52 protein-coding genes are annotated in these 45,463 nt (G+C 47.2%); 44 read left to right on the forward strand and 8 right to left on the reverse strand.

Annotated elements, in window-relative coordinates:
• The first annotated feature begins 576 nt into the window (after positions 1-576).
• Positions 577-1,137 (forward strand): flagellar basal body-associated FliL family protein, encoded by a 561-nt coding sequence (locus H525_RS0118810; protein ID WP_155837442.1) that lies wholly within the window; start codon positions 577-579, stop codon positions 1,135-1,137.
• A gap of 67 nt (positions 1,138-1,204) precedes the next feature.
• Here the strand turns inward: H525_RS0118810 and H525_RS29095 are convergent, their stop codons facing one another.
• The 4 genes from H525_RS29095 to H525_RS0118830 all read right to left on the reverse strand — a co-directional run bounded on the left by H525_RS29095 (position 1,205) and on the right by H525_RS0118830 (position 2,340).
• Positions 1,205-1,330 (reverse strand): sporulation protein YjcZ, encoded by a 126-nt coding sequence (locus H525_RS29095; protein ID WP_155837444.1) that lies wholly within the window; start codon positions 1,328-1,330, stop codon positions 1,205-1,207.
• A 159-nt stretch (positions 1,331-1,489) separates the two neighbouring features.
• Positions 1,490-1,627, reverse strand: coding sequence for a sporulation protein YjcZ (locus tag H525_RS27620; protein WP_211237042.1), 138 nt, complete (start codon positions 1,625-1,627; stop codon positions 1,490-1,492).
• Positions 1,628-1,834: 207 nt separating this feature from the next.
• Positions 1,835-2,032, reverse strand: a complete 198-nt coding sequence (locus H525_RS27625; protein WP_155837446.1) for a hypothetical protein — start codon at positions 2,030-2,032, stop codon at positions 1,835-1,837.
• A 98-nt stretch (positions 2,033-2,130) separates the two neighbouring features.
• Entirely contained in the window at positions 2,131-2,340 is a 210-nt protein-coding gene (locus H525_RS0118830; RefSeq protein WP_027417451.1) for a ferredoxin, read from the reverse strand.
• A gap of 190 nt (positions 2,341-2,530) precedes the next feature.
• Between H525_RS0118830 and H525_RS0118835 the strand changes: the two genes are divergently transcribed.
• The 15 genes from H525_RS0118835 to H525_RS0118910 all read left to right on the forward strand — a co-directional run bounded on the left by H525_RS0118835 (position 2,531) and on the right by H525_RS0118910 (position 21,354).
• Entirely contained in the window at positions 2,531-3,670 is a 1,140-nt protein-coding gene (locus tag H525_RS0118835) for a YpbB family protein (RefSeq protein WP_027417452.1), read from the forward strand.
• Positions 3,667-5,214 carry a RecQ family ATP-dependent DNA helicase gene (locus H525_RS24820; protein WP_035102020.1) on the forward strand — a complete coding sequence of 516 codons (1,548 nt, stop codon included), beginning with the start codon at positions 3,667-3,669 and terminating at the stop codon, positions 5,212-5,214. The genes H525_RS0118835 and H525_RS24820 overlap by 4 nt, the downstream gene beginning before the upstream one ends.
• 63 nt (positions 5,215-5,277) lie before the next feature.
• On the forward strand, positions 5,278-5,865 hold the full coding sequence (locus tag H525_RS24825; protein WP_051331168.1) for a CPBP family intramembrane glutamic endopeptidase: 588 nt from the start codon (positions 5,278-5,280) through the stop codon (positions 5,863-5,865).
• A gap of 91 nt (positions 5,866-5,956) precedes the next feature.
• On the forward strand, positions 5,957-6,700 hold the full coding sequence (locus tag H525_RS0118855) for a LysM peptidoglycan-binding domain-containing protein (protein ID WP_027417453.1): 744 nt from the start codon (positions 5,957-5,959) through the stop codon (positions 6,698-6,700).
• Between the two features lie 84 nt (positions 6,701-6,784).
• Positions 6,785-8,461, forward strand: a complete 1,677-nt coding sequence (locus H525_RS0118860) for a DNA repair helicase XPB (RefSeq protein ID WP_425387752.1) — start codon at positions 6,785-6,787, stop codon at positions 8,459-8,461.
• A gap of 83 nt (positions 8,462-8,544) precedes the next feature.
• A complete protein-coding gene (locus tag H525_RS24830) occupies positions 8,545-9,579 on the forward strand; it encodes a C39 family peptidase (protein WP_051331169.1) in 1,035 nt (344 codons plus the stop codon).
• 129 nt (positions 9,580-9,708) lie between these two features.
• Positions 9,709-11,700 carry an asparagine synthase (glutamine-hydrolyzing) gene (asnB, locus tag H525_RS24835; protein WP_081413506.1) on the forward strand — a complete coding sequence of 664 codons (1,992 nt, stop codon included), beginning with the start codon at positions 9,709-9,711 and terminating at the stop codon, positions 11,698-11,700.
• A gap of 117 nt (positions 11,701-11,817) precedes the next feature.
• Positions 11,818-12,720 carry an NAD(P)/FAD-dependent oxidoreductase gene (locus H525_RS0118875; protein ID WP_027417455.1) on the forward strand — a complete coding sequence of 301 codons (903 nt, stop codon included), beginning with the start codon at positions 11,818-11,820 and terminating at the stop codon, positions 12,718-12,720.
• A gap of 458 nt (positions 12,721-13,178) precedes the next feature.
• Complete coding sequence (locus H525_RS0118880; protein ID WP_027417456.1) at positions 13,179-14,183, forward strand: 2-oxoacid:acceptor oxidoreductase family protein; 1,005 nt, start codon at positions 13,179-13,181, stop codon at positions 14,181-14,183.
• Between the two features lie 22 nt (positions 14,184-14,205).
• Entirely contained in the window at positions 14,206-16,518 is a 2,313-nt protein-coding gene (locus tag H525_RS0118885; protein ID WP_027417457.1) for a transketolase C-terminal domain-containing protein, read from the forward strand.
• A 210-nt stretch (positions 16,519-16,728) separates the two neighbouring features.
• Positions 16,729-17,526 (forward strand): GTP diphosphokinase, encoded by a 798-nt coding sequence (gene yjbM / locus H525_RS0118890; protein WP_027417458.1) that lies wholly within the window; start codon positions 16,729-16,731, stop codon positions 17,524-17,526.
• A 162-nt stretch (positions 17,527-17,688) separates the two neighbouring features.
• On the forward strand, positions 17,689-18,285 hold the full coding sequence (locus H525_RS0118895; RefSeq protein ID WP_027417459.1) for a genetic competence negative regulator: 597 nt from the start codon (positions 17,689-17,691) through the stop codon (positions 18,283-18,285).
• A 71-nt stretch (positions 18,286-18,356) separates the two neighbouring features.
• The gene (locus H525_RS0118900) at positions 18,357-18,917 is read left to right on the forward strand and encodes a hypothetical protein (protein WP_027417460.1); all 561 of its coding nucleotides are present in this window, start codon (positions 18,357-18,359) and stop codon (positions 18,915-18,917) included.
• A 39-nt stretch (positions 18,918-18,956) separates the two neighbouring features.
• Positions 18,957-20,249 (forward strand): Glu/Leu/Phe/Val family dehydrogenase, encoded by a 1,293-nt coding sequence (locus H525_RS0118905; protein ID WP_027417461.1) that lies wholly within the window; start codon positions 18,957-18,959, stop codon positions 20,247-20,249.
• Between the two features lie 109 nt (positions 20,250-20,358).
• Positions 20,359-21,354: a YpdA family putative bacillithiol disulfide reductase gene (locus H525_RS0118910; RefSeq protein WP_027417462.1), complete on the forward strand. Its 996-nt coding sequence runs from the start codon at positions 20,359-20,361 to the stop codon at positions 21,352-21,354.
• Positions 21,355-21,674: 320 nt separating this feature from the next.
• Here H525_RS0118910 and H525_RS0118915 read toward each other — a convergent pair whose 3' ends face one another.
• The gene (locus H525_RS0118915) at positions 21,675-22,658 is read right to left on the reverse strand and encodes an asparaginase (RefSeq protein ID WP_027417463.1); all 984 of its coding nucleotides are present in this window, start codon (positions 22,656-22,658) and stop codon (positions 21,675-21,677) included.
• A gap of 82 nt (positions 22,659-22,740) precedes the next feature.
• Between H525_RS0118915 and prsW the strand changes: the two genes are divergently transcribed.
• The 16 genes from prsW to H525_RS0118995 all read left to right on the forward strand — a co-directional run bounded on the left by prsW (position 22,741) and on the right by H525_RS0118995 (position 35,230).
• Positions 22,741-23,418, forward strand: coding sequence for a glutamic-type intramembrane protease PrsW (prsW, locus tag H525_RS0118920; protein WP_027417464.1), 678 nt, complete (start codon positions 22,741-22,743; stop codon positions 23,416-23,418).
• Between the two features lie 18 nt (positions 23,419-23,436).
• Positions 23,437-23,604: a hypothetical protein gene (locus tag H525_RS27935; protein ID WP_169728847.1), complete on the forward strand. Its 168-nt coding sequence runs from the start codon at positions 23,437-23,439 to the stop codon at positions 23,602-23,604.
• Between the two features lie 94 nt (positions 23,605-23,698).
• Positions 23,699-25,048, forward strand: coding sequence for a germination protein YpeB (gene ypeB, locus H525_RS0118930; RefSeq protein WP_027417465.1), 1,350 nt, complete (start codon positions 23,699-23,701; stop codon positions 25,046-25,048).
• A gap of 45 nt (positions 25,049-25,093) precedes the next feature.
• Complete coding sequence (locus tag H525_RS0118935) at positions 25,094-25,762, forward strand: flagellar brake protein (RefSeq protein ID WP_027417466.1); 669 nt, start codon at positions 25,094-25,096, stop codon at positions 25,760-25,762.
• Between the two features lie 30 nt (positions 25,763-25,792).
• On the forward strand, positions 25,793-25,981 hold the full coding sequence (locus H525_RS0118940; RefSeq protein WP_027417467.1) for a hypothetical protein: 189 nt from the start codon (positions 25,793-25,795) through the stop codon (positions 25,979-25,981).
• Between the two features lie 177 nt (positions 25,982-26,158).
• Positions 26,159-26,836: a (d)CMP kinase gene (cmk, locus tag H525_RS0118945; protein WP_081413507.1), complete on the forward strand. Its 678-nt coding sequence runs from the start codon at positions 26,159-26,161 to the stop codon at positions 26,834-26,836.
• Between the two features lies 1 nt (position 26,837).
• Entirely contained in the window at positions 26,838-27,419 is a 582-nt protein-coding gene (locus tag H525_RS0118950; protein WP_027417469.1) for a lysophospholipid acyltransferase family protein, read from the forward strand.
• 289 nt (positions 27,420-27,708) lie between these two features.
• Entirely contained in the window at positions 27,709-28,881 is a 1,173-nt protein-coding gene (rpsA, locus tag H525_RS0118955) for a 30S ribosomal protein S1 (RefSeq protein WP_027417470.1), read from the forward strand.
• Positions 28,882-28,895: 14 nt separating this feature from the next.
• Positions 28,896-29,981 (forward strand): type 2 isopentenyl-diphosphate Delta-isomerase, encoded by a 1,086-nt coding sequence (gene fni, locus H525_RS0118960; protein ID WP_027417471.1) that lies wholly within the window; start codon positions 28,896-28,898, stop codon positions 29,979-29,981.
• 109 nt (positions 29,982-30,090) lie between these two features.
• Positions 30,091-30,714, forward strand: a complete 624-nt coding sequence (locus tag H525_RS0118965; protein WP_027417472.1) for a YphA family membrane protein — start codon at positions 30,091-30,093, stop codon at positions 30,712-30,714.
• 3 nt (positions 30,715-30,717) lie between these two features.
• On the forward strand, positions 30,718-31,602 hold the full coding sequence (locus tag H525_RS0118970; protein WP_027417473.1) for a YIEGIA family protein: 885 nt from the start codon (positions 30,718-30,720) through the stop codon (positions 31,600-31,602).
• 22 nt (positions 31,603-31,624) lie between these two features.
• Positions 31,625-31,816: a capping complex subunit for YIEGIA gene (locus H525_RS24840; protein ID WP_035102024.1), complete on the forward strand. Its 192-nt coding sequence runs from the start codon at positions 31,625-31,627 to the stop codon at positions 31,814-31,816.
• A 97-nt stretch (positions 31,817-31,913) separates the two neighbouring features.
• Positions 31,914-33,230, forward strand: a complete 1,317-nt coding sequence (gene der / locus H525_RS0118980; protein ID WP_027417474.1) for a ribosome biogenesis GTPase Der — start codon at positions 31,914-31,916, stop codon at positions 33,228-33,230.
• A 17-nt stretch (positions 33,231-33,247) separates the two neighbouring features.
• Entirely contained in the window at positions 33,248-33,829 is a 582-nt protein-coding gene (gene plsY / locus H525_RS0118985; RefSeq protein WP_027417475.1) for a glycerol-3-phosphate 1-O-acyltransferase PlsY, read from the forward strand.
• Positions 33,830-33,845: 16 nt separating this feature from the next.
• Positions 33,846-34,895: an NAD(P)H-dependent glycerol-3-phosphate dehydrogenase gene (locus tag H525_RS0118990; RefSeq protein WP_027417476.1), complete on the forward strand. Its 1,050-nt coding sequence runs from the start codon at positions 33,846-33,848 to the stop codon at positions 34,893-34,895.
• A gap of 74 nt (positions 34,896-34,969) precedes the next feature.
• A complete protein-coding gene (locus H525_RS0118995) occupies positions 34,970-35,230 on the forward strand; it encodes a stage VI sporulation protein F (protein WP_027417477.1) in 261 nt (86 codons plus the stop codon).
• 125 nt (positions 35,231-35,355) lie between these two features.
• Here the strand turns inward: H525_RS0118995 and H525_RS0119000 are convergent, their stop codons facing one another.
• Positions 35,356-35,907: a hypothetical protein gene (locus H525_RS0119000; RefSeq protein ID WP_027417478.1), complete on the reverse strand. Its 552-nt coding sequence runs from the start codon at positions 35,905-35,907 to the stop codon at positions 35,356-35,358.
• A 158-nt stretch (positions 35,908-36,065) separates the two neighbouring features.
• Here H525_RS0119000 and H525_RS26715 point away from each other — a divergent pair, with 158 nt between their 5' ends.
• On the forward strand, positions 36,066-36,242 hold the full coding sequence (locus H525_RS26715; RefSeq protein WP_081413508.1) for a DUF2768 family protein: 177 nt from the start codon (positions 36,066-36,068) through the stop codon (positions 36,240-36,242).
• On the opposite strand, the gene H525_RS29750 is transcribed toward H525_RS26715, so the two are convergent.
• Positions 36,239-36,397, reverse strand: a complete 159-nt coding sequence (locus H525_RS29750) for a hypothetical protein (protein WP_425387757.1) — start codon at positions 36,395-36,397, stop codon at positions 36,239-36,241. The genes H525_RS26715 and H525_RS29750 overlap by 4 nt on opposite strands.
• On the opposite strand from H525_RS29750, the gene H525_RS0119010 reads away from it, so the two are divergent.
• The 4 genes from H525_RS0119010 (at position 36,330) to H525_RS0119025 (ending at position 39,532) form a co-directional block, all read left to right on the forward strand.
• Complete coding sequence (locus H525_RS0119010; RefSeq protein ID WP_425387756.1) at positions 36,330-36,602, forward strand: 2Fe-2S iron-sulfur cluster-binding protein; 273 nt, start codon at positions 36,330-36,332, stop codon at positions 36,600-36,602. The genes H525_RS29750 and H525_RS0119010 overlap by 68 nt on opposite strands.
• 6 nt (positions 36,603-36,608) lie before the next feature.
• Positions 36,609-37,346: a hypothetical protein gene (locus H525_RS0119015; RefSeq protein ID WP_027417481.1), complete on the forward strand. Its 738-nt coding sequence runs from the start codon at positions 36,609-36,611 to the stop codon at positions 37,344-37,346.
• A gap of 171 nt (positions 37,347-37,517) precedes the next feature.
• Positions 37,518-38,996: a stage IV sporulation protein A gene (spoIVA, locus tag H525_RS0119020; protein ID WP_027417482.1), complete on the forward strand. Its 1,479-nt coding sequence runs from the start codon at positions 37,518-37,520 to the stop codon at positions 38,994-38,996.
• A gap of 263 nt (positions 38,997-39,259) precedes the next feature.
• Positions 39,260-39,532, forward strand: a complete 273-nt coding sequence (locus H525_RS0119025; RefSeq protein WP_027417483.1) for an HU family DNA-binding protein — start codon at positions 39,260-39,262, stop codon at positions 39,530-39,532.
• Between the two features lie 110 nt (positions 39,533-39,642).
• Here the strand turns inward: H525_RS0119025 and H525_RS27630 are convergent, their stop codons facing one another.
• On the reverse strand, positions 39,643-39,882 hold the full coding sequence (locus H525_RS27630) for a hypothetical protein (RefSeq protein WP_155837448.1): 240 nt from the start codon (positions 39,880-39,882) through the stop codon (positions 39,643-39,645).
• A gap of 228 nt (positions 39,883-40,110) precedes the next feature.
• On the opposite strand from H525_RS27630, the gene mtrB reads away from it, so the two are divergent.
• The 7 genes from mtrB (at position 40,111) to ndk (ending at position 45,240) form a co-directional block, all read left to right on the forward strand.
• Positions 40,111-40,359 carry a trp RNA-binding attenuation protein MtrB gene (mtrB, locus tag H525_RS0119030; protein ID WP_027417484.1) on the forward strand — a complete coding sequence of 83 codons (249 nt, stop codon included), beginning with the start codon at positions 40,111-40,113 and terminating at the stop codon, positions 40,357-40,359.
• Between the two features lie 235 nt (positions 40,360-40,594).
• Positions 40,595-41,404, forward strand: a complete 810-nt coding sequence (locus H525_RS25830; RefSeq protein ID WP_051331170.1) for a heptaprenyl diphosphate synthase component 1 — start codon at positions 40,595-40,597, stop codon at positions 41,402-41,404.
• A gap of 7 nt (positions 41,405-41,411) precedes the next feature.
• The gene (locus H525_RS0119040; protein WP_027417485.1) at positions 41,412-42,143 is read left to right on the forward strand and encodes a demethylmenaquinone methyltransferase; all 732 of its coding nucleotides are present in this window, start codon (positions 41,412-41,414) and stop codon (positions 42,141-42,143) included.
• On the forward strand, positions 42,140-43,003 hold the full coding sequence (locus tag H525_RS0119045) for a UbiA-like polyprenyltransferase (protein ID WP_035102027.1): 864 nt from the start codon (positions 42,140-42,142) through the stop codon (positions 43,001-43,003). The genes H525_RS0119040 and H525_RS0119045 overlap by 4 nt, the downstream gene beginning before the upstream one ends.
• Entirely contained in the window at positions 43,000-43,590 is a 591-nt protein-coding gene (locus H525_RS0119050; RefSeq protein WP_027417487.1) for a UbiX family flavin prenyltransferase, read from the forward strand. The genes H525_RS0119045 and H525_RS0119050 overlap by 4 nt, the downstream gene beginning before the upstream one ends.
• 134 nt (positions 43,591-43,724) lie before the next feature.
• Positions 43,725-44,696, forward strand: coding sequence for a heptaprenyl diphosphate synthase component II (gene hepT / locus H525_RS0119055; protein ID WP_027417488.1), 972 nt, complete (start codon positions 43,725-43,727; stop codon positions 44,694-44,696).
• A 94-nt stretch (positions 44,697-44,790) separates the two neighbouring features.
• Positions 44,791-45,240, forward strand: coding sequence for a nucleoside-diphosphate kinase (gene ndk / locus H525_RS0119060; RefSeq protein ID WP_035102028.1), 450 nt, complete (start codon positions 44,791-44,793; stop codon positions 45,238-45,240).
• The last annotated feature ends 223 nt before the right edge of the window (positions 45,241-45,463 follow it).

Consider the following 45,463-nt stretch of genomic DNA (forward strand, 5'->3'; position numbering starts at 1 on the left):
TAGAAAGGGTGATTAGCGATCTCACCGGTATCAAAAACCCGTCAAAAAGGGAAGAAAAAGAAGAAAAACATAAATCTAAACCAGTCCAAGAAACAGAGCGTCAGCTTTGTTTGTTTAACGTGTCATGAAAAAGAGGAAATTCCTTTAAGTGTTGTAAGGGACTTTGACTTAATGGACGATGGAGATCCAACCACTCCCCCGATGTTTTCATGCGAAAAATGTGGTGGACGAATGTATCCGGAATATTATGAGGGAGTACATGGCATAAAGTACAGACTATCGGATATTCTCTAAACAAAAAAGGACCGGGCGGTTTTTGCCCGGTTTTTCTTATGAGAAAGAGCAGGATTCCGGAATAATTATCGATGCCTTCTATACATATATAAAGGGAACAAATTTGCGGCTCAAACCAAGTTCACTATTTTAACGAGGAGTGAATATATGCCCGGGAAGATTTATATTCATCACGTTTTTGAAGCGGAGAGGTTTAAAGATTACAAAGGGATGCACAAAGAAAGTAAAAGTTCGCGCCTCTGTATGGTTAGTCATTCGTAACAGTGGAGGGTGATGGTCGAAATGAAAAAAATAAAGGTTTTAATTGCTATATTTATCTTGACCATAGTAGTAGGAACAGGCTGTGCTCACCTTTCTGAAGGTACGTTTCACCCACCTTCCAAGGCTCAAAACCAGGCCCGGCAAGAAACGCAGGGACAGGCTTCTCCCGGCGGACCTTCCGCCGATTCGTCTTTTAGCAAAACGGATCAAGCCTTCCTCTCGGTTATTAAAGATTCCGTTAAAACCTCCGGGCAAATTATCGGAACATTGGACAAGGGAATCGCGGAAGCCCAGAAAAATGATGAACTGGACGACGCGGTCGATATGATGAATGATACGAAGAAACAGCTTCTTTATATCTGGAATCAAATGCATAATCATTACCACCCGGACCATCCTGCATTAAATGAAATAAAGGTCCAGTACGAAAACATTCTTATGAAATATATAGAGGGAGTACGTACGGAATTAAACGGAATATCCAGCGGGGATGTCACAAAAATGCGGAATGGATTTCAGATAACAGAAAAGGCAAAAGAGGACTTGCATACATTTTCATCGACCACACTTGCTAAATTTTAACTTTACTAAAACAAGTGAGAAAGCAAATAAAGAGCTCAGAAACTGAGCCCTTTATTTGCTTTAATGATTAAACTCCGCCACCAGCATAGCCGCCAAATGCGCCGCAGCTGCATGCAATAACGACAAGTAAGATAAAGAGCACAAGGATTACCCCAACTTCGTTAGACCAGAAACCGCCATATCCTGCCATCATGATTCCCCCTTTCCATGATTGTAATATAGAGTATGAGCAGTTTTAACATTTGGTATGGGCGCTTCTTCCTGCGGTCAGAAAATCCACCAAAGCCCACACGAGTGCTTTTCCATAACCCCGACCGAAAAAAAGAGCCCGATCCCGGGCGCTTTTTAAGAATTAAACTGCGCCGCCAGCATAGCCACCGCCGAATGCGCCGCAGCTGCAAGCGATAACCACCAGTAAGATAAAGAGCACAAGAATTACCCCAATTTCATTCCCAGGTGCAAAGAAAGTACCAAGTCCGCCATATGCCAATCAAATCTCCTCCTTTCGTTTTTACATAAGCAATTTATGCACGTCAGTACATATGTGTATGGGTGAGTACCCTATACATGGGTTAAATCCATATATGCCCAGCCATTTATCAACGAAAGGAGAAGACGCACGTTTTTTTATCCGTTAAAGAAAGTATATGTTGCTTTACAGTGTTAAAGCAACATATACTTTCCTCCATGGGTCACCTTAGAAAAACTCGCGGGAGTGTGCCGAACGTTGCTTTTTCGATGTGGAGCGTGTGGCCGGAAGGTCGATCAGACCGACAATTGTCTCCATCATTGAGGTACCCGGATGTTTTGTCGGTCCGACCTTCCGGTCACTAAGCGGCCGTTTCGCTTCCCTGCAGAAAAAGGACGAGCGGCAACGCCCGCGAGTTTTTCTCACCAGGCGAAGTTTCACACTTGATATGACCATTCGCCTCTATAATAAAATCCATAATAAAAGCCTGGCAGGTAACCGGCCAGGCTTTGTATCATTTCTTCTTATTCTTCAACTTTAATGGAATCCGTAGGGCAACCTTCAGCTGCGTCACGAACATCATCAAACAAGATGTCAGGGATTTCAGCGGTGTTGCTGTTATCATCAATTTTGTTGAATGCTAAGCCTTCATCATCATAGTCAAATACATCCGGTGCAGTTGCACCACAAGCCCCACAAGCAATACAAGTGTCTTTATCAACCCAAGTTGTCATTATCTCTTCCACCTCCACGTATTATGCGAAAAGCTCTGCTACTTCTCATACATCATTTTAGACATTGTGGGAGTGAATTTCAAGCCATATCCTAAAAAAATGAATGAAAAAAAGACGCTGACTCCTGATGCTGCCACCCGTGTAGTATAATGACACATAGGAAAGTTCTTTGCTCGGGAGGTGACACATCGTGAGTGAGACGTATGCATATGGAATTGTTTTATTGCTGGCCGAACGTTTTGCAGGGAACCGCTCACCAAGAGCGCTCGTTCATCTTTTAAAAGGCAGAAAAAATCATCAGGTCATTCAGGATGCGGCGCTGTTTGGCGTTTCTCTCCTCTACGGATTTTTTTCTTCCTTAACCTATGAGGAAATCGAGGGGCTGGTAAAGGAAACGATCGTCAGGGGTTGGACGGCGATTAGAGCGGACAAGCGAAATGGAATAGAAAAAGGCTTACGAAACGAAACGATAGTTTGTACGGAAACCGGTGAGGAACGTTTACGGAAATGGGAAGAGACATATCATTATGAATCCGGTTTGCGTGTGATTCAATCCGTCCATGACAGGCGCAGAGCCGTACGCTTCTGGAAGAGGCTGGAGTTACTCGTGCAGACGCTGTCCTATCTTTCCCAGCGGGATCGGAAGTTCTCTCCTGTTGTTGAAGAACGAATCATCCAGCAGGATGTAAAATATCTCATCGGTCACCATGAGCCGCTGGAGCTGTCCCGGAACTTAAAACGGGAAATCGCCGAATGGATGACACGATTAGAAGATTGGGAGCAGCAAATCCTCCTGTTTCGTTTGAGCGGCAGGAACAAGACAGGCCTTACCTATCCTCAACTGGCCCATCGGCTGGGAAAATCCGCGGATTTTGTGCGATTTCATCTGCTCAGGCTTGCGGCCGAACGGCTTGCACAGGTGACGAACGGTTTCTCAACAACGGACGAGAGGCAGGCGGATTCAAACCCCTGCTTATTTTTTCTGCTCGGGGCCCAGGAGCAAGCCGCCGCCCTTAGCGAAACGTCGCGGAAAACAAAGCAGATGCTGGATGCGGGATTATCGCTGGACGAGATTGGGCACCGCCGCCGTTTAAAAAAAGGGACGGTGGAAGACCACGTCGTTGAGATTGCCATTGCGGACCCCGCCTTTGATATTACACGCTTTGTCACAAGAGAAAAAATTGCCTATATTCACCGTATTATGAGGGAGCGTAACACACGAAAACTGGGTGAAATCAAAAAAATTACAGGTGAATTCTGTACGTTCCTTGAGATCAGGCTGGCGTGTACCTGCAGGGAGGCCGCTGTGGAAGGGGTGGATGCAAAATGATGAAGGAAACGGTAAAAAAGGCGCTGGAGCACTATTTTTCTTATCGTGAATTCCGGCCGGGACAGCGGGAAATTATCGAATATGCTCTGCGCGGGGAATCAGTGCTTGGCATTCTGGCAACCGGCGGAGGGAAATCACTGTGCTACCAGCTGCCGGCCCTCCTGTTTCCTTACATGACGGTTGTTGTTTCTCCGCTTATTTCGTTGATGGCCGACCAGGTACGCCAATTGCGCAGCAAAGGAATCGGAGGAATCGAGTACATAAACAGCGCGTTAGCGCCTGAGGAATATAAATGGAAGATGAAAAAACTAAGGGATAGAAAGATAAAAATTCTGTACGTTTCTCCCGAGAAGCTGCAGCAGGATTCATTTATGCAGCAGCTCGCGGGTATTCCCGTGTCCCTTTTTGTTGTCGATGAAGCGCACTGCATTTCCCAGTGGGGGCATGATTTCCGCACCGATTACCAGCGGTTGAAGGACTGTATCCACCGTTTGGGAGACCCACCGGTGATGGCATTGACAGCGACGGCTACTTCTGATGTGCAAAAAGACATTTGCTTACAGCTTGGCGTTCCGGCGGCTCATACCGTCAAGCATTCATTGAACCGGAGCAATATTTGTTATGACGTACAGTTCGTGGGCGACAAAAAAGAAAAGGATGAAGTGCTGTTGTATAAGCTTGGCTCACTTCAGGGACCCGGTCTCGTCTACTTCCGTTCCCGCAATGGTGCGGAACGGGCGTGTGCGCTTGCCGAACAAGCCGGTATTTCGTGCGCGTACTATCACGGAGGAATGCCGGCAAGCGACCGACTTCTTGTCCAGCAGCAATTTTTAAACGGAGAGATTACTCTCGTATTTGCGACGAACGCATTTGGAATGGGAATTGACAAATCAGACATTCGCTTTGTCATCCATTATCACCTTCCTACGGATATGGAGTCGTATTTACAGGAAGTCGGTCGTGTCGGACGGGACGGTGCGCCGGGGTATACCTGTTTACTTTATATGCCGGAAGATATGGCGCTCCCCCGTCAGTTAATCGCCGAGGAATATCCCGACATCACGCAAACGCGGGATTTTGTTCACTATATCGCCGGTCATCAGGGGAATATCAGCACCGTCCAATCGATAGCGGCGCTTGAGGAGTGGGGGCTAAACGAACTGCATCTTGGCATTCTCCTCTACCATATGGAAAAGGGCGGCTGGATTCGCAGCCTGGAACGGACGAAAGATGGATGGACATTTGGAGTGGCGGACCGGATATCCGGTAATTACCAGAATTTATTTGATATAATGATGAAGCGGCGGGAATTGCGTTATGGTAGATTAAAAGAAATGGAACGGTGGATTGAAAGCCGTACCTGCCGACGCCGGCAAATAGGGGATTATTTTTCCCAATCACACAGTGGTTCCCTCGCGAGTTGTTGTGACCGCTGTGGGATTGACTACTCTTTATATGAAGTTCAACCGGCTTCGGCCATTCCGCATACGGATCAGGCGGTGTGGGACTGGGAGCGCGAGCTGGATCGCTTACTGCCTTTATGATGGATACAATGCAAAACACTTTATTATGCGAGACGTTTGAACCGAAACCCGGGAGGAAGGCGTATGGGTTTACAGAAAAAAGAAATAGACAGTCGTACGCTGATTATCAATGTTTATATTTCTCAAACGATTCTTTTGTTTGTTGGACTGCTTGTCTTCTATTTGTTCTGCAGGCAGCGAATGACCCTGGAATACCTGTTCGGTTGGCTTCATCCGCAGGAAATTATTATATATGGTACAGCTTCCGCAGCGCTTGTTGTACTGGTTGAGGTAATCATGGCGGTTGCGCTGCCCTATGAATGGTTTGATGATGGCGGGTTGAACCAGTTGCTGTTTCGCAACATGCCTTACTGGCACATAGCCGTCCTGTCCGTGTTTGTCGGGATATCGGAGGAAATCCTCTTTCGCGGTGTTATTCAATCGCTGCTTGGCATCTGGATATCCAGCGCTATTTTTGCGCTGATTCATGTGCGGTATTTAAAGAAATGGGTCATGCTGGTGTCCGTCATCCTGATCAGCCTTCTTTTTGGCTGGTTGTTTATACGTACAGGAACGCTTTGGACAGTGATTCTCGCCCATTCGCTCGTTGACTTTGTCCTCGGTTGTTTTACGCGCCGTGGTTGGTTTGTTCCAAAGAAGGAAGGAATTTAATGCCGGAAGTCGAATTAACTCCAGAAAGTCGAATCGAACTACGGAACTCAGGTGAGAAGGTAGAATATATGAAAATAGTGAGGCGTGAGCAATGAGTAAAAACCAAGTCGATATTCGTGACCAAGCCGAAGTGTTTCGTGAAAAAGTAAAGCGCGATCCTGATGAGGTGAACGATTCGTCTTCGGTGGATTCCATGACACCGGCAAGCTCCTTGCCGCCCCGAAGCCAGGTTCACGCGAAAGCGCCACCGATGAAGAGGGCCCCCTTCTATATCGGTGGGGCTGTTGTGCTGGCCCTCGCCATTGGGGGAGGAGGATGGTGGTATCTACAGGGGCAGAAAAGTACACCAACGGCAGCATCGGCCGCAGCCGGAAATATACAGCCTGTAAAGGGGGTACAGGAACGTCCTCCTGCGGAAACCGATGAAGCCGCGAAACCGACCGTGATCGTTCCTCCTGCACCAAAGGATTCGAAAGAGGCAAAGGTGGGTTCGCCAGCACCGACTGCCGAAGTATCGGCAGTCGGTGCTGTCTCTAAGAAGGCTCAACCTTCCGCCACGGGGTCTGCAAAAGCACCCGCTGCGAAACCGGACAAGCCGGAATCTTCCGCTGTGCTAACAACGAAGCGTGCAGAAGCAGAAAGCCCAGAACCGCGGAAGAAAAAAAACCGCGTGGTTTATCATCGAATTCAGCAGGGTGAGACGTTGTATAAAATTTCTAAGCGGTATTATCAAACAGGCAGATATCAATACTACCTTGCCAATTATAATGGGATTAAAGATACCACGAATGTAATAGTCGGAACCGTCATTGCTATTCCCATGCCACCCCGTTAACAACCGGGTGGTTTTTTGGTTCATACTAAAAGATAGAGTGATGCAGGCTCTGAGAAACCAGGCCGATAACATGGAGGAATGAATATGAACGATAATCCGCTAATTGTCCAGGGAGATCGAACCCTACTGCTTGAAGTGAACCATCCACTTTACCGCGAGGTGAGAAATGAAATTCTGCCTTTTGCGGAGTTGGTTAAAAGCCCGGATTATATCCATACGTATCGCATGACCCCTCTGTCTCTCTGGAACGCCGCGTCCCTTGGTCTGACAGCGGAGGCAATTATCGAGACGCTCCTGAAGTATTCGAAGTATGAAATGCCGCGCCATATTTTTCAGGAAATACACCATACCGTAGCGCGCTATGGTAAATTGAAGCTCACCCTTGTTAATGATGAACTGATTCTAACGGCATGCGAGGAAGAGATCATAACGGATCTACTCGGGTATACGTCGATTGCCCGCCTTGTGCTCCGGCAAATCGACGCACGTACAGTGGTTATCCCAAAATATCTGAGAGGAGCTATTAAACAGTCGCTCATTAAACTCGGATATCCCGTACAGGACGTATCCGGCTACACAGATGGAGAGCCGCTGGCGGTAACGCTGGAGGAGACGGCCGATTTCACTCTTCGCTCCTATCAAAAAGAATCGGTTGATGCTTTCTATGCGGGTGGCACCGTTTACGGGGGTAATGGCGTGATCGTTCTCCCTTGCGGCGCTGGCAAAACGATCGTAGGAATGGCCGCTATCGCCAGGGTGGGGATGGCGACCCTGATTTTGACAAGCAATACTACGTCCGTTCACCAATGGCGGGAAGAAATTATCAAGCGGACATCGCTAACGCCAGAGGAGGTTGGAGTTTACACAGGCCAGGAAAAACAAGTGCGTCCGATAACCATTAGTACATACCAAATGATCACCTACCGAAAAACGGACGGTGACTTTCCTCACCTTGCGCTTTTTCACGAACGAAACTGGGGGTTGATCGTCTACGATGAGGTTCATTTATTGCCTGCTCCTGTGTTTCGTATGACCGCTGATATTCAAGCGAAAAGGCGATTGGGATTGACGGCCACTCTTGTCCGGGAAGATGGGCGGGAAGAAGATGTGTTCAGCCTGATTGGCCCGAAAAAATATGAATTGCCATGGCGCACGCTGGAGGAGGCCGGATTTATTGCGCGCGCCTCATGCACGGAAATTCGGGTTCCGCTTATAGGGAAAGAGCGGCGCGCGTATATCGAAGCGGGGGAGCGTCAAAAATTCCGCATCGCTTCGGAGAATTCCGAGAAAATCAGAGTAATTAAGGAACTGCTGTTGCAACACAAGAATGACCAGATGCTTATTATCGGACAATACGTATCCCAATTGGAATTTTTGTCAGAAGAGTTAGGCATTCCGCTCGTCACAGGACGAACGCCTCATGCGGAGCGGGAAATATTGTACGCGAAATTTCGCAGTGGACAGCTTGGAAGATTAATTGTTTCGCGGGTCGCTAATTTTGCAGTGGATCTGCCGGACGCCAATGTGGCCGTCCAGTTGTCCGGAACATTTGGCTCCCGTCAGGAGGAGGCGCAGCGCCTCGGAAGGATTCTCCGCCCGAAAGCGAACAACCATGCGTATTTTTACACGGTTGTCTCTTCGAATTCCAATGAGGAACAATATGCCTTAAAGCGGCAGATGTTTCTTGTAGAGCAAGGATACACATATGAACTCATCCATAAAGAAGAAAATTTGCGAAAAACAATGTCGGATTTTCTATAAAAACCCGATTCACTTATCCCCTTCTGTCCTTTTTGTGGTAGTATATGTTACGAGAGAGGAAATCGATCGAAGGGGAAAAGTCGATGAAGAAAAAAATATTCTTTCTCGCTGTGTTGTGTTTTGCAGCACTGGGGTATGTTTTTAATGAAGATCCGACGTTTACGTTCGCTTTTAAAAGCTCCCAGGTTAAGTCTACGGTAGAGCAGCTTCAAGTGAGGGAACAACCGGCGAGAACTTTTGAAGTATATGAGTATAATACATTATTAAAGTCTTTTGGGACGTTTGAAGAGGCGGTTAACTATGCGCGGCAGCACACTCATGCATCCGTGCGAAAAAAGCAGGGGGATGAGCTGTGGAATAATTACGGTCCGTTTATCGTATATACAAACGGCCGCTACGCCAGTGATTTTTCTACATATAAAGAGGCGCTTTCTTATGCGAGGAAAGCAAAGTCTGCTGCCATCTACACACATATCGACCACCTGCTCATCTGGAATAGCGGAGACCCGCTAAAAGGCAGTGCGCAGGTGGATGCCCCGCTACTTTCACAGCTGCCCGAACTGCCGCGGGGATGTGAAGTGACCAGCCTCGCGATGCTTCTTGGGTCTGCCGGCATTCAAGTGGACAAAATGACGCTTGCTAATGAAGTAGCAAGGGATACTACACCTTATACGCAAGAGAACGGTCAGGTGTACTTTGGAAATCCGAATACCGGTTTTGTCGGTAGCATGACCTCGCTTGATGATCCGGGGTTTGGTGTCTTTCACGGGCCGATTAAAGATTTGGCAGAAAAATATTTGCCCAATCGAATTGTGGATTTAACAGGCATCGGTTTCTCGGATATTTTGTACCAGATACAAAAGGGAAGGCCTGTATGGATCATTTCCAATGCCGAATTTGTACCTCTGGATGACAGCTATTTTCAAACGTGGGATACGCCAACGGGAAAGATTAGCACTACATATAAAGAACATTCCGTATTGTTAACAGGATATGATGATTCATATGTATATTTTAATGATCCGCTGGCCGGTGTGAAAAATCGAAGGATGCCGCTTCCCAGCTTTAAAGCTGCATGGGAGCAGATGGGAAGCCAGGCGATCACGTATATCAAATAATCTTGGTAACTTCTGGTACTGTTTCATGTAAGGGCCAGAAGTTTTTTTGAATGGAAGTTTTTCATTTGATTTTAAGAATTTATGGGTAGACTTATAGTTATTACGTGAATGACTAGGAGATTACAATCAATGTGTGGATTTGTTACTGTTTATAACAAACAGCAAAAGCCCGTCTCACGCGAGAAACTTGAGAAAATGACTCGCATTATCGCGCATCGCGGACCGGACGATGAGGGCTTTTTAGTGGAAAATCATATAGGATTAGGTTTTCGCAGGCTTAGTATTATTGATTTGCAGCACGGTGCTCAGCCGCTGAGCAATGCGGCCGGTGATATTTGGATTACGTTCAACGGTGAAATTTATAATTATTTGGAATTAAAGGCCTGGCTGGCCGATAAAGGACATGAGTTTCAAACGACGTCCGATACGGAAGTAATTGTTCACCTGTACGAGGAAGTAGGGATGGAGTGTCCGAAATATTTACGCGGCATGTTTGGTTTCACGATTCTTGATTTGAAGCGCAATCTATTGTTTGGCGCACGCGATCCGTTTGGCATTAAGCCGTTGTACTGGACGGAAACCCCTGACAGCTTTTTGTTTGGTTCAGAGATTAAATCGCTTCTGGAATCCGGTGAGACCGAACGGGAAGTGGATATTCACTCTTTTTATCATTACCTTACCTATCAGTATGTACCGGAACCTGCCACCATGTTCCGTGGGATTCATAAGCTGGAAGCCGGACATCAATTTGTGATTCAAGATGATACACTCACGATCGAACGGTACTATACGGTCGAATTTAAACCGGAGGACAAGCCTCTCTCTTACTATATTGAGGGAATTCAGCATGTTTTGGAAGAGTCGGTACGGCTGCATCGCATAAGCGATGTGCCGCGGGGCGCGTTCTTGTCCGGGGGTATCGATTCAAGCGCACTCGTTGCTCTGCTGCAAAGGCTGGAACCGACCAAAACGTTCTCGGTCGGATTTGAAATCCCCGGTTACAGTGAACTTGATCTCTCCCGGCAAACGGCTGCTTATCTCGGGACGGAACACCATGAGATCCGCGTAAACGCCGAGCAGTACCTTGCCGCGCTGCCTTCACTCGTATGGCACCAGGATGAACCTGTAGCAGATCCGGCGGCGGTAGGGCTTTATTTTGTATCCCAGCTCGCCCGCCAGCATGTAACCGTCGCGTTTTCCGGTGAGGGGGCCGATGAGTTTTTTGGCGGCTATAACATTTACCGGGAACCTTATGATTTGCGCCATATCCAGCGGCTCCCGCGGTTTGTCCGTACCATTTTACGCAGCATAGCGTCACGCATGCCGGTAGGGATGAAAGGAAAAAGTTATATTGAAAGAGGCACGACCCCGCTTGAGGAACGCTTTTTTGGAAATGCGAAGATCTTTACGGATGAGGCAAAGCGGGATATTGTAAAAGCTGAACTGTTTGATACGGTTCCTTATCAGACGGCCCGTACCGTAACGGCTCCTCTGTATAAGAATACAGATCATTACGATGATGTCACACGCATGCAATATGTTGATATCCATACATGGCTTCGCGGGGATATATTAATGAAAGCGGACAAAATGTCGATGGCCAATTCACTGGAAGTGCGGGTTCCGTTTGTCGATCCGAAAGTATTTGAATTTGCGGCGACGATTCCCACGAAGTATAAAATTGCAGAGGGAACAACAAAATATGCTCTGCGTCAAGCGATGAAGGAATTTTTGCCGGCTGACGTGCAGAGCAGAAAAAAACTTGGCTTTCCGGTTCCGACCCGCGTGTGGCTTCGTGCCGAGTGGTATGAGTGGGCGCGAGACTTAATTGATAGCGCGGCGGTCGACAGATACTTGAACAAGGACGTTGTGCGTTCCATGCTGGAGGATCATCGCGACGGCAAAGCAGACTACAGCCGTAAACTCTGGACCCTCTTGATTTTTATGCTTTGGCACCAGATTTTTATCGAAAATAAAGCCGGTTTGCAGCATGACGCCGCCACATCACCATTGGCAGAGGACATACAGGCGCAGCAGGATCAGGAGACAAACATAAACGAGAAGCAGAATGAATCGTTCCAAGATGAATCGTCTAAGGATAACGTTTCGTCCATTTCATAAACAGTAACTCAGATAGAAAACCGCCACATTACCGCCATACCGGATGTGGCGGTTCTTCTTTTTTTGGGTAACACTAATAAGGGGAAAAGGCTTGTTCCCAGGAAAGGTGTGATAAACATGTATGATTGTGCGGTGATAGGCGGTGGAATCGCGGGGCTGCAGGCTTCCGTTATACTGGGGCGTTATATGCACAATACCGTCGTGATTGATCGCCATCATGGTCGCTCGCTGATGGCAAAGAACTATAAAAATATTCTTGGTTGGCCTAACGGTATTTCCGGCCCGCAGCTTCGTGAGGTCGGGTGGAACCAGGCGCGTGAAGTTGGAGTGGAATTCGTGGAAGCCGCTGTGATCGGTGGTTATAAAAAAGGGAACTCTTTTGTTCTTCAATGCAGCAACGGAACGATGATAGAAGCAAAGCGGCTGCTCATAAGTACCGGTTTACTTGATCAAATTCCGGAAAACATAGAAGGGTTAAAAGATGTGCTTGGCCTTGCTGTTTATGTTTGCCCTGATTGTGATGGATATGAAATCAAAGATAAGCGAACGCTGGTTTTTGGAGCCGGAGATGTCGGTGCATCTCTGGCATGTATGCTGCTTTACTGGACGAAAGAAGTTACGTATATCAATCATGAGCCGGATAGCCGGCCAGTGTCCCCGCATTGGCTGGATAAATGCAAGGAGAAAAGCGTGGCCATTGTAGAGGGGCCGATCCGCAGGGTGAATTATGCGGATTTGCAAGCCTTATCGTCTGTGGAGTTAACAAACGGCGAAATTATCGAAGGTGAAAAAGGATTTATTGCGTTTGGAGGCAACGAGCCGCAATCGGACCTGGCAAGCCAGCTCGGGGTTGAACGATTGGAAAACGGTCATATTCCGGTAGACGGAAGAAGCAAAAAGACGAATGTCCCGAACATCTGGGCAGCCGGGGACGTGGTGGCCCACTCCCAGCTTGTAGCCATTGCGATGGGAGACGGAGCGCAGGCGGCTATCTGGATTCATAAAAGTTTACAAAAATGACTGTTATATATCAAACAATACATTATTATAATACACTCTATTAAAGTGACAGAATTTCTCAGCTTGGCGACCAGCTGAGTTTTTTTATTTATTAATTTAAATATGTTGTTAATAGTTATAATTAAACTCTGTACCAGTGTTATTTTTATAATTGTTATATATCTGTTTTTCATATAGATTACCAATGAGTTTAAAAAGTATCCTTATCCAGAAAGGAAAGAAAGCGATTTAAAAATGAAGGACCATTTTTATTAAAGATAACGTAAAAACTGTTGTCATATGAAATCATGTCTGTTATAATCTAAATATCGATTGAAAACAATTCCATAATCCTATAGTAAACCAAATAAACTTTATGGGAAGTTGTGGGAAGAGAGTCTGTAAAAAATCGAAAAAAGAAATGTGTATCAATTATTCTAACTGCTGTTTTGTCCAGTGATTAAAGGAGGGTATAGGGGATGTCGATACTTCCGAAGAAAAATGAACTTGGGTTTTATGAAATTCGCCTGGAGTCAATCGGTGGGCTCGGAGCGAATTTGGCCGGAAAAATGCTGGCGGAAGCCGGAGTGTTAGGTCTAGGTTTAAATGGAATGAATTTTTCGTCATATGGTTCGGAAAAGAAAGGGTCTCCCGTTAAGTCGTTTATTCGTTTTAGCGATCCGGATGTGAATATTCGGGCGGCAAGCCCAATTGAGCGCCCGCATGTTGTCGGTATTTTCCATGAAGCGCTTTATAAAACAGTGGATGTTGTTTCGGGTCTTGATTCCGAGGGAATTGTCCTGGTCAACTCGACACGCAGCTATGATGAGGTGCGCGAATCGGTGAACCTCGAACATGGAACGCTTGCGATTGTTGACGCTCTCGGCATCGCTGTGGAGGAAAAAACAAAGGTTAACACCGCCATGTTAGGTGCGCTCTTCCGGGTTTGCGATTTTCTCGATCCGGAAGCGATGAAAAACGTCATCCGGAAAACGTTTGAGAAAAAATATCCACATCTTGTTGAACCGAATATTCGCACATTTGACCGCGGATATAATGAAGTGGCTTTTAAAACGTATGAAGCTTCTGAAGGGGCAGAAGGAAAGCTGTTCGTTCGTCCGGTTCCTGCCCTGGGGTACATGACCCAGCCGATGGGTGGAGTCATCATAAACCCTGGCAACAGCATTCTTAAGGATTTGAGCGGCAGCAGACAGGGATTTTTACCTGAATACCATGCGGACAAATGCATTCACTGTGCGGCTTGCGATACGGTTTGCCCGGATTTTTGCTTCGTATGGGAAGAGGGACAGGATAAAAAAGGCCGTCCTCAGATGTTCTTAAGCGGAATTGACTATCAATACTGCAAAGGATGCTTAAAATGCGTGCAGGCATGTCCTGTTGAAGCGTTATCGGAAATGCGTGAAGATATCGGGTATGCCGAAGAACATCGAGTTCCGCATAAATTTGTATTAGCCTCTAACTAAAGTGACGGGGGGAGAAGAGAAAATGGCAATCGATTATGAAAAAGAAAAAGCTGCGCTGAATGGCGGGCAGGAAACAAAACCCGAGCAAAAGCTGACATTTGAGTCTGGAAATGAAATGGCGGCGATGGCGGCCGCTCAGATTAACTATCATGTGATGGGATATTTCCCGATTACGCCTTCCACGGAAGTGGCTCAGTTCCTGGATGCGATGAAGGCTCGCGGAGAGCACGATATCGTGCTGATTCCGGCAGACGGTGAGCATGGATCCGCGGGGATCTGCTATGGGGCGGCCGCAGCCGGCGGACGTGTGTTCAATGCGACAAGCGCCAACGGGTTCCTTTATATGATCGAACAGCTTCCCGTGCAATCCGGAACCCGTTTTCCGATGGTTTTAAATCTTGTTACCCGAGCAATTAGCGGCCCGCTTGATATTCGGGGCGACCACTCCGACCTCTATTACGGGCTAAATATTGGCTGGCCCATTCTGCTTGCACGTGACCCGCAGGCCGTTTACGATATGAATATTATCGCTTTACGTGTAGCTGAACATAAAGACGTACGTCTGCCGGTCATGGTGGCTTACGACGGATTTTTCACCTCCCACCAGAAGCGGCGTGTTAATTATTTTGCAGACCGAAAAGTGGTGCAGGAATTCGTAGGGGAAATGCCGACGGGATATGTGCACGCCCTTGATCCTGAAAACCCGGTTACGATTGGTCCGTATATGAACGACCCTGACCTTATCAATAATAACTACCAGCAATCGGAAGCTATGTACCGGGCCGGTGAGATTTTTAAAGAAATAGCAGCTGAATACGAAAAAATATCCGGAAGGAAGTATGAAACCCTTGATTTATACCGTATGGAAGATGCCGAAGTGGCTGTATTCCTCCTGAATTCAGCCGCAGAAAGTGCCAAAGACGTTGCGGATGAATTGCGCAAACAGGGCATTAAAGCCGGCGTAATCAGTCCTAATGTGATTCGCCCATGGCCGAAAGAAGAAATCCAGGAAGCCTGCAAAAACTTGAAAGCCATTCTTATCGGTGAGCGTGCGGATTCATACGGCGGACACGGCGCTAACTTAACGCATGAGTTGAAGTCAACTCTGCAGGAGATAAAAGGCAACGAGACGATTGTAATCAGTCGTATTTTTGGTGTCGGCGGGAAAGACTTCTACCACGATGATGCGCAGGCGTTCTTCAATCTCGCAATTGAAGCAGCCGATCTCGGTTATGCACCTAAGCCGTTTGATTACTTCGGGCATAATCCGGGAGACCCGGAAAAAACGCCGAAGCGTGTGCTTGAACCGCTGCATGGAGATGCGTTTAAAACAGGACTCATTACGGTCAAACCAAATGAGACGACAGGAAAGCTTGATGTGAAAATTCCGCCGATGCGTGCGCTTATGGGCAAACCGAAGCGAATCGCGCCGGGGCACGGGGCATGTCCGGGCTGTGGGATTTTCCCGGGGCTTGAATTGTTCTTTAAAGGCATTGAAGGCGACATTGTCGTCCTGTTCCAGACCGGCTGCGCGATGGTTGTTACGACCGGATATCCGTACAGTTCACATAAACAGTCGTATATTCACAACTTGTTCCAGAACGGAGCAGCTACGTTATCCGGTGCAGTAGAGATGTTCTTCGAACGGAAGCGCCGTGGTGAAATCGAAGTAGCTGATGACTTTACCTTTGTCATGGTCACCGGAGACGGTGGGATGGATATCGGCATGGGACCCGCTATTGGGACGGCTCTTCGCAACCACAAAATGATCATCCTTGAGTACGATAATGAAGGCTACATGAATACGGGAAGCCAGCTTTCCTACTCGACACCGCTCGGTCATATGACCTCAACTTCCAATGTTGGCAAGAGCCAGGGCGGCAAGAGATTCCACCACAAAGACACGGCGCAAATTATGGCAGCGACCAATATTGCGTATGTGTTTACCGGAACGGAAGCCTTCCCGCAGGACCTTTTGAAAAAAGCCGCTAAAGCGCAGTGGTATGCACAAAATGTTGGCCTCGTGTACGGAAAAATTCTCATTGCCTGTCCACTTAACTGGAAGTCCCCGGATGAACAGGGCGGATCGATCGTGGAAGCGGCTGTTAACTCATGCTTCTTCCCACTGTATGAGGTTGAGCAGGGAATTACTAATATCACGTACAATCCGGAGGAAAAAAACAAGCGGATTGAAGTGAAAGAGTGGCTCAAATTGATGGGGAAAACAAAACACCTCACGAAACCTGAGTATGAAGCAGCGCTCCAATCGTTCGGTGATGAAGTGGAACGCAGATGGAACCGACTCAAAGCCAAGCACGAAAACGAGTATCTATAAAACCACATCATAAAATCCGGAGGGCCTACCCTTTCCGGATTTTTCTTTGGCCATAAAAAAGTTTGCATGATAATTATTTTGCCGGTTTGGCTACGGTAGTGAAATGAGGTTGTATATAAATGGAGTTTGCTGGAAGAGGTGATTCCAAATTGACCGGAATATGATAAAATACTAAAGGATGTCTGTTGCAAGAAAGGGGTATAGGGTTCGGTGGATGATCGATTTTGGGAACAGTTTCTTATCCCGTATGAGCAAGCAATGGAAGAATTAAAAGTTAAATTCAGAAGTATTCGCAAAGAATTAAAAAAAAGAGATGAATACTCACCGATAGAATTTGTTACCGGACGAATTAAAAAGATATCCAGCATACTGGAAAAAGCCAACAAGCTGCATATCCCGCTGGATCGCCTTGAAGAAATAGAGGATATTACCGGCATACGCATCATGTGCCAGTTTGCGGAGGATATATATCGGGTCGTGGACTTAATTCACCAGCGTGATGGAAATGATATGACCGTTGTTTATGAAAAAGATTATATTAATAACCAAAAACCAAGCGGTTACCGCAGTTATCATATTATAATCCGGTACCCGGTTCAGACTTCCCTTGGGGAAAAAGAACTTCTGGCGGAAATTCAAATTCGTACGCTTGCGATGAACTTCTGGGCCACAATTGAACACTCCCTTAGCTATAAGTACGAAAAAAACATTCCGGAAGATATTAAAGAACGGCTGCGCAAAGCGGCAGAGGCCGCCTATCTGCTCGACACTGAAATGTCCGAAATTCGTGATGAGATCCGGGATGCCCAGCAATTGTTTGAATATAAATCGAACATCGTCTCCCGTATCCTGCAGGGAATTGAAAATTTATATCAGATCGGATATGTGGTAGAAGCGACAACATTTCAAAATCAGTTTCGCGAGATGCGCGCACAGGGTGATGTAATGGAGCTTCGGCAGCTATACCGGACAATACAGGCAAAAATTAAGGAGGTAAAAACGTACTGAGTGTTCGGTACGTTTTTTACTTGGCTGGTTCGGGAAATATAACCTTGTACCATTCTCGCGTTACATGGTATCATTAAAAAAAATTGAAATATATTTTTAACAAAACAGTTAGATAGAACGTATTCTAATATTACTACCGGATTTACGGAGGGAGGGGCAAAAATGCGCGTTGAACGTCTGGGAACGGACAAAATAAGGATTTTTTTAACCTTTGATGACCTGGTTGAACGAGGAATAGAAAAAGACGATATGTGGCGTGACATCCCCAAAGTGCATGAACTATTCAATGATATGATGGATCAGGCACACGAAGAAGTGGGTTTTAGTGTCAATGGTCCGGTAGCTGTTGAAGTATTTTCTCTACCTGCTCAGGGCATGGTAGTGATTGTAACACGCGGCAAAACAGATTTAACCGACAGTTCCGATGATATGGACTACGATGATATATATGAAATGCAGGTCACGCTTGAAGAAAGCGATGACGTGGTGTATTCATTCTCTGATTTCGAACACCTGGTGGAGCTTGCTCACCGGATTAATGCTAAATTAATTGATGGAGGCAGCATCTATGCGTACAACGGACGTTATTATCTCTTCCTTGAAGAATTAGAGATGGAGCGAAAGGATTACGATAACCTGATTTCGATTCTTTCCGAATACGGGGAAGCTTCCACGGTAACGAAATATGTACTGCAGGAATACGGGACTGTCGTTATTGCGGATGATGCGGTTAAAGTACTGTGTCAGCATTTTTCATAAGGTTGATGTTCAAAACACACAGCGCATGCGCTGTGTGTTTTATATATATATATACGTAGTGGAGCAGCTATTTGTTTGCCGAAATAAAAAACCCGAAGCAGAAATTTCTCGATTTACTGCAGGATACGATTGATTGCATCAATGCAAAAAATCTTGTGCCGTTTATGGAAGAATACTTGTACTTCGTGTATGGCCCCGTCTCCAGCGGAAAATCGATGTTTATGCGTCAGATGGCTGACCAAATTGCCCAGATGGAAGTTCCGGTGGTCTACCTATCATGGGATATGACAAAGCATGGCCCGTATCCTCAAAGTAACAACGGAAGAGGTCATTTCAGGACGAGTGGATCCGGAATTGATCCGGCAGGCAAACCACGAATTAAGAATATAGCGAATCATCTGTTTACAATTGAGGGGAAAGTAGATACTACGATTGAAGACGTAGAAGAATCGATTGATATGATCTTTCTTTTCGAACCGGAAGAGGAAAAATCAGAGAAAACTGAAGGCACGTGTGTGTTCGCGTATATAAGAATCGTAACGGGATGCTGGGACGGATTCCCTTCCTTTTCTATAAACAAAAAGCATTATTCATACCTTCTCAACCGTAGAGGAAAGTTGTATACTTGCTAAGGGTTTAACTTATGAATTAAAATTTCGAGGTGGTAAAACATGGGAGAACAAGTTGTAACCGATTCAACTGCCAATGGGAAGGCAGCACAGCAGGAAAATTTAAATGTTTTACAATCAACGCAGACAGTCATTGAAGAAGCATTGACCAAGATGGGATACCCGCCTGTAATGAATGAACTCTTAAAAGAGCCTATGCGGATGTTTACCGTACGGATTCCCATCCGAATGGACAATGGAGAGACAAAAATTTTTACTGGATACCGCGCACAGCATAATGACGCGGTTGGACCAACAAAAGGCGGTGTTCGCTTCCATCCGGATGTTACGGAGGACGAAGTGAAAGCGTTGTCAATTTGGATGAGTCTAAAATGTGGGATTGTGGATCTTCCATATGGTGGCGGAAAGGGCGGTATTATTTGTGACCCGCGGGAAATGTCTTTCCGTGAACTGGAAGCATTAAGCCGCGGCTATGTTCGTGCGGTCAGCCAAATTGTTGGGCCTACGAAAGACATCCCTGCGCCTGACGTGTTCACTAACTCGCAGATTATGGCCTGGATGATGGATGAATATAGCCGGATCCGTGAACATGATTCACCAGGTTTTATTACAGGAAAACCGATTGTACTTGGTGGTTCTGCCGGACGTGAAACAGCTACCGCTAAAGGCGTTACAATTATGATCGAAGAAGCAGCAAAGAAAAAAGGGATTGAATTGCAAGGGGCCCGTGTGGTCGTTCAGGGCTTTGGAAACGCGGGCAGCTTCCTGGCAAAATTCATGCACGAAGCAGGTGCCAAGGTGGTTGCAATTTCGGATGCATATGGCGCGCTGCATGATGAAGCCGGGCTCGACATCGAATATTTGCTGGATAGACGTGATTCATTCGGGACGGTTACGAAATTATTTACCAATACGATTACCAATAAAGAATTGCTCGAACTGGATTGTGATATTCTCGTACCGGCTGCCATTGAAAATCAGATTACAGCTTCGAACGCTCACAACATTAAGGCGCGCATTGTCGTGGAAGCGGCCAACGGGCCGACAACGCTTGAAGCTACAAAAATTCTTACCGAGCGCGATATCCTGCTGGTGCCGGATGTTCTGGCAAGTTCAGGCGGGGTAACGGTTTCTTACTTCGAATGGGTGCAGAACAATCAGGGATATTATTGGTCGGAAGAAGAAGTCGATTCACGGCTGCGTGAAATGCTCGTTCGCGCATTTAACAATGTGTATAATACACACGTGTCACGCGGCGTAAATATGCGCCTTGCCGCTTACATGGTGGGTGTACGGAAAATGGCCGAAGCCAGCCGTTTCCGCGGTTGGGTATAAACCGGCGCGGTCACTTTCATTGATATTCATGAAAAAATCCTCTACGATATAAAGTGGAGGATTTTTTCTTTGGTGTTAGTCAAGTTTTTGAAACAGGAGGGATACGGTTATGGAGGACGTGATTATTATCGGGGCAGGCCCATGCGGGCTTTCCGCGGCAGGGGAATTTAAAAAAAGAGGGATAGACCCTCTCGTGATTGAAAAAGGATCCATCGTTCATTCGATATACGGATATCCGCTGAATATGAGGTTTTTTAGTACGCCTGAACTTCTTGAAATAGTAGACGTTCCTTTTATTGTGTCTGGAGAGAAGCCGACGCGTGAGGAAGCGTTAGTATATTATCGGGAGGTGGCCAGCCGTTCTGCCCTTCGTATACATACGTATGAAGAAGTGGTAAAAATTGAGCAAGAGGCTGGCGGTTTTTCCGTCCAAACGGTTAAACATAACGGAAAAACAAGTGGTGGGGAATACCAGACATACCGTGCGAAAAATGTGGTAGCGGCGACCGGTTACTTTGACAATCCGAACCTAATGAATGTGCCGGGGGAAGAACTGGAAAAGGTAAACCATTACTACAAAGAAGCCCACATCTATTACGGACAAAAAGTAGCGATTATAGGGGGTTCGAATAATGCTGTGGAAGCTGCGATAGAGATTGAACGGGCGGGTGGCCAGGTTACATGGATCTACCGACGGGGAGATTTCTCATCGTCGATCAAAGCGTGGGTTCGGCCGGTTTTTGAATCATTGCTGCGAAAAGAGCGGATTCAGGCGATGTGGAATACGAATGTGGTACGTATCGATGAAAAAACGATAACCTTAAATAGAGAAGGACAGGAGATCACCATTGAAAACGACCGGGTTCTTGCGCTCACCGGTTATCATCCGGACCATAAACTGCTGCGGTCATTGGGGGTGGAGATTAACGGGGAAACAGGTGAACCTGTCTACAATGAGGAAACGATGGAAACGAATGTGCAGGGACTGTTTATCGCCGGAGTCATCGCAGCCGGCAACAATGCCAATGTGATTTTTATCGAAAACGGACGGCTCCACGGGGGGCTGATTGCCGACGAAATTGCGCGGCGGATCGAACAAGCGTAGACCGTCCGTGCTCCTCTTCCGCTTGGAGGCGGCCCGAAACATCTGGGTAACTCAGTGATGAAGGCAGTCGGGCCTAAAAACACCTCCAAGCTCCAGAGAAGCACTGAGTAGCGGAAAAAAGCACACTTCCTCCAAGATTTTTGTAAGCCGGGCCATACGCAGTGGGAAAACGGCCAGTCTTCGCTTCCCGTTAAGCGTAACCTAGCGCACACATCTTTCCTATCCATCTAGATTTTTGTTCCGCTATGATCAGTTGGTGCAGGAGAAACTTCACAACTGGAGAAAATAATCAATTGGAAAAAGTTTTACGTTCGACCAGCCTAAAACTCGGCTTGAAGCAGATGGGCGGGAATCCCTGCTTCCAGTGCAACGATAAGCTTAATCCGGGCTTTTTGCCCGATTAATCCGTTGCAGAACAGGCACCCCATTTTTTTCAACTGTTTTCCGCCGCCTTCGTAACCGTATAAATCCTGGACATACCCGTTATAGCAGCGCGATACGATGACGATGGGCACGCCTCTTGCAGTGAGTTCGCGCAATACCGGCAGTGCGGCGGGGGGCACATTCCCGGCCCCGAACGCTTCAACGACGAGACCGTCAATTTTCTGTTCCAGCAGGAACGCAAGCCACGCTTCTTCCATGCCGGTGACCATTTTAATGAGCGGAACATTGCGCTTGACACGTGAAATGGTATAGCGCTGCGAACGGGACGGTGGCTGGTTATACGCTACATTCTTTTTTGTAAGCATGCCAACCGGTCCGTGCTGCGGCGATTGAAACGTAGCAATATTACTTGTATGAGTCTTTGTCACAAAGCGGGCCGCGTGAATTTCATCGTTGAATACAACCAGCACCCCGCGCCTCCGGCTTGCTGCATCACTTGCTACGCGTACCGACTGCACCAGATTGACGGGGCCGTCCGCGCCGAGTTCATTGCTTGAGCGCATGGCCCCCGTGACAACCACCGGTTTATCTGTTTGGAGAGTCAAGTCAAGAAAATAAGCCGTTTCCTCCAGTGTATCGGTCCCATGTGTGATGACAAAGCCGGACACATTGGCTTGAGACGCGTACTCCATAATCGTGCGTCCGAGTGTATACATCCTCTCCAGGGTCATATGCGGGCTGGGGATATTAAACAAATCGACCATTTCAAAACGGGTATACTGCGCTAATGTAGGTTCGATCGTATGTAAAGGCTGTTTCTGCCCCGGCCTGACGGAGTCCGTTTCTTCATCGGTTTCCATGGCGATTGTTCCGCCAGTATTAATAATGATGATTTTGTCTTGATCCTCTCTGTTTTTCATCATTTACCTCCAGATATTTATTCCCCTCTCACCCATTCCATGGTACCATAAAAGCAACGAAAATAAAGGGAGAGCATCCATTATGTTATCGACCTTGGGAGCGGCTTTAGCCCCTGGTATAGCTATTCTCAGTTATTTTTACTTAAAAGATAAATACGAAATTGAGCCCCTGCACCTGGTGATGAAATGCTTTCTATACGGTATTCTCATTGTGCTTCCCGTGATGGTTGTCCAATATGGCTTTCAAGAGGAAGTGCATTTCGATAAGTTTTTGGAATCCTTTGTGCTGTCGGGTTTGCTTGAAGAACTGTTCAAATGGCTCATGATTTATTATACCGTATACAGGCGTGTTGAGTTTGATGAACCGTATGATGGCATTGTTTACTCCGCAGCGGGGTCACTCGGTTTTGCCACGATTGAGAACTTTTTCTATTTACTGCAGCATGGATTGTCTGCCGCATTTTATCGTGCGCTGCTGCCGGTTTCGAGCCATGGCTTGTTCGGTGTTCTCATGGGATACTACATGGGGAAGGCGAAATTCTCATCCGCTTCATCCAACCGCTTTTTGTACCTGGCGCTCAGCCTGTGCATCCCGGTGCTTTTGCACGGAATGTACGACTATATTTTAAACGCAGACCACACGGTGCTTCTATGGCTTATTGTACCATTTATGATTTTTCTTTGGTTCATTGCGCTGGATCGCAGCCAGGAAGCATTACGAATGTCTATTTCCTATACTTTCGGTCGAAAATATGACTAAGAGGAGGTATAGAAAAACATGAAAAATAAAGAGCGATATAAGGTGACGGTTTACTGCAACCAATGCGGAGAGCGTTACATTCTGCGCGGCAACCGATTAAAAACCGGTGAAATTGAGACAGGTTTTAAGCAGTGCATCTGCAACAATGAAAGCAAATTTCACATTTTCACGGAACGGCTGGGTTAACCATACCCGGCTTTTCTTTATTCATATTGCATAATCTTACTAGTATTGTCTCACACTACTCCATAAGAAGTCCTCATAAATAAGGAGTGGTAGTATGTATGGAAAGATATCCGGTATATTAATGCCTATTCTTGCTATTGGGGGAATTGGATTGGGTGTGTGGGGATATCAAGAGAATCAGGAGAAAAATTCAGTTCTGATTAAAGCAGAGAACCAGTATCAAAATTCTTTTCACAATCTCAACTATCATGTTGGGAAATTGCAGGATGAGCTTGGCAAGACGATAGCTGTAAATTCACGCCGCCAGCTAACGCCGAGTCTTACCAATGTTTGGCGGTTGGCCTATTCTGCACAGCACGATGTAGGACAATTGCCGTTGACGCTCATGCCGTTCAATAAAACAGAGGAGTTTCTCTCTAATGTGGCCGATTTTAGTTACCAAACCGCTGTGCGCGACCTGGACAAAAACCCGCTGACACCGAAAGAATACAAAACACTGCAGACACTGTATCAGCACTCGAAAGACATACATACTGAACTGCAGAAGGTTCAGACGGCCATCATTCAAAAGCATCTGCGGTGGATGGACGTAGAATCCGCTCTCGCTACGGAAGACAAGCCGGTTGATAATTCGATTATTGATGGCCTGCGGATGGTTGATAAGAATGTTCAGGGATACAGGGACGTTGACTTCGGCGCCGGTATCGGCAGCCTCAACCGTTCACGAACAATTAAAGCTCAGGCGATGAAAGGCATGCCTGTAACGGCCGAACAGGCAAAACAGCGCGCTGCTGATTTCGTAAAAATTCCGGCTAACCAGCTTGCAGAGGCGGCAGCGGTGCCCAACGGCAAAGGGACGGAATATGAATCATATAGCGTTCGAATGGTAAGAAAAGGTTCTGCAGTTCCGATTAATGTGGATGTGGCTAAGCGGGGGGGGCACGTTGTCTGGCTCATGGATGAGCGGGACGTAAGTGCACCGAAATTATCGCTGCGGGAAGCTCACACTCGGGCAGATGCCTACCTTAAAGCGCATAATTACGATTCGATGGATACCCTTTCTTATTCAGAATATGGTGGCCTCGGTGTGTTCACATACATATATAAACAGGGAGACGTACGCGTGCATCCGGATACTGTGACTGTTAAGGTAGCCCTTGATAACGGGGAAATCACGGGGTTCCAAAGCGAGCCGTATTTGCTAAACCATCACTCACGCAAGATTCCGCAGGCCAAACTCACCATGGTTCAGGCCCGAAAAAGGCTAAACCCCGCCTTTAGAGTAAATGATCTAAATAAAGCAATTATTGAGAATGACCGGGGGGATGAAGTCTATACGTATGAATTTTACGGGTCGATTGGGCAGGAACATTATCGCATTTTTATCAATGCGCTGACCGGGGATGAAGAAAAAGTCGAAAAAATTAAAGGTGCAACAACGTAAAACGTATTATAATGAGAGAGATGTTAATCAATGGGAGAGACGGTTATGTTGCCAAAAATAGGACAAATGGTTCGTTTTCAATTGCAAACGTTAAATGAAGAAGAAAGCAAAAGGGTGTATAAGTCTCGGGTAGCCGATATGACAGATGATGAGTTCGCCATTGAAATTCCAACAAATGAACAGACGGGGAGAAGCGCTTTTATTCCGGTGAAGGCAAAAATCCATTTATGGTATTTTAGTGATGATGGTTCAAAGTACGAATTTACGACGATCGTGACCGGGCGAAAAAACGACAATATCCCCCTGCTCGTCATTCAACAGCCAGTGGGCACCATTGCGCGCACGCAACGACGCAACTATCTTCGCGTGCCCGCCGCACTCGAAATCGCGCTCAAACGTGTAAACGAAAGTGCTATACATTTCCTGGCCCGAACGGTTGACATCAGCGGCGGGGGACTTTCTTTTCTCTGTGAAGAGTCGATTAAACTGAAAACAGGCGACTTGTTTTCCTGCTGGATTACACTGCCGATACAGGGCGGAATTCAGCATGCCTGTTTTACCGGTGAAGTCGTCCGTATTGATCTCCCGCGGGAATCCGGGCTGCCGCAATCGATCTCTCTAAAGTTCAAGGAAATCCAGGAGCCGGAACGGCAAAAAATAATCCTGTATGGTTTTGAACGCCAGCGCTTTTTACGTCAAAAAGGCGTCGAATAGTTTGATGCAAGTATGGAGGTACTACATACTATGAAAAAACAGTTTATCGACTACGAAGAGCGATTTTCGCGATTTTCATCCACAGTGGAAAAGATGCTAATCATTTGCATCATCGGCGGCTTCCTCACCCTTTTTGCCAGCCAGCTTCTGCTTACGAATGATGCGTTTCGCCAATGGTCATCCGATACGGTAAGGCTTGAAGGCGTTGCATCGTCATAAGCGCTATGATACTATTTAGGTAATTGAATAGGAATTTGCCCGCTATCCGTGAGTGTGCCACTGGTTATCTTTAAAAATTTCTTGAATAGAATACCTAGTCATAGAAGCAGGCACTCCTGCTTTTTTTCATATACAAAAAACACAACGAGCTAAAAATGGTGTTATATTTAGGGTGGGATGTCGCAAGTGAATATTGCAATTGATGGACCGGCAGGGGCCGGAAAAAGTACAGTAGCGCAGCAGGTGGCGAAACGGCTGCATCTTCTTTATATAGATACGGGAGCCATGTATCGCGCCCTTACTTACATAGCACTGACACGCGGGTGCCCGCTTACGGAAGAACATCAGCTACGGCGATTACTCGATGACATTCAAATCGAGCTTATGTCCGGAGAAAACGGACAAACGGTTTACGTAAACGGCAGGGATGTCACGCGTGAAATTCGGACGACGGAAGTCACAAACCATGTTTCACTTGTTGCCGCTTATCCTTCCATACGGGAAAGGATGGTGGAACTACAGCGTAATATGGCAGAAAAGAAATCGGTTGTCATGGATGGACGGGACATTGGAACGAACGTGCTTCCCAATGCCGATCTGAAAGTATTTCTTACAGCTTCCCATGAAGAACGCGCTCGCCGAAGGTATCAGGAACTACTTGAACGTGGGATTCGCGCCAACCAGTCCCAATTGGGACTGGATATCGCAGAGAGGGACCGAAAGGATTCACAGCGTGAAATCGCACCGCTTAAGCAGGCGGAGGACGCGATCCTGTTCGATTCAACAGGGCTGACGATAGATCAGGTGGTTGACCGTATTGTTGCGCTATACCACGAAATGAAGGAGCGGGCATAACATGGTTGTTTATCGTTTGTTCCGTTCTTTTTTTCGTTTTATTTTCATTGTTTTCTATCGTTGGAACGTCATCGGACGCGAGAATGTTCCGCAAGAAGAAGGCATTGTACTTTGCTGCAACCACATCAGCAACTGGGATCCTATGCTGCTCGGGTCCGGGATTGAACGGCAGGTTCACTTTATGGCCAAAGAAGAGATCTTTAAGGTTCCTATCGTTGGGCGGCTTGTCCGGGCATTCGGGTCTTTTCCCATAAAACGCGGAGCAGGAGACCGGCAGGCGATTCGCAGGTCGCTCGAAATCGTCGAGGAGGGCAAGGTGCTTGGTATTTTTCCGGAAGGCTCCCGAAGTAAAACCGGGAAACCCGGCAAAGCGCTGCCCGGTGCCGCGATGATTGCACTAAAAACAAAGGTGCGAATTGTTCCGGTGTTCATTAAAGGACCTTATCGCTTATTTCGGCCCATCACCATTATTTATGGGCGGCCTGTCGATTTAAATGATTTGGTAGTGGGTAAAAGTAGCGCAGAGCGCACAGACAGTGCAGCAGAAATTATTATGCAGGAAATAAAAAAACTTCAGCATTGAACGACGATGTTTAAGTGAACGCCCGTGAAAGACAGCATGCCTGTATGAAATTATATAAATAGTTGCAAACTACGTAACACTGCCTGCTTTTCAATGTAAGACTGACTCGTTAGCCTGCTTATCGAAGTTTTCAGGTGAAAAGGAACAAATCACGTGTTTCACACTAGCATTCTTCCCGCACTCTTTGATAAGCTTATATAAATTACGTTGCTACTTACATAAATACCGGTTGCATTTTGCCGACGTATTTAGTGTTTGAATGGCTTTTATTTCAGAGGAGGTATGGTCTATGGTAGAAGAAAATCAAAATGAAATGACTGGCAAGGAAGTTCAGGTTGGCGATGAACTTACCGGAACTGTCACGAAAGTTGATGAGAAACAGGCACTAATCGATGTCGGGTTCAAATCGGACGCAATCCTGCCAATAAGTGAAGTGTCAAGCCTGCATATCGAAAAAGTGGGCGATGTTCTCTCCGAAGGCCAGCAAATTACCGTAAAAGCAATTCGTCTTGAAGAAGAGAAAGACGAATTAATTGTCTCGAAGCGTGCTGTTGACGCGGATAAGGCATGGGTGAAACTGAAAGGTAAATTCGAATCCGGTGAAGTATTTGAAGCTGTTATTGCCGATAGTGTAAAAGGCGGCCTTGTGGTAGACCTTGGCGTGCGCGGCTTTATTCCGGCTTCTCATGTTGAACGGCACTTTGTTGAAGATTTCTCCGACTACAAGGGAAAGACGCTCTCGGTTAAGGTAATCGAACTGGATGAAGAAAAGAACAAAGTGATTCTTTCCCATCGGGCAGTCCTGGAAGATGAAGCGAACAAGCAAAAACAAGGTATCTTGGACAATCTGGAAGTCGGTTCCGTTATTGAAGGAACGGTTCAACGCCTGACAGATTTTGGCGCGTTCGTGGATGTCGGCGGTGTGGATGGTCTGGTTCACATTTCGGAGATTGCACATCAGCATGTTGATAAGCCGTCTGATGTGTTAAAAGAAGGCGATAAAGTCAACGTGAAAGTCCTTAAAGTGGATAAGGACAATGAACGCATTAGCTTAAGCATTAAAGCGGCACAGCCCGGCCCATGGGAACAAGCTGCAAAAGACTTTAAAGCCGGCGAGATCGTTAAAGGGGTTGTGAAGCGGCTTGTCAGCTTCGGTGCTTTTGTTGAAGTAGCTCCCGGTGTGGAAGGGCTTGTCCACATTTCTCAAATTGCAAACCGCCACATTGCAACGCCTGGTGAAGTATTGAAGGAGGGCGAAGAAGTACAGGTTAAAATCCTGGATATTAACGTTGATGAGGAGCGCATGAGCCTTAGCATACGCGAAGTAGAAGGCGGCGAGAAGCAGCCTAAGAAAGAATCGAAAAAAGAAACGACAACCACTTATTCGTCCGATGACAACGGCGGAATGGGTGTTACGCTCGGCGATTTGTTCGGAGATTTAGCAAAAAAATTAAAACAATAATAAGAGGAAGCGACATGTCCAGAATTTCACGGAAAAAGGAGCACATCGACCTTGCGCTGTCTTCCGGCCAATCCGGACAGCATGGTTTATACGATGTGAAGTTTGTTCATGATGCGCTGCCTGACCTGGCCCTCTCAGATGTATCATATGCTACGACCATCGGCGGACTCACCCTGAGTTCGCCGATTGTTATAAATGCAATGACAGGCGGCGCAGAGGAAGCCGTCAGGATTAATCGGGCATTAGGAATGATTGCCCGGAGAGCCGGGCTGGCGATCGCCGTCGGCTCACAGATGGCGGCCGTGAAAAATCCGGCATTGGCCCACAGCTATCACGTTGTAAGAAGCGAGAATCCTGATGGAATTGTGCTGGCTAATCTTGGGGCAGAAGCGACCCCGGATATGGCAAAGCAAGCGGTTGACATGATTGAGGCCAACGGGTTGCAGATTCATTTGAATGTGATGCAGGAATTGATTATGCCTGAAGGTGAGCGCGATTTTACCGGTGCGGCAAAACGCATTCAAGCGATCGTACAGGCGGTGGCTGTGCCCGTGATCGTAAAAGAAGTCGGGTTTGGGATTTCGCGGGAAACGGCGCTTCGTCTCGCAGAATGCGGCGTGGCCGCCATTGATGTAGGCGGCCGTGGAGGAACGAATTTTGCCAGTATTGAGAATGAGCGGCGCGATTCCCCTTACGATATTCTGAACGATTGGGGTATCTCGACGGCAGCCAGCCTGCTTGAAACCGTGGATGCCAGAGGTTCAGGCAGGTCGGGCGGCCGGTTTGATATTATCGCCACGGGCGGCATTCGAACGGCTATGGACGTGGCGCGCAGTCTTGCCCTCGGTGCCAATGGCGTGGGAATGGCCGGGCCTTTTCTCCAATTCGCGGCGAATGAAAACATAGACGGGGCCTATACATATATCTGCACGCTGCATGAGCAGCTATCGATGATTATGTGCGCCCTCGGAGCGACTTCCTTGGCTGCATTGCAGCGTATCCCCCTGGTGATAACGGGGGAAACGTATCATTGGGCGAAGCAGCGCGGCATCGACAGCCGCCTTTTTGCCGGACAGAACGGGATAACGAAACCGCAATGACAGGCGGGAAAGGACTTTTCTAACACGCGAAAAACGGTTAGGAAAGTCTCTTTTTTTGGCCATACTAGGTAAGGAGCAGAAAGAACAATCATAAAGGAGTTTACAACGCATGAATCCTGGCTATTTATCCTTGCTTTGTTTATTTATTATTTATGTGCTGTATTGGATGGGCAGTTTACAACCTGTTTTCCGGTCGCTCTGCATCAAACCAGCTCTGTTTCTGTTCGCGCTGCCGGTTGGCTGCCTGCTGAGCAGCTGCGCCATTCCTTTCACATCAGGCGTATCCGTAAGCCTGGGCTACATTCTATGGCTCGGCCTGTTTATGATGTTTTGGGGGCGGGAGGGTTACGAGGTTAGACTCTATCTCTTCCCGTCAGCTATGCTTGTAGGCGTCAGCCTGTTCCTCCTGCGCTATGTACTGCAGCTTGACCCTGTCCTGCAATTTATGGCGCAGCCGTATTTTGTTGCTGTTGCGTCGCTTGTGATCACATTTTTTCTTGCGTACGATATATCACACACCTTTATCATGACAGGGCTTGGCCTGTGTATGATGGAAATCTTTGATTCGGTCTGGCTGTACAGTCAGGCGGGGGAAGTGACTGTCGGCGACTTATCTTTCATAGATGTACTATTGCTTTCCCTCCTGGTTTCAACGGTCGGAAAACAATTTACTTCCGTTATTCTGACACGGTTGACTAATCCGCGTAAGTTGCTCCTGCGAAAAGGGAGATAAAAAATGCACGATTATACAATTCCCGTCGTGCTCGGCGTGACATTCGGCACGATTGCCCGCCTGATGATGATGCGTACCGATTACCGGCAGTACCCTACGTATCCGCAGGGTCGCATTATTCATATTACGCTTGGATTTATGGCGGCAAGTATTGGCGCGGTGGCGATTCCGTCGATTCTGTCTTCCAACTGGGCGGCTGTCACGTTTCTTGGCTTGGCGGCCCAGCAATTCCGCGATGTGCGGAATATGGAGCGCAATAGCCTGCAGCAGCTGGATTCAATGGAACTCGTGCCGCGCGGCGCCTCCTATATCGAAGGAATTGCACAGGCGTTTGAAGGGAGAAATTATCTTGTGATGTTTACGTCTATCGTAACCACACTCGTTGCAATCGAGCTCGGCATGATTTGGGCGGTGGCCGCCGCGCTTGTGACGCTTGTAATTGATAAACGGAAAATGACGGGGAAGGAATTGGCCGATATTGCCGACATTGAAGAGGCTTCTGTGCGGATAGAGGGGCCTAATGTATACGTTGACACGATTTATATCATGAACATCGGCCTCAAAGCAGACCGAAAACTTATTGCGGAGCGGGGCATAGGAATGATCGTGAAGCCAAAAAACTTTAACAGCATTGTCACCGTTGCGAACCTCGGTCAACGCCAGGCGATGCTGCACGATATTTCCGCCGTATTTGGAGTCTACCGCGATTCCGGGGAACCTGCGCTCGTCCCCCTTGCAAAAAGAGATATGAATGATGGAAGAATCGGCCTTTTGCTGCTGCCGCAACAAAAGGATGCGGACAAAATTAAGAGGGTACTGCAGAGAGTTCTCGTGCTTGATAGCGCGATTCGTTTGCCGGGTGAAGCAGACAAAACGGCAGGAAGATAGGAAACAAAGAGGAGCGAAAGCAATGTCCGAATCACTTCAAAGCTATATTCTGGCCGTCATTACGATGGCTTCCGGAAACGTGGGCGGAGGGGCACCGATTTTTCACGCCGCTTCGGAAGAGGAAATGCAGGGGATTGCCTTCACGCTTGAGAAAATTCTCGACGGTACGGCGCACGAGGTAACAACAGATACGCTTATCATTGTGAAGCATTGAATGGACAGCAAGTATAAAGTACATTTGTTTTTCTTGCTTGTCTTACTGTTTCATTTTATGATAAATAGGACGTCTAATAAGAGAGGTAAAATTTAGTATGGCATATCCAGTAGTAGCAATTGTCGGCCGCCCGAATGTGGGGAAGTCGACAATTTTTAACCGCATTGTAGGACAACGTCTGGCCATTGTTGAAAATGTCCCGGGGGTTACGCGTGACCGTCTGTATAGCATGGGTGAATGGCTGGAACACCGGTTCCACCTCATTGATACGGGTGGAATTGATTTTGGTGACCACGATATTCTGCTCGATTCTATCCGGCAACAGGCAGAGCTTGCCGTTGATGAAGCTGATGTCATTATTTTTATTGTAGATGGAACGGTAGGGATCACCGATCAAGACCAGGAAGTGGCGAAAATGCTGTTCCGTTCGGGGAAACCGGTCGTTCTTGCGGTCAATAAGATCGACAATCCGAATCGCTTAAATGATATTTACGAGTTTTATTCGCTTGGTTTCGGCGAACCTTATCCGGTTTCCGGTGCACATGCCATCGGAATAGGTGATTTGCTGGACGAGGTGGTTAAACATTTTCCGGCATATCAGGAGGATGAATACGATGAAGATGTCATTCGCGTATCGTTGATTGGCCGACCGAATGTGGGTAAATCATCGCTTGTCAACGCGATACTGGGCGAGGAACGTGTTATCGTCAGTGATATTGCGGGTACAACGCGGGATGCGATCGATACCCCTTTCACTGTCGGCGAACAGAAGTATGTGCTCATCGATACCGCCGGCATGCGCAAGCGCGGCAAGGTGTATGAATCGACGGAGAAATACAGCGTCATGCGCGCACTCAGGGCAATGGAGCGCTCCGATGTGGTGCTGGTCGTTCTGGACGGGGAACAGGGCATTATCGAGCAGGATAAGAAAGTTGCCGGCTACGCGCACGAAGCGGGCCGCGGAGTGATTATCGTCGTCAATAAATGGGACGCGGTAGAAAAAGACGATAAAACGATGAAGCGCTTTACGGATGAAATCCGGGAAGAATTTAAATATTTATCATACGCGCCGATTTTGTTCGTTTCCGCGAAAACCAAACAGCGCGTGCATCAGCTTCTTCCGAAAGTAGCCGAGGTGGCCGAGCAGCATTCGATGCGGATTTCAACGTCAATCCTTAACGATTTGATTCAGGAAGCGACGACAGTAACACCGCCGCCCTCAGATAAGGGACGCCGTCTGCGCATTAATTACACTACCCAAGTAGCGGTCAAGCCGCCTACGTTTGTTTTGTTCGTCAACGATACGGAATTGCTTCATTTTTCATACCAGCGTTATCTGGAAAACAAAATTAGAGAAGCGTTCCCGTTTGAAGGAACTCCGATACGCATATTGGCCCGTAATAAATCAGAATAGGGAGAGAAGAGAAACCGATGGGTGTACTTATCATTTTAGTTGGTTATTTGTTGGGGTCGATAAGTTTTAGCATTGTTGTTGCCAAGCGAATCCGCAATATTGATATCCGCGACTATGGAAGCGGCAATGCGGGTGCGACCAATACACTCAGAGTGCTCGGTAAAGGTCCGGCCATCCTCGTTCTCCTGCTCGATGCCGCCAAGGGGGCCGCCGCAGTCTGGATCGCACACATATTCGGCGCAGGTAACTGGGTCGTCGTGCTGGCAGGGGTCGCCTCTATCATTGGGCATAACTGGCCTGTTTTCTTTAAATTTCACGGAGGGAAAGGCGTCGCGACAACGATTGGAATGTTGCTTGCCCTTGCCCCCATACCGGCTTTGCTTTCAGTTATTGTAACAGTCGTTATTATCGCGCTGACCCGCTATGTTTCGCTTGGCTCACTTGTATTCGTTACGCTTATGCCTATTATGATGTACATATGGAACAACCCGGCCCCTTATATAATCGGAACCTTACTCATAACGATACTCGGTTATGTCCGTCATTATGAGAATATTATGCGGCTCCTTCAGGGCAAAGAGAGAAAAATAGGAAAATAAAAAAGGGGGAGATCATATGGTAGAGTCAAAGGACCGTGTAGCCGTTGTGGGTGCTGGAAGCTGGGGAACGGCACTGGCTACCGTGCTTGCGGAGAATTTCCCCCGGGTTGATCTGTGGGCTCGCCGTGAAACTCTTGCACAGGAAATAAATGAATCACATTATAACAACCAGTATCTGCCGGGTGTGCTTTTGTCCGAAAATATTGTAAGTGATTCTTCGCTGGAACGAGTGGTGCGGGATAAATCATTGATTCTGCTTGTCGTTCCGTCGCATGCCATGAGAGAAACGGTTCGCCGGCTCGTCCCCTATTTACGTGAGGATGCCATTATTACCCATGCAACAAAGGGAATGGAAATCAGTTCGTTAAAACGGATGAGCGAAATTATCCGGGAAGAAGTTCCCGAATGTTTGCGAGCCCGCATTGCCGTGTTATCGGGGCCAAGCCACGCGGAAGAGGTAGGGCTTAAATCACCGACAACGGTAGTGGTCGCTTCGGAATCAATGGCGATTGCCGAGCAGGTTCAGGATTGGTTAATAACCGGGCGTTTTCGCGTTTACACCAACCCGGACGTGATTGGTGTGGAAATTGGCGGAGCTTTGAAGAATATCATCGCCCTCGGGGCAGGGCTCAGCGACGGTCTTCAGTTTGGCGACAACGCGAAGGCGGCACTGTTGACGCGGGGTCTAGCGGAAATTGGACGCATCGGCATCGTTCTGGGCGCCAATCCCCTTACCTTTTCCGGTCTGGCAGGTATTGGCGACCTCGTTGTAACCGCCACAAGCCACCACAGCCGCAACTGGCGAGCAGGCAATATGATTGCGCAGGGTCTGACTACGGAAGAAATTCTGCAAAAAATGGGAATGGTTGTGGAAGGAATTAAAACAACAAAAGCGGTCTTTCATCTCTCTGAAAAGGTTAATGTGGAGATGCCAATCACACGGGAACTATACCGTGTGCTGTTTCAAGGAAAAGCGCCGCGCGAAGCGGTGGGTGACCTGATGGGGCGCATGCGGAAACACGAAATGGAAGAAGTAGCTCTCGCATACTTTAATCATAAGGAGTAGATTCATTAATCGGCACGTTTTTCCTGTCCCCTCATATATTGTAGGTGTACATTTACAGGAGAGGGGATGTCGGGATGGCGAAAATACCTAAGATATTGTTAGATAAGCTGCAGGGGAAAAACTTTGATATGTCATTGCTTGAATCACTGGCGGGAAGTGTGAAAAAAGAGGATTTTGCCGATGAAGAAAAGGTGCGTAACCTGGTGCGGCAGCTGGCTGTTATGGCTGGAGTTGCTCTGGACCAAGACAAAGAAGATCGCATTATTGATTACATTAATAACCAGGGACTGCAAAACGGCGATTTGAGCACACTTAGCAACCTGCTAAAAATGTAAAACAAAATAGGCGTTATACCGTGTTACAAGCATATTCCCGGTCACATACTGTAGTAGTGGGTTCTCAAACTAACTCGCTCTCATGTACAAAGCAGGGTGCACAACAAAGAAGGATAACGGATGCGTTATCCTTCTTTGTTTTCCTCCACCGTTGTTTCCACGGCTTCTTCTGAATGCTCTCCGGCTTGTTCTCCACTCAGTTCCATAAACGCTTGAACGAGCGGAGAATTCAATACGGTTAAAATTTGACGGAAGTCGATCGAATTCAACATTTTGGAAAGGGAAAGGGGTGTTTTATCTCCGCTTGTTTTGTTTTTTGCCTGGTTGGCCGACCAGCGCTCATACATGCCGAACATATTGTTCAATGTGTTGAGTGTCGTCTCCATTTCGGCCATGGTCGAGCGCATCTGGCTTGACCACTCTTGAACATTAACAATGGATTTTCGTATCTCTTTCGGTGACTTCGTCCACAGCTGCGGGAGGTTTTTTAGCCAGTCCGGCATGGCCGCGGCGTCTTTTTTTGCTGGTTTCTCTTCCTTTAGTTCAAGGAGTTGCGGCTGTTGGACCACCGGTATTTTCTTGGAAGATGGTGTTTGCGTCGTACGGCCGGTTTTTCCTGTTTTACTTTTTGGTTTTGTTCTTGCGCCGTAAGGATTTCTCGTTCGTCGGGCGTTCATTCGGCATACTCCTCTCCTGTCGAGCGTTCTTTCCAGTCTATGCGCATGTTCCCTACTTGGTTCGATTCAGCTCGTGTCCCCTCTTTTTTGCACGTTTTTCTAATGCTATAATGTGAGCATATTCAGTTCGATTATGGCGGGAGATAAAGAGGGGTACAATGGAGAAAATGTTTTATGCGCTTAGCGCAATAGGGGTCATGTTCGCTTCTAATTTTGCGATTACACAGGCCCGTAAAATAACCGTCAAACCGTTTCGTTTTGCGCTTTCGACCGTGGCCTACGTGGGCTTGCTGGTTGCTTTTGTTTTAATGCTTGCCGTACTTGTCACGTTCTAATAAGCCACAGGAGTTGTATTTTTCATGCCAATCATTACTTTTAGTCCACAGGAAAAACGCGTGGAGGTACGCCTCGGAGAAACGGTACTGCGCGCCGCTTCGAAGGGGCGCGTCGTCGTCTCACAGCGCTGCGGCGGCAACGGTTCATGCACCATGTGTAAAGTATTCATTTCACCGGATAGCTGTGTATCGCAGCCGAAAGAAGTGGAAAGAAGAATGCTGGGGGATGACAACCTTGCAAGCGGCATGCGGCTGGCGTGCCAGACGCTGGTGCAGGGAACGGTCAAAGTAGAGGTGCCGGAGAGCCCCTTGAAAGCCTACATCCGAGCCCAACTACGCAGCCAGAAGCAAGGAGAGTAATCGTACATGGATGATGCAAATAAAAAAAGAGCTTGTTCTATTATTTTCGCACTGTTGTCCTTTCTGTTCATATCCGCCTGCTCGTACCCGCGGGATCAGCTCGTTGAGAACTCGGTCCCGCCTCTGCAGCAGATTAAAATGGTGCAAGATGCCGTCGATAGTTTTCAAAAAGATACGCAGGTGCTCCCGATTGAAACAAGGGATGCGTCCACACCGCCATTTGAACGCTATCCGGTTGACTTTTCCAAACTCAAACCGAAATACATCCCCTATGTTCCGGGTATAGCGTTTGAAGCGGGGGAAAATTATATGTTTATTCTCGTGAACGCGGAGACGAAGCCGGAGGTGCGCCTGGTAGATTTGACCGTATCACAGAAGGTGCAGACCGTCCAGGAACAGGTGACACGCTATTTTGCCGATAAAAAAAGGTTTCCTTTCGGGAAAAAAATAGCGGACGGTTATTACGACATCGACTTTAGTAAATTGGGGACGCCTGCCGCCATGGTCCATGACGCGGCCAACGACCAGGAGCTTCCGCTGATCATGACGGAACGCGGTATTGTAGGTGTTGATTACAGCATTGATGTGAATCTCGCGCTAAAGAGTAGAAAGCAGAAGACAAAGATTGCTCCTTCTGAAGATATTCGTTCGATTCTTGTTGATTCGTCCCCGCTCGCCCCGGTGAAATCATTCCCGTATCATCTCGTTAACGGGGAACCGCAGCTGGCGAAAGAAAATCGATAGCATACCCCCGTCCACGCACACATAGTATGAAGTATAAGGGTGCGTATGAAAGAAAAGTACCAGTCAAGTTTTCTTTATAAAAGGGGTCTATTTTCATGCCAACCCTCATAAGATTAGTAGTGTCCTTATATGTACAAGAAGTGGAACCGAATTCTTTGAGGAGGTATGGAAGTGGAACGCGTAGATATTTTCAAAGATATTGCGGAACGTACGGGCGGCGACATCTACATCGGTGTTGTAGGGCCGGTGCGTACGGGTAAATCAACATTTATCAAGCGGTTTATGGAAACGATCGTCATTCCTAACATTGCCCACGAATCAGACCGAATTCGCGCAACGGATGAACTTCCGCAAAGCGCAGCCGGCCGTACCATCATGACAACGGAACCCAAATTCGTGCCTAATACCGCGGTTGAAGTTAAAGTAGCGGAAGGATTAAATATCAACGTGAGGCTGGTAGACTGTGTTGGTTACGCGGTGGAAGGGGCACGCGGCTATGAGGATGAAAACGGACCCCGCATGATTACGACTCCGTGGTATGATGAGCCAGTCCCGTTTGAGGAAGCGGCAGAACTCGGCACGCGCAAGGTGATTACTGAGCATTCCACCCTTGGGCTTGTCATTACAACGGATGGAACCATTGCCGAAATCCCACGCCATGAGTATGAAGAGGCTGAGGAAAGGGTTGTCAACGAATTGAAAGAAGTCGGAAAACCCTTTGTCATCGTCATTAACTCGACACAGCCGGCCCGCCCGGAAACCGCTGCGCTTCGGGCTGAATTGGAGGAAAAGTACGATGTGCCGGTTCTTGCCATGAGCGTTGACACACTGGATGAAAGGGAAGGGCTCACTGTTCTTAAGGAAGTGCTCTTTGAGTTCCCGGTCCATGAAGTAAACGTCAATCTTCCTTCCTGGGTGATGGTGCTACATGACGATCACTGGTTGCGCAAGAATTTTGAAGAAGCGGTCGGTGAAACGGTGAAAGATATTCGCCGCCTGCGCGATGTGGATCGCGTCGTTGGCTACTTTGCCGATTATGAATTTATTGAGCGCGCTGCGCTGGCTGATATGAATATGGGCCAGGGAATTGCGGAAATTGATTTGTATGCCGATGATGAATTGTATGATCGTATCCTAGTGGAGATCGTCGGCGTCGAGATACGCGGTAAAGACCATTTGCTCCAGCTGATGCAGGAATTTAGCATGGCAAAGAAAGAGTATGACAAGATTTCAGGTGCGCTCACGATGGTTCGCCAGACTGGATACGGCATTGCACCTCCTTCCCTTGAGGAAATGAAGCTTGACGAGCCGGAAATCATTCGCCATGGCTCCCGTTTTGGAGTAAGACTGAAGGCGACGGCACCGTCCATTCATATGATTCGGGTGGACGTGGAGTCCGAGTTTGCCCCGATTATTGGTACAGAAAAGCAGAGCGAAGAGCTTGTGCGCTACCTGATGCAGGATTTTGAAGAGAACCCGCTTTCGATTTGGAATTCTGATATTTTCGGCCGCTCGCTTAACTCCATTGTCAATGAAGGAATCTCGGCTAAACTTTCTATGATGCCGGACAATGCACGATATAAACTGCAAGAGACGTTAGAGCGCATCATTAATGAAGGATCTGGCGGTTTAATTGCCATTATCCTATAAAAGTGGATCCAAATAACCAAATTTCGCGGGCTTCTCCTTCAAGGGCAGAAGCCTTTTTCCTATTTCCAAACAGCCGAATTGCAAAATCGGAGAGAAAATCGAAAGAAAATCCCTTGAACTGCTGCGTTTTCTATATTAAGATTAGCTTGTCCCGGTAGAGAAGCCAATAAACAATAAATGTAGAGATTACGTATATTTATTAGGTAAATCGTTAACAACGTATAACAAGTAAAGCGTAACCTGTGGGAGGAGGTGAATGGATAATGAACAAAACGGAATTAATCGCCAAAGTTTCCGAAGTTGCGGAACTGACAAAGAAAGATGCGACCAAAGCGGTTGACGCTGTATTTGATGCGATTACAGAAGCGTTAAAAACAGGCGATAAAGTACAACTTATCGGCTTCGGGAATTTTGAAGTGCGTGAGCGTGCCGCCCGCAAAGGCCGTAATCCACAGACAGGGGAAGAAATTGAAATCGCTGCAAGTAAAGTTCCTGCCTTTAAACCTGGTAAGGCGCTGAAGGAAGATATTCAATGATTGGCGTACATATCGTGATTCCTTAATTCATTCTAATCATGAATAGACGAAGAAGCCGTGCACCTTTGTGCAGGGCTTCTTTATTTCCGTTAAAGAAAGTATATGTCGCTTTACAGTGTTAAAGCAACATATACTTTCCTCCATGGGTCACCTGAGAAAAACTCGCGGGAGTGTGCCGAACGTTGCTTTTTCGATGTGGAGTGTGTGGCCGGAAGGTCGATCAGACCGACAATTGTCTCCATCATTGAGGTACCCGGATGTTTTGTCGGTCCGACCTTCCGGTCACTAAGCGGCCGTTTCGCTTCCCTGCAGAAAAAGGACGAGCGGCAACGCCCGCGAGTTTTTCTCAAGGCCTGCACATACGCATTCATAAAAAGGCCGGAACGCGTACAACTTATATACGAGGTACCGATAAGGTTGACAGCGTTTCCTTTTTAGCGTATAAGAAAGTATAACTTTCTTATACGCACGAGTGCAACTAAGGCTAGCGCCTGCGCCTATGGCTTGGCGCTAGACAAGTTTTCTTTACGAGATAGTTAAATCCGGACAGATTTCGATAGAGGGAGGAGCGCCCGAACATGTCAGCAACAGAATTTATCATTATCAAAGCTTTAGAAAACGGTGTGAATGTAATTGGTTTGACCCGGGGGGAAGCAACGAAATTCCACCATTCAGAAAAACTTGACAAAGGTGAAATTATGGTCGCCCAGTTCACCGAACACACGTCAGCGATTAAAATTCGGGGCAAAGCCATTGTACAGACGAGTTGCGGCCAAATTGACACCCTCGTAGACGAATTATCAGCCACCGGCAAAAAATCTGAATAGCCCAGGCAAAATAAGCAGGCACCTTCCATTTCTTTAAATAGCTGTGGCCTGCTTATTTTTAGCGTATGAGGGCCACTAATGCTAGTCGGCGCCAATGCCGTACATCCTTATTAATTCTGTACTTTATCAATTCCCGATAATAAATATATAATTATCATATGTAGTAGACGCGCTTGTATGGTATACTTTATAGGTGTGTTTTCGGTAGTGGTATGTAACTATGGGGGATGTAAATATGAATTTTGTGAGAAGTGATTTTCAAGAAGAAATATCAGAAATTATAGGCTTAATTAAGCGGAATGCCGAAAACAGCGTACTTATACAATACGTTGACAACCCGGCGATTTCCCCGCTTCGCGTTTGCCTTCTTTACTTTTTCTTACACCAGTGTGGCCTGGCAAAGGACACGATTCAACGCTATATTGTGACAACCATGCTGATTCAACTGGGACTTGACACACATGACAATGTAAGTGTTGAAAAGGAAACCACGCTCAGCGGAATCCGTTCACGGCAGCTTACGGTTTTAGCCGGTGACTATTTTAGCAGCCTTTATTATTTCCTGCTCGCTGAAATGGAAGATGTATCTGTTATCCGAAGCTTAGCCGACAGCATCGAGCGAATTAACGAGCGGAAAATATCTCTGTATCAAAGCAGGGATCTCAAGGCAGAAGACTATCTTAAAGCAAAAGTTTGGATTGAATCGGAATTGGTCCGGTCGTTTATCGAATCGCTGGCAGATGATCGAAAGGCTGAGTGGATGGAATTTGTCATGCAAATGCATACGATCGAATTGCTGGTTACCGAATATAACGCGTATAAATGGAATCAGCCGCACGGTCCATACCTGATGCTGCTCAGCCATGACGAAGGGACGTACCACGGGTACAAAATGCTGATTCACCGCATTCATAAAGCTTTGCACCATTGCCGCAAGCTAATCGGTCTGCTCGGAAGTGAAGAACTGAAAAGTGAGCTGAAATATCTGCTTGATGACTATGCGTCTGTCTTGGATAACCTGGATGCAAGGGCAGAGGAGATGTAACATAAGGATGAAAGACACGATACAAGGAGAAGAAAAAGCGGAGTTTGTACATAATGTCTTTGAAACGATTGCGAAAGACTATGACCGTATGAACTCGGTTATTAGCTTCGGTCGCCATGACGCCTGGCGGAAGTATACGAATCAGCGCATGGGCGTTAAACATGGTCAGAAAGCTATCGATATATGCTGTGGAACGTGTGACTGGACGGTAAGCCTGGGCGAAGCCGTTGGCCCGACAGGCGAGGTAGTCGGCCTGGATTTTAGCCAGAACATGCTCGACATTGGTGAACACAAAATCCGGCAGAGAGGCATGAAAAACGTTACACTATTGAACGGAGATGCGATGAAAATTCCGTACCCGGATGATTCGTTTGATTATGCGACGATCGGGTTCGCATTGCGCAACGTGCCCGACTATAAGCAGGTTCTCCGCGAAATGATGCGCGTAGTCAAACCGGGTGGACAGGTTGTTTCGCTGGAAGTGAGCAAGCCTCCGTTTATCCCTTATCGTAAACTGTTTTATTTTTATTTTTATCGTCTTTTACCGATTGTCGCTAAACTGGTTGTAAATAAATACGACGAATATGCCTGGCTGCCGCAATCTCTTACCAACTTCCCTGATAGCCGGCAGCTGGCGGACACCTTCCGTGAAATCGGACTTGAGAATGTACAGACAAAACTATTCGTTGGCGGGGTATCGGCCCTGCATATTGGATTTAAAAAGCAGGTGAACTTATGAAGAAGTTGCGTATTATTCTGGAAATGATTAAATTCGAGCATACCATTTTTGCGCTGCCGTTTGCTTTTATGGGAGCGATTCTTGGAAGTTATGTTGTGAAGGGAACCTGGCCTTCATGGGGGCAGATTTTCTGGATTATCGTCGCCATGGTAGGCGCCCGCAGCGCGGCTATGGCATTAAACCGATTGATTGACCGGAAGTTTGACGGGGAAAATCCTCGCACAAAAATGCGTGCCCTCCCTGCCGGGCTTCTCAGTGTGAAAGAAGTAGTCTTTTTTATTATCGGTTCGTTCGTGCTTCTATTCATAGCTGCATCTCAACTGAACCGCTTAACCATGGAGCTTTTGCCTATTGCCGTTTTCTTTCTGGTGTTTTATTCGTTTACGAAGCGATTTACGTGGGCGTGCCATATTGTGCTTGGCGTTGCCTTGGGGCTGGCCCCGCTTGGCGGATGGGTTGCGGTTACAGGGGAAGTAGACGGAATCAGTCTGATATTGTTTGCTGCGGTTGCTTTTTGGTCGGCGGGCTTTGATGTCATTTATGCGTGCCAGGATGTTTCCTTTGACAGGCAGCGCGGACTTTATTCGATTCCGAGCTATTTTGGTGTGGCCAGAGCGCTGAAACTTGCCCGTCTGTTTCATGTTTTTACAATTATTGGGTTTGTTGTTCTTTATTTTTTAACCAACCTAAAAATATGGTTTGGCATTGGGATTTTGATTTCAGCTCTTATCCTTATTTATGAACACAGTCTTGTGAAGCCGACGGACCTTTCTAAATTGAATACGGCTTTTTTTACGATGAACGGCGTGCTTAGCGTATTGGTTTTTGCCTTTACGTTTATCGACCTGGTGATGAGATGAAAAGGATTATTGTTGTAGGCATTACAGGTGCAAGCGGTGCGATTTACGGGGTTCGTCTGACACAGGAACTTCTTAAGCACGACTATAAGGTCCACCTCATCATTACGGAAGCCGGATGGCAGGTGTTCCATGAAGAACTAGGATGGGATACCACAGACCGTGAGAAGATTCTGCGCACCCGCTTTAACCCGGCGGGTGGTGAATTGCACTATCATACGCTGCGTGACTTCACAGCCCCTGTTGCGAGCGGATCGTACCGTGCGGATGGGATGGTGGTGATTCCGTGTTCAATGGGTACTCTGTCAGGCATTGCGCACGGTGCGTCGGGCAATTTGCTTGAACGCACGGCTGATGTGATGCTGAAAGAAGGGAAAAAACTTGTGATTGTACCGCGGGAAACACCGCTCCATTCGGTTCAGATTGAGAATATGCTTCGCCTCTCGCAGCTTGGTGCCCGTATCGTACCGGCTATGCCGGGTTACTATCACAAACCGCAGACCATGGATGATCTCATTAATTTTGTGGTTGGCAAAGTGCTCGATACACTCGATGTGCCGCATGATCTATTTCGCCGCTGGGGGATGTGAGATTATAAATCCGGTACCATTGATTTTATTACATGTGCGGCGGAGACTTGGGGCGGGTCTTTTGCCGACACTGGTGCGTGTTAAGGTATGGAATTCGAGCTGCAAATTAGTATAAGGTAGATTAGGTGGATGCAATGAAACTAGCAGATATATTTTTTCCTTTCCGGTCAGACATGAACTATATTGAACGCGAGCTGGAGAATGCGGTAAACACGAAAGAACCAGTGCTGTCGAAGACGTCCAGCCATCTGCTTAAGGCAGGTGGAAAGCGGATTCGTCCTGTCTTCGTATTACTGGGGGGACAGTTTGGAACGTATGATATAAAAAAGTTAAAAAGTGTAGCGGTCTCACTGGAACTTATACATATGGCTACACTCGTTCATGATGATGTCATTGATGACGCGGATCTCAGACGCGGGAAACCGACGGTAAAAGCCCAGTGGGACAACCGGATTGCCATGTATACCGGCGATTATATTCTTGCCCGTGCTTTAATGATTGCGACCGAGCTGACCAATCCCCGAATCCATAAGATATTATCCCGCTCCATTGTCGAGATGACTCTCGGAGAAATTGAACAAATTCGTGATTTTAACAATTGGAATCAGAATTTGCGGCGATACCTGCGCCGTATTAAGCGAAAAACCGCCCTCTTGATCGCGATCAGCTGCCAGCTGGGAGGAATCGCCGCCGGAGCCACTGAGGCAGCGGTGCGGAGCCTGTATACGTATGGATACAATGTGGGGATGGCGTATCAAATTACCGATGATATCCTTGATTTTACCGGGGATGTCAAAAAGCTGGGGAAGCCGGCAGGCAGTGACCTGCGCCAGGGCAACATTACCCTGCCCGCGCTGTATATGTACCATCACAGTTCCCTGGCGAACGACCTAAGAAACCGGGTGCAGGACGGTTTACTTGCGGACGACCGGGCGCTTGAGCAGACCATTTATGAAATTCGCCAGGGAGAAGGCATCCGCTATGCTTATGAATTGGCACAGCGCTACCTTGCCCGCGGTATGGCCGCACTCGATGAATTACCCGCGAATAAAAATAGGGATGCCCTGTTTAAAATTGCCCGGTTTATCGTGGAAAGACAGGCATAGAGCAGTTGCAATCCCTGGTGCGATTTGTTAAAATTTTCGTTGTGTGAATGAAATCGCATGAATACATAGTGAACACGGATGGAGGATCATCTTTATGGCTAAACAACGCACGTTTTTGATGGTTAAACCCGACGGCGTACAACGCAACCTTGTCGGTGAAATTGTCACCCGTTTTGAAAAGAAAGGATTTCACTTAATCGGTGCAAAATTGATGAACGTATCCCGTGAATTGGCGGAAGAACATTACGCTGAACATAAAGAAAAGCCTTTCTTTGGCGAACTCGTTGATTTCATTACTTCAGGCGCGGTATTCGCTATGGTATGGGAAGGCGAGAACGTGATTACAACCTCGCGCAATATGATGGGAGCCACCAATCCGGTAAATGCCGCTCCTGGAACGATTCGCGGCGATTATGGAATCAGCATGGGAATGAATATAATCCACGGTTCAGATGCACCGGAAACCGCTGAACGTGAAGTGGCTCTCTGGTTTAAAGAAAACGAACTGACACAATACGAAAAAACGATTAACAAGTGGATTTAAGCTTCTAAGAAAAAGGCCCGGTGATAACGGGTCTTTTTTAGTAGGTAAGAAAGCTTGCCTTTCTTAGCTACATAAATGCAGTTAAGGCTATCGCCGGCGCCTCCCGCTTGGCGTTAGCCAAGTTTTCTTTACCGTTAAGGAAAGTATATGTTGCTTTACAGTGTTAAAGCAACATATACTTTCCTTCCATGGGTCACCTGAGAAAAACTCGCGGGAGTGTGCC

Source organism: Aneurinibacillus terranovensis DSM 18919, from assembly GCF_000430625.1.
Taxonomy (GTDB): Bacteria; Bacillota; Bacilli; order Aneurinibacillales; family Aneurinibacillaceae; genus Aneurinibacillus_B; species Aneurinibacillus_B terranovensis.

Coding starts and splice junctions, on each gene's coding strand:
- H525_RS0118810 (WP_155837442.1), top strand. CDS start 577: ATGAAAAAAATAAAGGTTTTAATTGCTATATTTATCTTGACCATAGTA.
- H525_RS29095 (WP_155837444.1), bottom strand. CDS start 1,330: ATGATGGCAGGATATGGCGGTTTCTGGTCTAACGAAGTTGGGGTAATC.
- H525_RS0118830 (WP_027417451.1), bottom strand. CDS start 2,340: ATGACAACTTGGGTTGATAAAGACACTTGTATTGCTTGTGGGGCTTGT.
- H525_RS24820 (WP_035102020.1), top strand. CDS start 3,667: ATGATGAAGGAAACGGTAAAAAAGGCGCTGGAGCACTATTTTTCTTAT.
- H525_RS24825 (WP_051331168.1), top strand. CDS start 5,278: ATGGGTTTACAGAAAAAAGAAATAGACAGTCGTACGCTGATTATCAAT.
- H525_RS0118855 (WP_027417453.1), top strand. CDS start 5,957: ATGAGTAAAAACCAAGTCGATATTCGTGACCAAGCCGAAGTGTTTCGT.
- H525_RS0118860 (WP_425387752.1), top strand. CDS start 6,785: ATGAACGATAATCCGCTAATTGTCCAGGGAGATCGAACCCTACTGCTT.
- H525_RS24830 (WP_051331169.1), top strand. CDS start 8,545: ATGAAGAAAAAAATATTCTTTCTCGCTGTGTTGTGTTTTGCAGCACTG.
- asnB (WP_081413506.1), top strand. CDS start 9,709: ATGTGTGGATTTGTTACTGTTTATAACAAACAGCAAAAGCCCGTCTCA.
- H525_RS0118875 (WP_027417455.1), top strand. CDS start 11,818: ATGTATGATTGTGCGGTGATAGGCGGTGGAATCGCGGGGCTGCAGGCT.
- H525_RS0118880 (WP_027417456.1), top strand. CDS start 13,179: ATGTCGATACTTCCGAAGAAAAATGAACTTGGGTTTTATGAAATTCGC.
- H525_RS0118885 (WP_027417457.1), top strand. CDS start 14,206: ATGGCAATCGATTATGAAAAAGAAAAAGCTGCGCTGAATGGCGGGCAG.
- H525_RS0118895 (WP_027417459.1), top strand. CDS start 17,689: ATGCGCGTTGAACGTCTGGGAACGGACAAAATAAGGATTTTTTTAACC.
- H525_RS0118905 (WP_027417461.1), top strand. CDS start 18,957: ATGGGAGAACAAGTTGTAACCGATTCAACTGCCAATGGGAAGGCAGCA.
- H525_RS0118910 (WP_027417462.1), top strand. CDS start 20,359: ATGGAGGACGTGATTATTATCGGGGCAGGCCCATGCGGGCTTTCCGCG.
- H525_RS0118915 (WP_027417463.1), bottom strand. CDS start 22,658: ATGAAAAACAGAGAGGATCAAGACAAAATCATCATTATTAATACTGGC.
- prsW (WP_027417464.1), top strand. CDS start 22,741: ATGTTATCGACCTTGGGAGCGGCTTTAGCCCCTGGTATAGCTATTCTC.
- H525_RS27935 (WP_169728847.1), top strand. CDS start 23,437: ATGAAAAATAAAGAGCGATATAAGGTGACGGTTTACTGCAACCAATGC.
- ypeB (WP_027417465.1), top strand. CDS start 23,699: ATGTATGGAAAGATATCCGGTATATTAATGCCTATTCTTGCTATTGGG.
- H525_RS0118935 (WP_027417466.1), top strand. CDS start 25,094: ATGTTGCCAAAAATAGGACAAATGGTTCGTTTTCAATTGCAAACGTTA.
- H525_RS0118940 (WP_027417467.1), top strand. CDS start 25,793: ATGAAAAAACAGTTTATCGACTACGAAGAGCGATTTTCGCGATTTTCA.
- cmk (WP_081413507.1), top strand. CDS start 26,159: ATGTCGCAAGTGAATATTGCAATTGATGGACCGGCAGGGGCCGGAAAA.
- H525_RS0118950 (WP_027417469.1), top strand. CDS start 26,838: ATGGTTGTTTATCGTTTGTTCCGTTCTTTTTTTCGTTTTATTTTCATT.
- rpsA (WP_027417470.1), top strand. CDS start 27,709: ATGGTAGAAGAAAATCAAAATGAAATGACTGGCAAGGAAGTTCAGGTT.
- fni (WP_027417471.1), top strand. CDS start 28,896: ATGTCCAGAATTTCACGGAAAAAGGAGCACATCGACCTTGCGCTGTCT.
- H525_RS0118965 (WP_027417472.1), top strand. CDS start 30,091: ATGAATCCTGGCTATTTATCCTTGCTTTGTTTATTTATTATTTATGTG.
- H525_RS0118970 (WP_027417473.1), top strand. CDS start 30,718: ATGCACGATTATACAATTCCCGTCGTGCTCGGCGTGACATTCGGCACG.
- H525_RS24840 (WP_035102024.1), top strand. CDS start 31,625: ATGTCCGAATCACTTCAAAGCTATATTCTGGCCGTCATTACGATGGCT.
- der (WP_027417474.1), top strand. CDS start 31,914: ATGGCATATCCAGTAGTAGCAATTGTCGGCCGCCCGAATGTGGGGAAG.
- plsY (WP_027417475.1), top strand. CDS start 33,248: ATGGGTGTACTTATCATTTTAGTTGGTTATTTGTTGGGGTCGATAAGT.
- H525_RS0118990 (WP_027417476.1), top strand. CDS start 33,846: ATGGTAGAGTCAAAGGACCGTGTAGCCGTTGTGGGTGCTGGAAGCTGG.
- H525_RS0118995 (WP_027417477.1), top strand. CDS start 34,970: ATGGCGAAAATACCTAAGATATTGTTAGATAAGCTGCAGGGGAAAAAC.
- H525_RS0119000 (WP_027417478.1), bottom strand. CDS start 35,907: ATGAACGCCCGACGAACGAGAAATCCTTACGGCGCAAGAACAAAACCA.
- H525_RS26715 (WP_081413508.1), top strand. CDS start 36,066: ATGGAGAAAATGTTTTATGCGCTTAGCGCAATAGGGGTCATGTTCGCT.
- H525_RS29750 (WP_425387757.1), bottom strand. CDS start 36,397: ATGGTGCATGAACCGTTGCCGCCGCAGCGCTGTGAGACGACGACGCGC.
- H525_RS0119015 (WP_027417481.1), top strand. CDS start 36,609: ATGGATGATGCAAATAAAAAAAGAGCTTGTTCTATTATTTTCGCACTG.
- H525_RS0119025 (WP_027417483.1), top strand. CDS start 39,260: ATGAACAAAACGGAATTAATCGCCAAAGTTTCCGAAGTTGCGGAACTG.
- mtrB (WP_027417484.1), top strand. CDS start 40,111: ATGTCAGCAACAGAATTTATCATTATCAAAGCTTTAGAAAACGGTGTG.
- H525_RS25830 (WP_051331170.1), top strand. CDS start 40,595: ATGAATTTTGTGAGAAGTGATTTTCAAGAAGAAATATCAGAAATTATA.
- H525_RS0119040 (WP_027417485.1), top strand. CDS start 41,412: ATGAAAGACACGATACAAGGAGAAGAAAAAGCGGAGTTTGTACATAAT.
- H525_RS0119045 (WP_035102027.1), top strand. CDS start 42,140: ATGAAGAAGTTGCGTATTATTCTGGAAATGATTAAATTCGAGCATACC.
- H525_RS0119050 (WP_027417487.1), top strand. CDS start 43,000: ATGAAAAGGATTATTGTTGTAGGCATTACAGGTGCAAGCGGTGCGATT.
- hepT (WP_027417488.1), top strand. CDS start 43,725: ATGAAACTAGCAGATATATTTTTTCCTTTCCGGTCAGACATGAACTAT.
- ndk (WP_035102028.1), top strand. CDS start 44,791: ATGGCTAAACAACGCACGTTTTTGATGGTTAAACCCGACGGCGTACAA.